The sequence below is a fragment of the Candidatus Zixiibacteriota bacterium genome, assembly GCA_034003725.1.
Taxonomy (GTDB): domain Bacteria; phylum Zixibacteria; class MSB-5A5; order GN15; family FEB-12; genus WJMS01.
On sequence record JAVEYB010000006.1, the window covers coordinates 114,239 to 171,909 of the forward strand.

Below are 57,671 nucleotides of genomic sequence, written 5' to 3' on the forward strand. Positions count from 1 at the left end.
GTGAAGGGAACTCCGGACAGCGACCGTTTTTTCAAGGTGATTCTCAGCTCGATCGCCGATGGAGTCTTCACTGTCGACAGCGACCGAAAAATCACCAGCTTCAACCCCGCTGCGGAGCGGATCACCGGTGTACCGGCCTCGCAGGCGATCGGGCGGCAGTGCTTCGACGTCTTCCATGCGGACTGCTGTGAAGAGGGCTGTCTTCTGGAGAATACCCTTCGCACCGGGCGGGAGGCTATCGATCAGCCGGTCAACATCACCAACGCTTCCGGCGAACGTATTCCCATCAGTATCTCCACCGCTGTCCTTCGCGACGACGACGGCAACGTGCTCGGCGCGGTTGAAACGTTCCGCGATCTTTCCACGATTGAACACCTCCGCAAGGAACTCGCCCGAAACTACACGTTCGAGGATATCATCTCGAAAAGCCCGCTGATCCATAAGCTGTTTGCGATACTGCCGGATGTCGCCGAAAGCGACTCGACCGTGCTGATCCAGGGCCCGTCGGGCTCCGGTAAGGAACTCTTTGCCCGCGCCATTCACAATCTCAGCGCCCGCAAGGACCACCACTATGTCGTCATCAACTGTGGCACCCTTCCGCCGCAGTTGTTTGAATCCGAGTTGTTCGGCTATGTCAAAGGAGCCTTCACCGACGCCAAAAAAGACAAAGCGGGCAAGCTGACCGCCGCCGACGGCGGCACGGTGTTTTTCGATGAGATCGGCGAGCTCCCCATGTCCACGCAGGTAAAACTGCTCCGCCTCCTGCAGCAGCGCGAGTACGAACCGCTCGGGTCGACCGAACCCATCCGTGCCGACATTCGCGTGGTCGCCGCCACCAACCGCGACCTCCGCTCCCTGGTCGCCTCGGGCAAGTTCCGCGACGATCTCTATTTCCGGCTCGCAGTCGTACGGTTTGATCTGCCCCCGCTCGTCAACCGGCGCGAAGATATCCCGTACCTCGTCGACCACTTCATCAAGAAAAACAACGCCCGGCGCGGCAAAAACATCGTCAGCGTCAGCCCCGATGTCATGAGTACCTTGTTGCGCCACGACTTTCTCGGCAACATTCGGGAACTCGAAAACGTCATCGAGTGCGCGTTTGTGGTATGTCGCGGCAGCATTATCCAGAGAGAGCATCTTCCCGCCGAATTGCAGGAACGGGTCGCGGTGTCGGCGGGCCCTGCCGTACCGGACGGTGATCCGGTACGCGACGCCGTGGACGAACAGAGCCGCATCACGCACGCGCTGACCGCCAGCGGAGGAAACCGGGCCGAGGCGGCTCGCATGCTCGGAATCGATCGCACCACGCTCTGGCGTAAAATGAAACGCTACGGCATCGATCCCAACCGCCTGCCCTTTAACGTATAGTGTCGTCATAAGCGCACCGGATGCAGACGCCGCGAGGAGTACATCAGCCCCGGCGCGACGCAACGTGGGACTCTGCATAATTGTATACTGATCGGAATTGTGTTCCGCCAACCAAATCCAACACCGAGAGACTGCAATGACGTGGGATCCGACCACCTACCTGGCTCACGCCACCCTGCGCGAGCGGCCGACAGCCGAACTCCTCGCCCGCATTCCGCTGGAGACGGCCGAACGAATCTACGACCTTGGCTGCGGCACCGGTAATTCGACCGCGCTTCTTAGGACCCGCTGGCCCGAGGCGCGGATCACCGGCGTTGACAGCAGCGAGACAATGCTCACGCGCGCACGCCAGAGCGGTCTCAATGCGGACTGGCAATTGGCTGACCTGAGTTCCTTCGTTCCACCCGACCGTCCCCGACTCGTCTTCTCGAATGCCGCGTATCATTGGATCGACGATCACCGGACGGTCTTCACGCGACTGGCCGACTGCCTGACCGAAGGCGGGGTTCTCGCGATACAGATGCCGGCGAATTTCGACGCTCCGTCTCACACCTTGCTGAGGGAGGTCGCATCCGACGGCCCGTGGGCCGAAGACGTGGCCGATATCAGGCCTGCAAACCCGATACACCCGGCCGCCGACTATTACGATATTCTCTCCGGCCATTGCAGGACTGTCGATATCTGGTACACGGAGTATCTGCAGGTAATGACCGGAGACAATCCGGTGCTCGGCTGGGTGAAAGGAACCGCTCTGGTTCCGTATCTGGATCGACTGCAGGCGGACGTCCGCGAGCGGTTCCTCGCCGCGTACGCGTCCCGGCTGCGCAGAGCATACCCGCCCGGGACAGACGGCACCACACTGTTCCCGTTCCGCCGGCTCTTTGTTGTTGCTCAGCGTCACTGAGGACAGTTCTCAGCCGGGAATCGGCAGCCGGCTCGTCCGCCGGGTTTCCTGTTGATCTGACGCTGGGGACGAGATACTGTCAATCGCAACTACACTCGTCGTTGCATGCAACATAATGGATTGTTGCAGTGCAACGCTCTATGTTGCAACACCTGCAACACCACCATCGCGATGTCGAAACGTAACACGCTAACTTACAGCGCATTACGAATACTTGTGAAATCTGGCACAAAGTTCGCATTGACACGATGTGGAGAAGGAAATGAATGTTGCAATCCCCAAGTTTGGTGAAACAGTAGCCCCCTGCTTCGAAGTCGCCCGGGTCTTCTTGGTCTGCCGCCTCGACAACCGCACACCTATCGACCGCCGACTGCTCGAATGTGGCGGCTGCGAAGGGTTTGGCCGGGTAAAGCTGCTCCGCGACAAAAAGATCGATGTGGTTATTTGCGGCGGCATAAAGGGGTTTTATCGCGATCTGCTGCAGGCGGCGGGCGTAGTCGTTATCGACAATGTGACCGGCGACGCCTCCGAAGCGCTCGACCAGTTTATCTGCGGACGCCTCAAGCCGCGCGAGATCGAATCCGAACCCGTCTCGTTCGATGCGCGCATACCGCTCGAGGACCTCATCTGCTGGACGCGGGAGCTTTTTACGGCGCACGGGTATTCGGTCACGACGGGCGCCGATACGGCCGCCTTTCCGATCGATCTCATTGCGGAGATTTCCTGCCCAACCTGCGGCAAGGCCATCCGTGTCGCCATTTGCTGCGGTGCGCACACGTATCGCCCGGATCAGGAGATCCAGCAGCTGCATCTGGCCGCCGCACGCGACTTCAATGCGCACGTTTACGTGGCCTCGTCATCGCCGCAGGTAAGACGCCTGTGCGACGAGTACGGAATTGAACTGATCGATCCCGACGCACACTTCGCCGCCTGCGACCACCCGGTCACCAACGCAATTCCCATCCTGCAGATGAAGATCGCGGGCCACGAAGCGGCCTCGCCGGACAACAGATGATAAAAAAAACGATGATGATACCGTGACGGAGACACCATGAAGACTACGCCGGTTAATGACGAGCAGCGGGCAAAGGCATTTGCGCCGACCAAAAAGCCGGATGTCGTCCAACGCCAGAAACTGGCTGTTCGATACCACGTCGAAGATTTCAATGTCGACGATCGTCCGCGACGTTTCCTCGAAGCGTTTGCGGCGATCCTTCGTCATTCAAACTACCAGTTCGCGCTGGACCATTTCATTCGCATGAGCGCCAAGTGCTCGCGCTGCGCAACCCAGTGCCAGGTGTACCTTGCCACCGGGGACACCGATGACATCCCGTGCAAGCGGTCCGAACTGCTGCTGTCGGTGTATCGACGGCACTTCACGCTGGCCGGCTCGCTGCGCGGCCGCCTCTTGGGGACCGGGCATCTCACCGACGAAAAAATCCAGGAAATGGCGGAATCCTTCTGGAATTGCACGGCCTGCCGCCGTTGCAGCATGGAGTGCCCGGCCGGCATCGATCACGCCCTCATCACGCACCTCGGTCGGTATATTCTCAGCGAGATCGGTATCGCACCCCGCGCGCTGGTCGTTTCCACCCGCGAGCAACTGGAAGGCAAGACCGGCAACACGTCGGCCGTACCGGTCCCGGCGCTTCTGGATACACTGGAGTTCCTCGAAGAGGACATGAAGGAAGAATTGCATGTCGACATCAAATTCCCCGTCGACATCAAAAACGCGGAATACGTGTTCTTCCCGGCCGTGAGCGATTTCCTCATGGAAGCGGAAACGCTCATGGGCATCGCCGCCGTATTCACCGCCACCGGCGACTCCTGGACCACCGGCACGGGCTATTTCGACGGCATCAACTACGGGCTGTTTTACAGCGACCGCATCCTCGAGCGGGTAGTCACGAAGATCGACGTGGAAACACGACGGCTGAACGGCAAGAAGGTGCTGATCGGCGAGTGCGGACACGCCTCGCGGTCGGCCAAGTACTTTCTCCCCGCGCATTGCGGCGGCAAGGACGCGCTCCCCGTCATCAACATCATGGAATACACCTATGGCGCGTGGAAAGCCGGCAAGCTCAAGTTGCGACCAAACGCGATCACGGACCGCGTCACCTATCACGACCCGTGTAACATCTCGCGACAGAAATGGATTCTGGAGCAGCCCCGCGAGCTGCTAAAAGCAATCTGCGCGGACTATGTCGAGATGACCCCCAACCGCGAGGACAACATTTGCTGCGGGGGCGGGGGCGGAACGGTGTCGATCGACGAGATTCGGCCCTATCGCACCGCAGTCGGCGGCCTGGCCAAGGCCAACCAGATCCGCGCCACGGGCGCCAGGTATATAGTCGCCCCCTGCGCCAACTGCAAAAAGCAGCTGCGTGAACTGGTCGAAGACCAGGGCATCGATGCCGAAGTCGTGGGTCTGCACGACCTGCTGTACAAGGCGATCATCTTCGATCCCGCGATGATCGTTGAACCGGAAACGGAAGAAGACGCTGTCGAAGAAGTGAAGCCTGATGCCACCGGCAGCGCTGACAAGTAGAAAGGATCCGCACCGTGGATGCATTTTTGGAATTCGCAACCGGGCCATTGTTCCGCCTGACATTTGCGATCATGATTCTCGGGCTGGTTCGCATTCTCGTCCTTGATTTGATCGGCATGTTCGAAGCCTATCGACGTGCCGGCGACAAGACGATCCCCTGGAAGCTCACCCTGAGCCGCACACTCGAATGGGTCTTCCCGGTTAAACGCGTAATCAGTCACCGCCCTGTCTACAGCGTCATCGCGATCCTGTTCCATATCGGCTTGCTGGTTACACCCATATTTTTATTCGCCCACGTGCAATTGTGGCGTGACGGGCTCGGGTTCGGCTGGTGGACGCTGTCACCGGGGCTGGCGGACACCTTGACGCTCGCGACCATCGCACTCGGCGTGCTTCTCTTTCTGGGCCGGGTCGGGTCGCGCGACGCCCGGTCCCTCAGCCGAAAACAGGATTATCTGTGGCCCCTCGTGCTCATCGTGCCGTTTATCACCGGGTATGTATGCGCCAATCTCGGCGTCAGCCCGGCGCTGTACCGGCTCTCGATGCTGGTCCACGTGTTGTCGGGTGAACTGATATTCGTGTTGATCCCGTTCACGAAGATCGCCCACTGCGTGCTGATGCCGCTGTCGCAGCTTGTCTCCACGCTCGCATGGAAATTCCCGGCACGCGTCGACGAAGACGTCTGCACCACCCTCAACAAGGAAGGAGCCCCGGTATGAGTGTCGCCATTCTGACTGACGTCACCCGCTGTATCGGCTGTCTCGAGTGCGTGGCTGCCTGCAAGAAGCAGAACGGACTGGGGCTCGACGTGCCGCGTAGCTGGCAGAACAACGACGGGTTGTCGGCCCAGAACTGGACCTCCATCCTGCAGAAGCCGGGCCCGCACTACATCCGCAAGCAGTGCCGTCACTGCCTGAAGCCCGCCTGCGCCAGCGCGTGCCCGGTCGGTGCCCTGCACACGACCCCCGAGGGCGCTGTCGTCTACGATAACGACAAATGCCTGGGGTGTCGCTATTGCATGATGGCCTGCCCGTTCGGGATCCCGCGGTACGACTGGGACCAGCAGGTCCCCTACGTCCGCAAGTGTGTATTGTGCTACGATAACCTGAAAAAAGGCGAGCCGCCTGCCTGCACGAAAGCCTGTCCGAAAGAGGCTACGATATTCGGCTCCCGCACGGACCTGGTCAAAGAGGCGCGCCGCCGAATTGCCGAAAACCCCGGAAAGTATATCGATCACATCTGGGGCGAGCATGAGGTCGGAGGCACGTCGGTGCTCTACATATCCGACATCAATCTCGATTTCCTCAGCTACCAGTCGGAGTTGACGACGCCACTGCCCAAGACGACCAGTCTCGCGATGAAAGCCGTCCCGTTCGCGTTTGTCGGCATGGGCGGCGTCATGCTGGGATTGAACTGGATCATCAAGCGTCGCCAGCAGCTCAAAGGCGACAGCACTGCAGAGGAGGGACATCGATGAACCGCGTTCATGTCGTGAAAGCCATCCTCTGGGCGCTGGTCGGCCTGTCGCTCGCCGTGGCCATCAACCGCTTTGCGTTTGGACTCGGCGCCACGACTAATCTCACCGACGCTACCCCGTGGGGTCTGTGGATCGGATTCGACGTCATGGCCGGCGTGGCCCTGGCGGCCGGCGGCTTCGTGATCACCGCCATCTTCTATGTGATGCGGCGTAAGGAGTTTCATCCGATGGTCCGGCCGGCGGTCCTGACCGCGTTTCTGGGCTATGTCGCGGTCGTCTTCTCTCTCATGGTCGACCTCGGTCTGCCCTGGAACATCTGGCATATGATCATCTTCTGGAACCCCCATTCACCGCTGTTCGAAGTCGGCTGGTGCGTGATGCTCTACACATCCGTGCTCCTTCTCGAGTTCAGCCCCGTGCCGCTGGAGTCATCGAGCCGCTATGCGAAGATCCGCGACTTCCTCATGAAATTCCGGTTTCCGCTCGTGCTCCTGGGCATCATGCTGTCCACGCTTCACCAGTCGTCGCTCGGGTCGCTGTTTCTGATCATGCCGTTCAAGCTGCACCCGCTGTGGTACACGCCCCTGCTGCCGATTCTCTTCTTCATCTCCGCAGTCGGTCTCGGCTTGATGATGGTGTCGTTGGAGAATCTGGTCTCCTCATGGATATACAAACGCCCGCCTGAAACGCATCTGGTCGCCAAACTCGGCAAAGCGGCCGTGTGGGTGTTGAGTATCTTCCTGATCGTGCGGTTCGTCGATCTGGCGATCACCGGCAAACTCGCATTGATGGTCGAAGGAACCTGGGAAGGCTTCCTATTCATCGCCGAGATCCTGATTATGGCGGTGATCCCGATATTGTTGTTCGCGGTCCCGAAAACGCGCAATTCGCTCGCCGGACAATGGACCGGCTCCTTCCTCGTGGTGTTCGGTGCGATTTTCAACCGCGTCAACGTCGGCGGCCTGACCATGCTCTCGACCTCCGGCGACAGCTACTTCCCCTCCTGGATGGAGCTCTCTATCAGCCTCGGCATCGTTTCCTTTATGGTTCTGGTGTTCCTGTTTGCCATCGAGAAGTTCAATATCTGGGAAAACCGACCGACGGAAGAGGAGTCGGATCCACACGCGTCGCCGCACTTCAGCCGGGCCGGTGAAGTATGGCTCGGCGCACCGGCTGTCGCGGGACGGACCCGGTATTCCTTTGCCTTTGTGGTCGCGCTTGCAATTGGCTTCGCGCTCATCCCGGGCAAGAAGATCAGGAGCGGCGGGGTCGCCGATGTTCCGACCGTGGCCGCGCGTGGCGGCGATACGCTCTTTGTCGACGGCAATCGCGACGGGTACGGCGTCGCGTTCAAGCACCAGTTCCATGAGGACACGCTCGGCCGGGAACAGTCATGTGTGCTCTGCCATCACATGAATATGCCGCAGGACAAAAACAGCGGCTGCTTCCACTGCCACCGCCAGATGTATGTCGCGGCGGACGCGTTCCGCCACGAATGGCACGGCTCACCGTCGGGCGCCAATGTCGCCTGCAGCGAGTGTCACGCCGACAACATGAATCGCACCGCAACATCCGCAAAGACATGTGAGTCCTGTCACACCGACCTGGTCGTGCCCGGCGCAACCGTAACCGTCGAGCAGTACCTCGCACCGGCCTATACCGATGCCATGCACGCGATGTGTATCGGCTGCCACCGCGAAGTCGCTGCCGAAAAACCCGAGAAAGAGGCGATCGTGCTCTGTGCGAACTGCCACTCGAGCGCCGGACCGGAGTATCTGCGGGCCGACGTTCTCGAGCGCCTCAAACGGACCGAATTCAACCATGTCGTCCTGCCCGGGCTCAGCCTGGAGCAGGTGGAGTAGTCATGCCGAAAAAGCGTGCCGACATATCCGAGGTCCTGTGGCTGCAACGGGAAGTGCTCGAGCAGTTGCCGTTCAACGTGGCGGTCATCGACCGCGACTTGGACGTGGTTGATGCCAACCGCAGTTTCACCGAGCGGTTCGGCGAGTGGCGCGGAAAGAAGTGCTACGAGGTTTACAAAAAATCCGGCTGCCCGTGTGACCGATGCAACGCGCTCAAGACTTTTGAAGACGGTCAGTCACGCGTGACCGACGAAACCGGACTCGACCAGGACGGGCGCATGACCCACTACGTCGTGCATTCGGCGCCGCTGCGACGCACGCCGGACGGCCCCGTCGAGTACATCCTCGAGATGTCCTCCGATGTCACCGAGACCAGTAAGTGGCAACGGGAATACCAGATCCTGTTCGACCGCGTGCCGTGCTATGTTACGGTGATCGACCAGAACTATCGCATCACGCGGGCCAACGAGGCGTTCCGGGAACGATTCGGCGACGCTGTCGGCGAGTACTGTTACAAGATCTACAAACGGCGTGACCGCACGTGTCCGAACTGCCCCGCCGAGAAGACCTTTGAAGACGGTCAGGCGCACCGGTCGAATCAGGTCGGCACGAGCAAAAAGGGGGAGAAGACGCACTACCATGTAATGACTTCGCCTCTGCAGCGCGGCGACGGCAGGGTTGCGCACGTGATCGAAATCTCAAGCGATGTTACCGATTTGAAGAAGCTGCAGGATGAAATGATCGAGGCCGAGCGCCTCGCCGCTGTCGGGCAGACCGTGGCCGGTCTGGCTCACAGCGTAAAAAACATCCTTATGGGTCTCGAAGGCGGCAAGTATATTGTCAGTCTGGGACTGAAAAAAGAAGACAAACAACTGATCGAGCAAGGCTGGGAGATGCTCGAACGTAACTTCGACAAAACGACCACCCTGGTGAAGGATTTCCTCGAATTCGCCAAGGGGCGCGTGCCGCACGCGGTCCCGACCGACCCCAACCAACTGGTCAATGAGATAATCGGCCTGTATCGCGACGTTGCGGCTCAGTCCGGAGTCGACCTTCGCGCGGACCTCGACCCGAAAATCAAGCCGGCTCCTCTCGATCCGGACGGCATGCATACCTGCCTGACCAATCTGGTGTCCAACGCTCTTGATGCATGCGCGATGAGCGAGAAGGAAAACGCCTGGGTTGAAGTCCGCACGCGCAACGAGGGCGGCGCGCTTGTCTTCGAGGTCGCCGACAACGGCACCGGCATCGACTACGAAATCAAGAAAAAGATCTTCACCACGTTCTTCACCACCAAGGGTGGACAGGGTACCGGACTCGGATTGCTGACCACCCGAAAGATCGTGCAGGAACACGGCGGCAAGATCGTCGTCAAGTCCCGACCCGGTGAAGGGGCGCGCTTCCGGATCGAACTGCCTCGGGAACGGCTCGCCGGACTCGCGAAGCAACAGTCTAACGACGATATCGAGTAACCGACATAGATGGGAACGGCAGTATGACCAAACCGATGAACAAAACCGTACTGGTGGTCGACGACGAGGACGATGTCCGCCTGTTTCTGACGACCGCGCTGATCGAGGCCGGATTCGAGGTGGCGCAGGCGCGCGACGGTCTCGAGGCGCTTGAAATCGTGAAGAAACAACCGCCGGACCTGATCTCGCTCGACCTGGTGATGCCCAAGCACTCCGGTGTCAGGTTCTACCACGAACTATCCAAAAACAAGAAATGGGCCTCGATCCCGATTATCATTGTCACCGGCCACGCCCGCGATGATCTCGGCAAGGCCGACCTCAGGGAACTCACCATGTCCGGACCGGGAATCTACCTCGAGAAGCCGGTCAAGCCGACCAACTATATCGCCGCGATCAAAAAGCTGCTCTGCGTCGAAGTGACGCCCGAGGAAGATGAAGCCGCGGAGACAGTGGCTATTCAGAACGAGTTGAAAAACCTTGTCGACGGGGCCGACCCGGCGACTCTGAAAAAAATAAAGGAACTGCTGAAAGGCCGCAGCAACGACTGACTACATGTCGCATACGCCACAATGACCGACCCGGTCGCAGAAAGAAGGCGCCGCATGGCAAAAAAAATACTGATCGTCGACGACGAACCCGATGTCCGCACGTTTCTGGAGACGCTGCTCCGCGAAGAGGGGTACGAAACCAAGACTGCGGTCGACGGCAACGAAGCCGAGAAGATCGTGGCCTCGTTCAAGCCCGACCTGATCACGCTTGACATCATCATGCCGAAAGAAACCGGCGTGAAGTTCTATCGCTTTCTGACGAAAGACAAGGCGCTCTCCGGCGTACCGGTAATCATACTGAGTGGCGTGACGCGGTTCAAGGATCTGTTCGGGCGCGACCATGCCGCCATGCCAAAACCGTTTGCGTTCGTCGAAAAGCCGATCGAGAAAGACGAACTGCTACAAAAAATCGCTGACGCAATCGCCGGCAAGCCGGCCGCCAAAGCATAAAACCGCATTGGCTGTGGTGTCAGACGACCCCGCCTGACGCCATACATGTATCTTGTGTTGTCGGGCGACTCGCCCGACACCATCTATCGGATGGATACCCGTTTTCACGGGTATGGCAGCCGTCTACGGCGGGTCCTTCTTCAAGCCCGCCTTCGTCCAAACCACAGCCCACCGCAGCGACGGACCGACAACTTCCGTGGTGCCAGGCGAGATCGACTAACACCACGTGTGAACCTACTTCTTCACGAACTCCATCAGGGACACGACCGCGCCGGTTGGATCTTTGAGAATGCAGAAGCGTCCGAGGTTCGGAATGTCCTGCGGGCCGTGAAACACCTCGCCGCCCAGCTCTCCTACTCTCTTCGCACAGGCATCGATATCGTCCACGGCGATATAGGCCATCCAGTGCGACGGGACCTCTTTCGGGACATTGGGCGGCATTGCCATTAAGCCCCCGGCCTGCGTGTCACCGGCCTTCAGAATCGTGTACTTCATGCCGGGCATGCCGGAGTCTTCGGCTTTCCAGCCAAGCAGCTCGGTGTAAAACTCGGTCGCCCTGGCGGCATCCCAGGTCATCAGTTCGTTCCAGCAAAATACCCCGTGTTTAGGCATACCGTTTGACATGTGACGTCTCCTCTGATTTTGTGATACGCGAGATTGGAGTAACCTCCCGCAGGAGTATACGGTATGATCGTCGGAAACGGTATCACATTTGTGAGCCGGCGCGCGGGATGAAGTGCTCTCAGCCCCATAGGGCGGATCCCTCTTCGAGTCCGCCTTTGCTCCACCCCCCGCTTGCTACCAGGCGCACTGGGGCGTCGTGCGCGTGGGCATGTGCCACGTACGCAGGTCACCCTTCGACAGGCTCAAGGTGACCGACTATTCGTGTCTCAGCGCATCGATGGGGTCGAGCAGAGCTGCTTTGCGCGCGGGGTAAAACCCGAAGAATATTCCAACGGCCGCCGAAAACAAAAACGATAACGCGACAATCTCCGGCGTGACAATGGCGTCAAGCTCGGTCCAGCGGTTGAGGCCGCCGACAATTGCTATCGACAAGGCTATTCCCACCAGCCCGCCGCTCACGCTGAGCACCACCGCTTCCGTCAGAAACTGCACGAGTATATCGCTCTCACGCGCCCCGACCGACAGCCGGATTCCGATCTCGCGCGTGCGTTCGGTCACGGATACGAGCATGATATTCATGATGCCGATGCCGCCCACCAGCAGGCTTACCGCTGCGATCGATCCGAGCAGCAGCGTCATGGTCTTCGTGGTTTCGTTCACCATCTCCATGATCTCCGCCTGGCTGCGAATCGTGAAGTCATCCTCCTGACCGTCCTGCAGCCCGTGCGCCGCGCGCATGAGCGCGCGAAGTTCTTCGATAGCCGCACTCACCTGCTCGGTCGATATCGCGCCGGCATTGATCATGTCGATCCACTGCCGGCCTTTCAGCCGGTACAATACGCTGGTCGATGGAGCAAGGATGGTGTCGTCCTGGTCCTGCCCCATGGCGTTTTGGCCTTTGCTCTTGAGGACGCCGACAACCGTGAACGGGATGTTGCGGATTCGGATAGTCTGGCCGACGGCGTCGGTCTCGCCGAAAAGCTCCCTGGCGACCGTGCTGCCGATCACCGCCACTTTGCGACGCGCGGTCACATCCTTGTCATCGAACGGCTCGCCATAATCGATCTCCCAGTTTCGAATGGCGAGATAGTCAGGATCGACACCGTAGATCGTGGTATACCAGTTGTTGCCGCCGCCTACTACCTGGTCGGCCGTTCGCACGACAGGCGACACCCGCGCGACCTGCTCGCAGTTCTTCCGGATGTGGTCGACATCGTCAAACGTGAAGCGCTCGGATGTGCCGGCGCCCATGCGAGCGCCGCCGGTGGTCATCGTGCCGGGAATGATCATAATGAGGTTGGTCCCCAGCGAGTCGATACTGGCCGTGATGCGCGACGAGGAACCCTCGCCGATGGCCACCATGATGATCACGGCGCTCACGCCGATAATGATGCCGAGCGACGTGAGCAGGCTTCGCATCCGGTTCTTCCCGATACTTCGAATCGCCGCTTTGACCAGCCTGTAAAGGTAGCCCATGATCTTCTACCTCGCCTCCGCCTGCAGTGCGGCCAGGTCCGCGCGCGCGTCGCGGCGCCCGTTCACCGGCTCATCACGGACGATCAGGCCGTCGCGGAGCGCGACCATCCGCCTCGTGTACTGCGCGATATCCCGTTCGTGCGTCACGAGTATGACCGTGACGCCGGCTTCATTGAGATCCTGAAACAGCGCTACGATTTCCACCGACGTCGCACTGTCGAGGTTGCCGGTGGGTTCGTCCGCGAGCAGTATCGACGGCTTGTTCACGAGGGCGCGGGCGATCGCGACCCGCTGTTGCTGTCCGCCGGAGAGCTGGTTGGGAGTGTGATCGAGACGGTCGCCCAGTCCGACACGCGCAAGCGCCTCGGCTGCCGCGGTTCGATTGTGCTTGATTCCGTTGTGACGATTGTAGAACAGCGGCAACTCGACATTCTCCAGGGCCGACGTGCGCGACAGCAGGTTGAAGCCCTGGAATACAAACCCTATTTTGCGGTTTCGCACGTCGGCGCGCTGTGTCCGGCTGAGTCGGTCCACCCGTTCGCCGTCGAGAATGTACTGCCCCGACGTTGGTGTGTCCAGACAGCCCAAAAGGTTCATCAGCGTGGATTTGCCGGAGCCGGAAGCTCCCATAATCGCAACAAACTCGCCGGGCTGGATGACCAAATCGATTCCGCGCAGCGCCCGAACTGCGATATCGCCGATCTGGAACGTGCGGATCAAGGCATGTGTCTCTATCACTGGCGCCATGGACAACGATCTCCGTTCGATACCGCTAAAACGGCCGCATCCCCGGACCCATGGGCGGACGCTGCATGGATCTGCTCTGCTGCGCAGTCGATATCTCGCTCTGCGTGCCACTGATTATCTGCATGCCTTCGGTAAGGATGCGCGATGCCACCACCTCGGTGTTGGAGCCGTCGGACAGTCCCGTTCGAAGCGGAGCCGCCGCAAGACGGCCCAGCGAATCAAGATACCAGACCGTTCCCGCTTCGGCGGGGCGCTGTCGAATCGGTCTCCCCGCCTCGCCCGGACGCCGCGCGGAGACATCGACGGCCGACGAATCAACCTTCCCCGCTCGCTCCTGGTCCCGTCGAGCTCGGTAAGTCTCGAGTTCTTCCGCCGGTGGTTGGAAGCGCAGGGCCTTTGCGGGGATAATCAGCACATCTGCGCGAGCGGACGTGATGAACTCCGCAGTTGCGGTCATGCCCGGCAACAGCAGCCCGCGATCGTTATCAGCCTCGACAACGACCGTATACGTCACCACGTTGGAGACCGTTTTGGGCTGGAGTCGGATCTGGGTGACGGTTCCGGAGAATTCTTCGTTGAGATACGCGGCGACTTCGAAACGCACGCGCTGTCCGAGCTTGATATCACCGATATCGCTTTCGTCGACATCCACGAGGATTTCCATGCGATCGAGATTCCGGGCAATGACAAACAGCGTCGGCGTGGACAGACTGGCGGCAACCGTCTGCCCGGATTCGATGTTACGTCCGATCACGATACCGTCGATCGGCGAGCGGATAACGGCGTACTCGAGATTGCGGCGGTTGCGGTCAAGCGCCGCCTGTGCCGATTTTACGGCGGCGTTCTGCGTTTTCAGATTGATCGCAAACGGCAGCCAGGTTGATTCCGAAATCAGCTTCTGTTCGAACAACGCTTTGTTGCGCGTGTAGTCAGCCCGGGCCTGATCGAGCTGCGCCTCCGCGCGCTCCAGGCTTGCTTCCGCATCCAGCACCGACGCTTTGAGCAGCGACGTGTCCAGCACGGCGAGTATCTGATCGGCCGTCACCGGGTCGTTGAAATCGACAAATACCGTATCGATGGTACCGGAGATTTGCGTGCCGACTTCCACCGTCGTCACCGGAGATAAGGTTCCCGTCGCGGAGACAGTGATCTCGATAGTGCCGCGAGTGACACTCGCAAACTGGTATTGCACAGCTGCCGCACCGGGAAAGCCATGGAGCAGGAAGTAGGCGCCGACAATCACGATCGCGATCGCCAAACCGTACACCAGAACTCGTTTCGACATGCGTCCTTTCCATCCGGCCACCGGCCGGAGATGATTTCGCCAATGATCTCATGAAAGGACAACTAAGGGCGGGAAATAGATTAATGAAGGCTGCTAATGATACGTGCGAAGAACTGGGCGCACCATCATACGAGCGGGAGGGAACGAGCTGCCCGACCATGTTATGTCGTTGCACAACATGCCGTTTAGCCGCCTCTGCGGGATGGGACTGCGGGTAAGTGCATGGGCCAAAACGTAGCAATATACATATGTGCTGGTTTTTTAGCATTTTGTGCTTGACGTGATGTCCATTTTATGCTAATTTTTTAGCAGAAATTGATGAACGCGGTTTCCCTGAGGCTCGTCTTATGGTCATGAAGGAAGGTGCTCTCAATCAACTGAGCCGTCGCGAACGACAGATCATGGATGCGTTGTTCCGCGATGGTGAGTCTACGGTGGCGGCGGTGCGGGCATCGATCCCCGATCCCCCCAGTTATTCCGCCGTGCGGGCTCTGTTGGCCGTCCTGGTCGACAAGAAAATGGTGACATACCGGAAGGAGGGACGCGCCTACATTTACCGGCCGACCGTCAATCCCGATGCGGCTCGTGAGTCGGCGCTAAAGCATGTCGTACAGACGTTTTTTGACGGGTCAGTCGCAGGCGCGGTGTCATCACTGGTGGATCTGTCAGGAAACCGGCTGAGTGACGAAGACCTGGATCGGCTCGAGCGGTTGGTGAAGGAATCGCGAAGCAGGAGGAAGCGCCCATGAACGCCCTGTCTGGTGATCCGCAGATCGCGCACCAGTTGTTCATCGCGTTGTCGGTGTATGCGCTCAAGGCGAGTATCATGACGGCTCTGGCGCTGGTGACTGTTGTCCTGATGTCGAAATCGAGCGCACTCGCGCGCTCCCTTGTTCTGAAGCTGGCAATCGGCGCCGTCATGGTCATGCCGCTCGCCGCCCTGATCGTGCCGGGATGGTACGTGGCTCTTCCGGATTCTCTGGCGTCTGTGTGGCCCGGTGGATATGCGGGGCAGGTGGGATCCGGTCTGGAGACCGCTGTCGATGGCGAGACGACAGGCGCGTGGAGCGGCTGGCCGGTTTGCGGTCTTCTCGTGTGGCTGTCGGGGGCAGCATACCTCGCGGTCCGGATGGCTGCCGGCCGAATCGTGGTTCTGCGCTTGCGTCGGCGCGCGCTGCCTTTCGCCGATACCGAGAGCCGGGCGCTCGCGGTAGCGGCCGCCGGGATTCCATCACAGGTAATCGTCTTGATCGGCCCGGCGGTTGTGCCGTTTGTATCGGGATTGACCCGGCCATTCATCATGCTGCCTGAAAACTCGCGTCAGTGGACAACGGAAAAACTCAGAATCGTACTGCAACACGAATACGCTCACATCCGGCAGGGCGACAGCGTCTGGATGATTCTTGCCGGGCTGTTTCGCGCCTTGCACTGGTTCAATCCGCTTGCTCATATCACGTACGGTCGACTGGTGAGCGAAACCGAAAAATCATGCGACGATGCCGTCCTGGCGCTCGGCACAAGCCCGGATTCGTACGCGTCGTACCTCATTGAATTCATGCGCACTATCAGAGTTGCAGGCCGTGCGATTACGGCCGGCGTACCGATGGCACGCACATCATATATGGAGGGAAGACTGATGTCTATTCTCAGAGAGCAACGCCGGTCGACGAAACTCCGCAACATCGCCGTCACGCTGACTGTGTTGATTTTCGCACTATTGCTGCTGCCCTTGTCCGGCTGGCAGGTGCTGGCCGGCGAGAAAACCGAGGCGCCGGCGAAGAAACCCGCCGCGCAGCCGGTGAACGAGAAGTTACCGGCTCCCGATGAATTCGTCGAGGTGACGACCATGCCGGAAATGACCTCTGCGATCACACCTGTCTATCCTGCAGAAGCGAAGAATCAGGGGATCGAGGGCAAAGTCTGGGTGATGATCCTGGTTGACAGTACCGGAGCAGTCCGCGAGACACGGGTAAAAAAGAGTTCGGGAAACAACGCCCTCGATGACGCCGCGCTCGCTGCGGCCAAAACCGCGACCTTCATACCGGCCACGGCCGACGGTAAGCCGGTGGGCGTCTGGGTAGCGTTCAGTATTGAGTTTGTACTGGGTGATGCGGAAAAGAAATAAAACCGAATGTTACCATTCGATTTGCCGGGCCGCCGAGTTAACTCCGCGGCCCGTTTTTTTGTCCGGCCAGCCGGTGAATAACAATCTCCCACCCGGGACGAGCACACTACCCGCCTGATTACTCGGGTCGCGATTCCCCGGCAGCTTCGACCCACCGTGCAGCCAGCGTTGCAGCGTCGGCCGAAGTCAACCCCGATTCCGCTAATGTCTGCCACGTGAAGAAATCCAGGACTACGCGTAGGCAAGCTCGAATTTCTTTCTCCGTCGTGTGCCGACCGTCAGCCGCCGAAATGTTGTCCTCAACGAGCTCCGACAAATGCGACTCTACAGTCTGTTTCGCTGGAGCACTAAATCCGTCAGCAAGGATGTCAACAATCCCCTCGAGCTGTGGCACCCACTTCATGCGCCGGATTTCGTCCATCGCCGGAACGACCGCCGCATCGCGAAGAACCTTTCCCAGCATGTCCCGACTCCGATCGTAATACTCATACATATCCTGAAGTGCGCACCGCGTCCGAATTCCCGGATTCTGAATCTGCAACCAGGCGGTCTGATCCGGAGGCGGATTCTCTGCGAACCAGTGCGCGCTGCAGGCATCGATAAGCTCCAGCTCGGTCGGGAAGTGATTGTATACGGTGGCCCGCTGGACACCGGCATGCTTCGCAATGGCGTTGATCGTTGTCCGCGCCGGCCCGACTGTCTCGTGCAAATGAACTGCTGCCTTTGTGATGCGCTTGCGGATATCTTCCCACCGACGAGCCCTGGCCTTCAATGTGTATGGCCGCTTCCGAGCCCCTGTGCCATTCGAGCTATTTTCGTTAGACATAGTGTACATTAATTGAAACCGATAGCCGGTTGTTTCGTTTAACTCTATAAATAAGTATACGCTGTGTATAATGAAATGTAACGAAAAAGTCAAGAGGATTCAGACAACACACTCGATAGCAACATGTTAGCAAAGGAGATTCCATGCCACCGACCATCATCAAATCAGCTGACGGCGACTCCTTCGATTTTGGAGGCCTTGGGGTACACTGGAAAATTGAAGGCGCCCCCGCCGAGAAACGGTTCGCCGTCGTTCACCACCCCATCGCACCACGGGCCCTGGCCGCACCATTGCACCGTCACGAGAACGAAGATGAGTATTCATTTGTGATCAAAGGTCGGTTGGGGGCGCTCCTGGGCGATGATGTCGTCGTGGCCGATACCGGCGACTGGGTGTTCAAACCGCGTCACCAGTGGCATACGTTTTGGAATCCCGGTGACGAGCCGTGCGAGATAATCGAGATTATTTCTCCATCCGGATTCGAGAACTACTTTCGCGAGGTTGCAAACGCCTGGGGAGATATAGAGGCCTTTGCACGAATCAATGACAAGTACCGGCTCGGAATGAAATTCGAGAGCGTCCCGGAGCTATGCCAACGCTTTGGGCTCACATTTCCGGAGCTGCAGCCGGCAACCTGACATTCGCGGCACAATCCAGTGGCCCACCCCGGGTGGGCCGCTGACTTCTCCTCTAATACGGCGTCCCCTCCAGGGCCGGTGTCGGCATCATTGACTCTTCGGAGCTATTCGCTGCCCCGCTGCTCCGATCTCTGTCCCCGGCTTCTTCGACTCTACGTAATCCACACGCTTTGGGCGAACTGAATCGGATGGAAGCATCCACAACGGAGCTGCCAGCCTCATGCTGCCGGTCGCTATACATAACGGTAGTGCTTGCATTGCAATGCCTTAACGATGCTTTTATCAATCCAGCCCCTGGAACGACTCATTAATGACTTAATTTATTTAATCTGTTTATTCATTTTCATAACTTTATTACGCAACATTTGTCATTTTATTCGTATACTGCTATCAGAAAGACCAACACGGAGACCATATGAAAAGAGACTGGGCATATCTGACCTCAATGACCGGCGGAAAGTCAATCACGATCCGGCGGGTCGCAATCGACGGCGAGGATATCGCTATCGATGGAGAGTTTGAACTGCCGCCATTGGCCCGGCTCAAAGCCGAAGACCAGGTGTTCGTAGCCGTGTTCGTGAAAAGCCACGGTTCAATCAAGCAAATGGAAAAACAGTTCGGAATCAGTTACCCGACCGTCAAAAGTCGGCTTAACCGGATCGCCGAGCAGCTTGACTTTGTCGACGTGGAAACGGTGGCGGAGCCCCAAAACGAGATACTCGACCGACTCGACCGCGGCGAGATCTCGGTAGAGGAAGCGCTGAACGCATTGGGGAAGAGAGGAGAAAATGGCTAGCACCGTCATGACTGTGCTGGACCAGGTGGCCGGCGGACTGCTGGCCGTGGACGAGGCCGAGCGGATGATCCGCTCAATACTGGCATCAAAATCCCCGGTCCGGTATCGCGAAACACCGGCTTTTGTCGAGCCGATCATACCGAGCTGGCTCAGCAGCGAAACATCGCAGGTTTTCAGGTAGTCGAACGACACACATATGAAGTAAGGAGATAGAAGATGAGTGCAGAACGAAAGAAAATCCTGGACATGCTGGCTGAAGGCAAGATCACGGCCGATGAGGCCGACCGCCTGCTGGCAGCGCTTGATCCAAAAGAGCCACGTCCGGTCACCAGCGCCACCGCAAGCGAGACGCCCCGCAGCAAACCGAAGTATCTTCGCGTACAGGTGGCGGGCGGTCCGGATACCCACCGTCGACACAAAAATGTAGACATCAAGATTCCGCTGGTGCTGCTCAAGGCAGGTGTCAAACTGGGTTCTCTGATGCCGGGGGAGTCGAAAGCGAAGTTAGTGTCGAGCCTCTCGGAAAAGGGAATCGTTCTCGACTTGAACGATCTCAACGGAGAGAAGCTCGATACCTTGATAGCGGCGCTGACGGAGACGTCGATCGATATCGACGCCGACGACGAAAAAGTGACGATCTGCTGCGAGTGACGAGTGCAATCACCGCGGCAGGTCCGGATCGGACGAAAGGGCCCTCGTCCGAACTCCTGCCTTCACTTACTTTACCAGCAGCATCTTGCGAGACTGCGTCTCGTGTGCCGTCACCAGTCTGTAGAAATATACGCCGCCGGCAACCGGGCGACCCTGGTCGTCCGTGCCATCCCACACCGTGCGATAATTCCCCGCCGGGTAAATACCATCAAGTACAACCCTGACCGACTGGCCCAGCACGTTGTATACCGCAAGCCGCACCGGCGACGCCTCACGAAGCGAAAACGAAATCGTGGTCGCGGGGTTGAACGGATTGGGATAATTCTGTTCGAGTCGCACGCCGGTTGGCAATTCGCCTCCGGGGCTGCCCCCGACATCGGTGGGTGAAAGCGGAAGACACCACAAACCCTCGAGGCGAGCCGCATAAAGCCGATCCCCAAAGGCCGCGAGATCGTAGCAGTAGACGAGCTGGTGATCGAACAGCGACCAGGAATCATCGGTGCGTTCGAAGATGTACGCGCCCCGCGACGCATGCATCAAAAGGACAAATGTCCGGCCGGCCGCCGACACGACAGCCCCGTCGCCGGCGGCGCTGAACGGCGTGGCATAGTGCTCCCAGCTCGCCCCGGTGTCGACGCTGGTGTAGATGCCGTTCGATGCCGCGCCGATCAGGTCGAAGCCGGTGCCCTCAATTGCATGCATCGCCAGCCCCGTGGGGATGAAATCGCCAAAGGGCACTTCCTGCCAGGTCGACTCTCCCGGAGCGTTGATGTAGACATTCGCGTTTTGACCCGAGCCGCAGAAGAGCCAGCCGGACCACTCGTGCAATGTCTGAACATCCCAGCCGGCCAGCGAAGGCATCCCGGTGCGGTAGGTCGCCCATTGGAAGGGTCCGTTGAGGTTCATTACGAATACTCCGGCGCCGGACGTCCCCGCATACAAACTGTCATGCCGCACGGCTAGTGCGGTGACCGTCATTGCCCCGACTCCCGATAGACCGGTGGTTCGCGGAGTCCAGTCGAGGCCGAGGTTGGAGGTCTCAAAAACGCCGGACCCGTACGTTCCGACAAACAGGCGATCGCCCTTTTTGATCAGACTCGACGGCGGCGTGTCTGACGGAATAGGCGAAGACTGCTGCCAGTTCGGATTGTCGTGCGACCTGTAGTGCACCGAAGAGTCGATCAGGGCATAGAGAGTGTCTGCATCGACCAAAAGGGCGAATACCTCGCCGTCGGGCAGTTCGTCGACCGGAAGCCAAGTTTGCTGGGCCCGGACGGCAGCCCCGTGGAAGAAAACGGCACACGAAAGAGACACTACCGATATCAGCGACCAAAAAGCAGGCATTGTGACTCCTGACATCAGGCTTTCATTGAAGAACAAGGTAACGTGACTAAAAACGTCCTTTGCGGGGGATTGTTTCGTTTCGGGGGCCGGCTTTCCGAACAAGGATGGATTCCGCCGGTCCTCTTTTTGGGTGCCCCGGCAGGCGCGAACACCCGCCTGTCAGAATTTGTCAGATCTGGTCAATTCACTATCCGGGGGGCGGTATTGGAAAAAGCGAGGGTAGCGTAAGGCAATCATTGACTTTTGAACGGCGACCCGGTATTATGGTCGGGTAAATAACTGAGTCCCGTTCTTGTTTTCTCGAGTTGGTCTAATCACCAAAACTTTGAAGAAGCTAGAGTCAGGAATTCTCGCGCAATAGTGCGCACAAACGCGCACCCGGTGCAGCGCCGATTCGGCAGAATCAGGTGGTACGCTAAGGGGGCGTCACAGTGGAGTGTAGAATGAAAATCTACATCGGCAACATGTCTTTCAACACGACGGAAGACGATTTGCGCCAAACTTTTGAAAGTTTTGGTGAAGTCTCGGACATCAACATCATCACCGACCGCGACACGGGCCGCCCGCGCGGTTTTGCGTTCGTGGAAATGCCCGACTCCGGCGCCGCCAGCTCGGCGATCGCCGGCCTGAACGGCAAGGAACTCGATGGCCGGCAGTTGACGGTCAACGAGGCCAAACCCCGCACCAACGACAATCGTGGCGGCGGCGGCGGCGGTTTTCGCAAGCGGTCCTGGTAATCGTGAGTGAGACTCGTACAGGAGACCGGTTTTTCCGGTCTCCTTTTTTGTCGCTTTTCCAGTCCGACCCGGCAAGAGCAACCTCGCGCACCCTCAGCCAGTCTGTCAGCCGACGTGACCGATAGTAACCCGGAGTCACACGGCGTCAATGGCCGGCTGATCCAGCAATCACTGTCACGCTTTCAGCAACCGACCCGGCTGAAAAGCGTCTGGCAGCTGGTCAACACCCTGGTTCCGTATGCCGCACTGTGGATCGCTGCCTACAAGCTCGGGCAGATCTCCTTCTGGCTGATGCTGCCGGTGACCGTGGTGGCGGCCGGGTTTATGATCCGCACTTTCATCATCTTCCATGACTGCGGGCACGGGTCCTTTTTCCGCTCCAAAAAGGCCAATGATTTCTGGGGAGTGGTAACGGGCATTATCACGTTCACACCGTATCATTATTGGCGGGCGAGCCATGCCCGGCATCACGCGACCTCGGCGAATCTTGACCAGCGCGGGCACGGCGACGTCTGGATGATGACGGTCGCCGAGTATCTCGCGGCACCGCCGTTCAAGCGTCTCCAGTATCGGCTGTATCGCAATCCGATCGTCATGTTCCTTCTGGGGCCGTTGTTCATACTGCTGGTCACCCATCGCTTCGTGCGACGCAAAGCGTCGAAAACGCAGAAGCTGAGCGTGTACGGAACGAATCTCGGGATCATCGCGATCGGAGTGGCGCTCAGCCTGGTGATGGGAGTCTGGCAGTACCTGCTCATCCAGTTCATGATCCTGTTTCTGGGAATCATGGCCGGCATCTGGCTCTTCTACGTACAACATCAGTTTGAAGACGTGTACTGGGCCCGTGAGGAGGAGTGGGACTTCGTGACGGCGTCGCTCGACGGCGGTTCGTATTACAAGCTGCCGGCGGTCTTGCGATGGTTCACCGGCAGTATCGGTTACCACCACATTCACCACCTGAACTCCCGTATCCCGAACTACAACCTGCCGCATTGCCAGCGCGAGATAGAGAATCTCAAACAGCCGACCAAGTCGATCGGTCTCTGGAAAAGTCTGAAAGCGCTCGGCTATCGACTGTGGGACGAGGAGAGCCGCACGCTGGTCGGATTTCGCGGAGTCAACCGCCGCCTTCGCCAGCCCTCCGCACCATAAACGTCCCCGCCGCTACTCCTGAGGAGCGTCGGTGGCCAGAGAAAAGTGCTGCTGCACCAGCAGCCAGACGCCGTCCCGTTTCTCCAACACGCCGGTCCATCGGGCGTCTTCCCAACCTACCGGCTGACCGTCCCATTCCCCCATATCGTCGAGCAGACACGAGAACCACGCGACATCGCCGCCTCTCGACAGGTTGACGCGAAGCTCCTTGATATCGGCGCTGACGGCTTTGAAGCGCGGGTCAAAGAATATCCGTTCGGCATATGCCTGGAATTCGTCGAAGCCGTGGATGGTGGACCGGGAATTGGGATGAAAGATGAAAAACGACGAGTCTCGAGCCGTGTGGGCGTAGAGGCGGTCACGGTCCTTTTCCGGAATACACCAGGTAATACTCTCTCTGACCGCCGCCTGCACGGCGGCGATTTCTTTGTCGCGGTCAACGGCCTGTTGCATAGGCGAGCACCCCGTAATAACAATACCGATTACCATCAAGCCTAAGGTCAGTGATTTGCCCATAACGAACCCTCATAATTGGAGTCTTCTGCACGTGCAGAGAACCGGGTGAACGGACACGTATGGATCACGTGATCCATTATTACGAATACGTACAGGCGGACGACTGAGTTGCTATCCGTAAACGAAAAGCAGCGGCCGGTCAAGCGGGTTTACGGGCAAGAAAGAACTCCGGCAACGCCGGCTCCATATCCGGCGTGCCTGCCGGGGCGGCAATAACCTCGAATCCGACCCGTTCGAGCAGAGCGATCCAGGTCTGCCTCGGAAACAACCCCGCGACATGGCGGTCGTACACGTATCGCATGGTATTTCCGTCGCGCAGCAGATAAACCATGTCGCTGACCGAGACGGTATCGTTCGGGTCGGGATCCCAGTGCCATTCAAGGTAGCGCAGTCCCCGGTTGCCCCGGTCGTGACCGCCGTGACTGCACGAAGGCCTGAATGTCTCCCGGATGTGATCCGGCGCAAACAGCGCCACCCCGCCGGGGCGGCAGTGAATTGCGGCGGTAGCCATTGCCGAAGCGAGATCCTCCTCGGTGGCCATGTACATGATGGCATCCTGAACAAAAACGGCGTCGAACTGACGACCGAGACGGATGTGGCGCATGTCACCGAGAACGTGTTCGCACTGGGGATTGAGCGCGCGGCTGACTTCAAGCATGCCGACTGATACGTCGGACAGGGTCAACGCAAAGTGCTTCTTCATGTGCGAAGCGTTGTTGCCCCCTCCGCAGCCGAGTTCAAGAACCGTTCGAACGGGGCTGTCGGCCGCTTCCTGAATCGTGCGGGAATAGACGGCTGCCGCTTCGGCGTATTCTTCCGGGTCGGACAAAAGCGGCCACCAGTCGGCAAGGTCGCGATACAACAGCGGCTGGCCGCCCTCCCCGGCGTTTCCCGATTCTGTCATGTAATCCTCCGCACGCATATCCGAAGCATGCAGTTGTTATACGTCGAGAGACTCAATCCGGTTACGACTGGTCCAGTGACTTCTGCGTGCGACCGACCCAGCGGGGGGCGGAGTCGATTCGTTGTCTCAGCAAAAGGTTCAGCTGGGCGCTGTGGTGCTGCACGTGGCGCATGGTGTACAAATGCAGTTCCGCGACCGTCAGCTCTTTGCGGCCGTGCGCATTCAACTGTTGTGACGACTCCTCGGTAAGCGCCGATACGGCGGAGCGGCATTTGGCACGACAATAGCCCAGATACTCCAGCATTTCATCTTTGGAGTACGCGCGATCCGGAAACGCCCCCTCGGGATCAAACTCGCTGAGCGTATACGGCTCGGGCGGGCGGAACCCGTCGCCCGATTCCGACAAATAATAGTCCGTCCAAAACAGGGTGTGATATACCATATACCAGAACTCGTGGAATCCGGCCCGGTCGCCCCAAACGTGTTCGGGACAGGCGCGAATCGCATTTTCGAGCATATCGAGCGCGGCGCCAAACTGCCGCCAGACGGTTTCCTGCCAGAACCTGTGCATCGTGAACTCCTGATGTTTCGCTGAAAGTCAGTACGGGCAAAGAACACCCTCCGTAGACGGTCTGCCAATCACTTTCTGGGAACACGCTGGTGTTTATAGGGTGAGACCCTATGGGAACAGTTGATTTGGACAAGCTTGTATCGGCCCGAAGCGGCCTGCTGGCGTACATTCGGATGAAGCTCCACGACCACGATTTGGCCGAGGACATCCTGCAGGAGTCGCTGCTGAAAGCCGTCCGTGCCGCACCCGACCTTCGCGACGAGGACAAGCTGCTTCCCTGGTTTCACCGGATTGTCCGGAACGCCATTATCGACGCCTATCGTGCACGCAGGGTGCAGCAGCGGCTTTCCGAAGAGTATCGCGGCGCTCTTGAAACACTGCGGGAATCTGAAAGTCCGGAAGTCGCTGAAGTATGTGAATGTCTCGCCGGACTGCTTCCGACATTGCGGCCCGACTACGCTCGATTGATCGAATCGCTGGAACTGGCCGATGGCGACCCGGAGGCGCTGGCCCGCGAGCTGGGGATCAGTCGCAACAATCTTAAAGTCCGGCGACATCGTGCCCGCCGCGCGCTCCGCCGGCGGCTGGAAGAAACCTGCCGGCTCTGCGCTGCGCACGGTTGCCTCGACTGCTCATGTAAACGCGGATAGTCCCGGCCTGGCCGCCTGCCGTCTGATTTTTTTCCGTTTTTTCCCCCGCCCGGTGTAACCGTCGCGAGTCTCTCCGTCTTAACAGACAAAAGCGAACTCAGTTACGCAGGAGGACCTTCAATGAAGATGCACCATCACAACCATACGTATGCATCCCTGAACCATACGGCACTGGCAGCCACGGTTCACTGTCTCACCGGATGTGCCGTCGGGGAGATACTGGGGATGATTATCGGCACGGCTCTCGGGTGGGGAACGGTATCCACAATTGTGCTCGCAGTGGCACTGGCGTTTGTGTTCGGCTATTCTCTGACCATGATTCCCCTGATCCGATCGGGGTTTGCGCTGAAAACGGCCGCGGCATTGGCCTTTGCGGCAGACACGGCGTCAATCCTCATCATGGAAGTCGTCGACAACGCCATCATGTTGGTCATTCCGGGGGCAATGAGCGCGGGCCTGGATTCCTCGCTCTTCTGGGCCAGCCTGTCGGCGTCTCTGGTAATTGCAGGCACGGCAGCGTTTCCGGTCAACCGATGGCTGATTCGCCGGGGCCGGGGGCATGCTGTCGTTCACGGTCATCACGCAAACCGGTCGCGCCTGTCCGACGACCACCGGGTTCACCGTCTTTGTTAGAACGCGTGGCAAGCGCGCACGTCGCCGCGCGCCTCGACCGTCTCAGTCAACTCTCGGGCAAAGCACCAGCTCGGTGAATCGCATGGCGCTGGCCGGACCGTCGCCGTCGGTGTCGAAAGTGATGGATAACGTGCTCCTCCCGGTATCCGCCAGCCACACGCCCGGCGATGTCGATTCCCGCATAGGAACAGACTTGTTGCCCGGGAATACGAGCGTGATGAGACTGTCGGTGCCGGTGACCGATAAGGTGGCACTCTGCATCGGGAGCGTGTAAGACCCCACGAGGCGGCGGTACTTCTCAGGAATCGCGGTAGCTGTCGCGGCGGAATCCGTGTCAACAGAGCGCGGAAAGCGCTGGCGCTGATGAATCGTCAGGCTGCTCGATCTTCCCTCGGCGTCGAGTTCGAAGGAAACCGACACGCTCGACGTCAGCACGAAACACCATTCACCGTGCTCATCCGGATCCTTGAGTTCGAACACCATCTGACGGGGGATATCGATCGCCAGATGGTTGTTCTGCGAAAGGATGGTAAGAACGGTGTCCGGGCCGCGATACGCTCCGAGGAAAGGCTCGAAATCCTTCGCCGTCTCGACGGAGCGCCCTGCGTCGTCTTCGTCACTGACCGTAAAGGCGATTATCTCCATCTTCTCGGGGTTGAACATGGTTGCCTTCGAGGTCCATTCGCCGATTCGGATGTGGCTGCAATCGACAAAAGTCACTTCATCGACTGTCGCATCGATCGGGATCCACCCGGCTTCGCCCATGAAAACTTCATTCCACGCATGCTGACCGAACGCGCCGCCGTGTGTCGGCACATAGATACAACCGAAAACGCAGCGCGCGGGTATACCGACGGCGCGGCAGAAAGCGGCCACCAGGTTGGAATGCGAGCCGCACTCGCCAAGACGCGTTTCGTATGTTTTCAGCGCTGTCACGCCGCCCGGAAGATCATAGCCGATTTCCTTATTGACCCAGCTGCTGAGCCTCGTCACCGCCTCCCACGAATCGCGGGAACCCGCAGTCAGCTCCTGCGCTTTGGCGATGAGACTCGGGTCGTCCGACTCGATCATCTCTTGCGGCTGCAGATATTTCCAGAGAGAATCGGTAGCGGTGAAATCCGGCGGAAAGGGAGGCGCGCCGACACCGTTGTATCGTGCATGACTGATCTCAAAGACGCCGTCGACCATATTGTCCACTACCGTCCCCTCGAATGCCTGGCCGGGAACAGTCAGGCCTTCCGGAGTAATCCAGAGCCCGCCGGGCCGCATGACGGCACGCACCTTCATATACGAAAGTCCCCAGGGGTTACTGATGATGGTATCGACACGGGCGAAAAGCCGCTCGTCGAAGTCCGCGCGCACTATCCGATCGCGGACGCCGGGATCGGTGAGGTACTGGTCCCGCACGCCGGTCGACTTGAGAAGCAAACCGGTGGACGGATCGACCCAGAAGGTGGTGGCGACGCCGGTCGTCTTGTCCAGCTCCGTTACCTTCAGGGCGTCGTAAGTGGAGCCGGCCAGCTGGAGCGACTCGCGTCCGAGGTTGCGGTAGTGCACCGTGTTGACCGTCCCGTCCATTTCATTGAAGAGGCGACACTCCTGTTCCAGGAGAGTGTCTCTCACGAAGAAGTCCACGACATGATGCTGAAGTCGGCTGTTCTGAAGGATCGTTCCCGGCGGCAGGGCGACACGCGTGGTGTTGCTGTCTCCCGGGGCGACCATCTCGACCGTGTCACCACGCACGGTCATTGATGCGCCCACTATCTTCGTCCCCTGCTCGATGCGGCTGTTGTGTGCCACGTACATTCCAGTCGCCGAATCGATGAGGTAATCGAATTGGATATTGGCTTCTATCGACTTCCCGAAGGCTTTGATACTGAGCCACATGCTGTCAATCAGGTGCACGGCGGGACGCCCGCCGTGGTCGGTCGGCGTTACCACGACGTGTGCGTAGCCACATACGACATTGTTCTGCTCGATAGCGTAATAATACTCCTGCATCTCGGCTGCAGCCATGCGCGGGGTGACGTAAAGACCGAGAAGCGCAACTGCGAAAATCGCCCGGATGATTTTCATCGTGTGCTCCTTGTTTCGTTAGTTGATTGGTTCGCGAACGACCCGCTCTTACCCCGACGTTGAGTCGCGTGGTGACAGCTATGCTCGCCGGACGCAAAGATGGGCGGATACGTCGCGTCAATGCTGCTTTCTGTTTACGGAAATACTCTGTCAGAAGCGCATTATTCATGCCCCGTGCCGGGTGAATGCGCGCCAACAGCCCGGATAAAGCCCTGACAGGACATGTCATGCGTCCCACGCGGAGGGTGTGTGTACCCGGTCGTCAATTCTCAGTCGCCGGCCGAATCGGCCCCGGGTGACGCCGTCCCGAACAACTCGTGCATGCGACTTCGATAATCCTCGAACGCATTCCTTCCGGCCGCGCTGAGCCGGAGCGTGGTGCGTGGTTTCTTCCCTGCAAATGACTTCTCTACAGCTACGTACCCCGCACCCTCGAGGCGCGCGATATGGGACGACAGGTTTCCGGGGGTTTGTCCTGTCTGGTTCTTGAGAAAAAGAAAGTCGGCACGCTCCACTACATAGAGCAAAGCCATGATGTTGTAGCGCGACGGCTCGTGGATGAGACGATCCACATCCGGCATGGATCGCGCACTGTTCCCCCCGTTAGCCCGCATAGTGAGCCTCCGCCTTCGCTTTCGGGTACCGCTGTATGAACTTGAAAAGCTGGTACAACCCCGCACAGAAAATAATCAGGCCGGGGAGTCCAAACGAGATGACGGCGTTGGCCGGGGCTCCCACGAACGTCACGAGTAACTCCGACTCCAGAACCGCCGCCATGAGAAAAGCCAGATAAAGAAACAGCCGGGGGAAGTCGAGGGCGTAGATCGCAATGGCCGCAATCGGCGCCACCGCCATCGCCACCAGCCGCCACCCGTGTTCTGCGGCACCGCTGCCGGCCGTCATAATCACGACGGGCGCCAGCAGAATCGCGACTCCTGCACCGATGACAAGGATAATCCGGTTGCGGCTCTTTCGCTTCTGGCGAAACTCTACGGTTCCCATTCGGGGAATAGTGATATAGCGCTTGCCCAGCCACGGCAAAAGGACCGGCACAACAAGCAGGGCATAACCGACAAACCTCGAGATCCCAAGCGCATCTATCACCGCAAACCAGGCGAACACGATAAAGAACAGCGCAAACTGGATGTCGTAGATGCCGTCGCTGAAAGTCGATCGATAGGCGCGCCGTTCAAGCTCCTCGAGTGAATCGGAGTGTATCATGGCTTTCTGCCTCATCATAACAAGAGTTATCAACAAAAGACTTTGCATTACAGAGTAGTTTACGATTCAAAATAATGGATGTTTCAAGCCTGGAGAAGATTTCTCTTCGGGGATGCACCGAATGGCACAACTGATTCTACGGTAATGAGTTATACTGATTCGAGGGATCGAAAAACGGGGGCGGCGTGGCGCCGTCCCCGTGCCTGTGATCGGAATACCGGATGAGACCAAAATGCGGGATTGTGTGGTCCCGCGATCGTCCGCAGACTATCCCGCAGCGGGCTCGTCCTCGAGCTTCGGACCGGAAACACCACGGGAGCGTCGGATCTTCGAGAACGGAATCAACATCGGAACGCGCCTCGCATAGTCACGATAGCGTTCGCCGTGATGCCGGATGAGATCCCGCTCCTCGAACATCAGCCCGACAAGGATGTAGCCCGTTGTCATGGCCGCAAAAAAGAGACGGCTGTTACTCATCTCCGGCGCGGCCCAGAACGCGATTATAAAGCCAAGCATAATCGGATGGCGAATGATCTTGTACAGGCTGTGCTCTTTGAATGTCAGAGGCCCCGGCTCTCTTTGCAGCAGATACATGGTGACCTGTCGCAGTCCAAAAAGATCGAAATGATTAATGAGGAAGGTGGCAATCAGCACCACAAGCCATCCCGCCCAGAAAAGGGCGTTGAGTACCATCACCGCGATTTCGTTTTCAACCTGCCAGACCATCCCGCCAAGCGGACGCCACTGCCAGAAAATGAGCGCCAGCGAGAGATTGGCGGCGAGGACAAATGTCGACCGCACCGCCGCCGCCGGGATTATCCGACCAAGAGCGTTCTTGAACGCCGGCCGCGCCATGATGGTATGCTGGATCGCAAACACACCCAACAACAACGCGTTGATAAGAATCGCCGTCCCCAGCGGTCCCGGGATCCCCGAGTCAATTGACTTGGGTACCAAGATATTCCCCACGAAGCCGATCGCGTACAGAAAGACGCCCAGGAAAAAGACGTAGGTCAGGACGCCATAAACAAATACCAGGACTCGTTTCATACTGAAGTCCTCTGTGTTGATGTGTAACTAATGGTGCCCCGATCTGCCAGAACACCGCTTCGGGATCGGTCAATGTAGATAATATATAGCGATTTAATCTACATTACACCACGTAAACTGTCAAGGGGCGACGCGCGTGGCCCCCGCATCGGGGATCCGCCGAACGCTTCAAATCCAGGCATTTCGAACGGCGACAGGGTTTCGAGAAACCGGGAAGAATCGACTATGTGACGGTCAAATACCCGGTTGGTTTCCCCGTCCGGATATGTGCACGGCCGCTCTCCGAATAGCCTCGGGCGCGCCGCCCGGTTTCTCTGAAGACATCTCCCCCGAACCGACTCAGAACGACAGCTGGATCTGGGTTCGTACAAGGTAATCGGTCCGATCGTGGTCGATCCGATTCCGTACCGTAAATCCAACGTCGTTTTGCACTTTCAGGTTGTGTTCATCAAGATAGATCGTAGCGGCCACCGTTCCCTCGCGTTCGCCACGCACCCGCCCGGCGTCCTTGTACCGGTTCACCGTCTCGTCGTCGTCCGACCCGCCCATAATCGCTGCGGCCCGCGCCAGCGCGGCATCGGCGACGGCGGCATCGATGTCAACATCGGCATACCTCGCCGCAAGCTCGAAACGGCGGTGCACTCGCCAGGCCCCCTGCACCAGCAACCCGGTCATTGCCAAACGCGTCCGCTGCGAACCATTGATGTCAACGAACCCGATAAACGCCGCGCCCATCAGCGCGAAGTGCCGGTACTTGATCAGGCATTCGGGCGAAAGGCGGAGAGCCAGGTCCTGATACACAGCCGGGTCGATATCCCAGGCTGCGCTGACCGCAAGACTGTAGCGAACTTCACCCCCGTCGGCGTCGGAGTCCATACTGACGTCGATACCGCCCGCATTGTATGACACGTGGGCAACGAATTCCGGGTGAAATTCCGATCTGGCAGAGGCAGCCGACAAATCGGAGGGGTTGCTCACCGGCTCGCCGAAGATCGATGCCAGTCCGACCGCATGTGACGACCGCGCATTGACGCCGCTGAACAGGCCGGCCGCATACGCAAGTGCCGGCGCTTTTTCATACCCGTTGTGGACGGCGATCCCGAGCTGGCGCTCGGCTCCAAAGTACTTCGTTACGATCGACCAGTCGACGAACGTGAGCCGCTGGAAGGACTGGATGCGGTAGCGGGTGAACGGAATCTTGTACTGGCCCGCGCGCACGGTCAGGTCTTTTTTCAGTCTCGTGTCGAAATACAGATCCATCAACTCGATCGATCCCGGCGCGGTGCTGAGATGCAGCCGAAACGAAGTTTTGTATTCGGGCACCGTCACACTCAGGGTGGGACGAATGCGCCGGGCCTTCATGTAGACGGACTCATCGCGCTCAACGCCACTGCCTTTGTCTTTGCTTTCCCAGGCCGACTGCAGCTGCGCCGCAAGTTGCAGGCGGAGCACGGTGCTGTCCGGGGCGACAATCTCAAACGGACCGACGGCTGACGCGGTAGACCAACAGACGGCTACCGCTGCGGCAATAACGAGCAGACATTTCACGTGCATCAGGCTCCTTGGACGTTCGCCAACTGCTGCCTTCAATTTCGCTGGGCTGCGTCCTTACAACTCCACACCCGCGAGGCAAGCCGTGGCGATGATTATATCCCGGCCGCGCAGGACTCCGACCAGACGACCATCCTTGACGACGGGGATGTTGATCAATCGGTGTTCGACGAGCAGGTGGATCGCTTCCCTCAACGGACCAGTAATGTCGCGCTGTTTTCGTGCGGGGCACGATCCCGGAAAACACCAGAATGAGACCGATACATAATGCTGCTCCCGGAAGTTGCATCGCCTCCGTAATGAAGCAGACCACGACCAAAACCACCATGGCTATGCAGGCCAGAATCTGTTTCGCCCATCGGTCGACACGCGCCTTCTGCTTATCGGTAGGCGAATCATACGCGAGGTGGTCGTAACGGAAGCTCCGCGCCTGTACCAGCAGGTTGTTGACCTCGTCCGGCGCCATCGCCTGCACGAACCCCTGGTATGTCTTGGAATGAACTTCCTTGACGTCGATCCCCATCTTGGACAGATCCTTCGCGCTCCGCTTGAGCAGGTTCTCCTTCCTGACCCCTCCCTGCATCATAACCGCATTCATCGCCTGTGCCGTGAGCTTCTGCCGTTGTTCGACCTCGCCGATTCCCTTGTCAAACAGGTCGCGGGCGATGAAATCCTCGACACATTCCTTTCCTGAGGCGTACTCGACCGCCGCATCCAGCATGCTATCGGGAACAGGATCAGCGCGAACAGCCCGACCGCGATCGAAAATCGCCTGTAATCGATGTGTCGCACATATGCGCCGAGTTTTGCCCTCAACTTCTCTCCCTTGCGATAATTCTCCTTTATGACCCGGTGCCACCCTTCCAGATTCTTCGCTCATCCTCGCGGACCGGCGGTCGTCAGTCGGTGTAGCGTCGTCTGATCTCATCAATGAGGCGGCGCTGTTGCTGGTCGAGAAACTCCAGACGCTGGCGATGAAGTCGGGCGATGGCGGCGATGAGCTCGTCGATGTCCGCCGGCTTCTTCAGGTACTCGCCGGCGCCGAGACGCACGCCCTCCAGCGCCGCCTCAACCGACGGATGCCCGCTGAGCAGGATGACCTGGACCGCGGAGTGTTTGTCCTTGACTCTGCGCAGTACCTCCAGACCGTCCATGCCGGGCATCTTGACGTCCAGCACCATCACGTCAATCGGCTCCTGCTGCAGCAGGGCGAGCGCCTTCTCGCCGCTCTCGGCGGTGATAGTGTGAATCTTTCTGCGTGCGAATATCCTGCCAAGTGAATCGAGCAAATCGGTCTCGTCGTCGACGATCAGGACGGTTATGCGGTCGGCGATTGCTTCGTCGGCGTCGACCTCCGTATGATTTTTGCCCGCCCACTCCGAAACTACGTGGCGTGCTTTCCGGGCCAGTTCGTCGAGATCAACCGGTTTTGACAAATAGTCGGCGATCCCCTGCTTTGACGTGCTGAAGGCGTCGTCGATCGACGGATGCCCGGTGAGGAGTATCACCGGAATGTGCGGGAGGCTGGCGCGAATGTGGTTGAAGACTTCCAGACCGCTGATATCCGGCATCTTGACGTCGAGGACCACCACATCGAACGACTCCGCCGCCACTTTGTCAAGGGCGGTCACGCCGTTCGGCGCCGCAGTTACCTCGAAGCCGCGTCGTCCGAGGGCCTGCGACGTCGCCAGCAGGAACTCCTCTTCGTCATCGACGAGCAGCATGCGAATCGGGTTCTTGAACCTGTCCATGATTATCTCTTCTCCGACTGGCCGGTGTTGTCTGATTGCTGGTACGCAAGGATCAGCCTGACGGCCGTTCCGGCTCCGACCTGGCTGCTGACCTCGATATCGGCCCCCCACGAGCGGACGATTCCGTAACAGACCGACAACCCAAGGCCGGTCCCTTTACCGACGGGTTTGGTAGTGAAAAACGGTTCGAAGACACGATCGAGATGCTCGGGTGCGATACCCATACCCGAGTCGGCCACCTCGAGAATCACCCGATTGTCGTTCAGATCGCCGCGAATTGAAATCACCCCGCCGTTGGGCATGGCGTCAAAAGCATTGTTGATCAGATTGACCACCACCTGTTCGATCTCGATGGCGTCGGCAAGGACCGGTGGCAGTTTTTTGTCCACATGCAGCTCGATCGAGATGTTGCGGAGCGAGGCCTGCCGTTCCATGAGGGCGACGATCTCCGCGAGGGCCGGGGCCAGTGTGACCGGTTCCACACGAGACTCGGCGCTCCGGCCGAACTGCAGCAGTTTGCGCGTGATAACCGCGCATCGTCGCACCTGTGCCTGGCAACGTTTGACCGACGCCATCGCCTGGTGATGATCCTCGGGGCCGGCGCCGGGGTCGGCGAGGATGTCGGCTATGTTGGTCTGCTCGGCGCTGATGATTGCGAGCGGATTATTGATCTCGTGCGCCAGCCCGGTGGTTAGTTCCCCGACCGACGCGAGTTTCGCGGATCGCACGAAGGCGCGCGATATCGCCTCGCGCCCCGCGGTCGCCCGGTCGATCAGACGACTCAAATGCCAGGTGGCGAGCACGGTTGTCAGGGTGAGAATCACGACGGCCACCAGCACGACATACACGCCACGCACGATCGCCTGCGTAACGGGCGCCTGGACGTGTGCCAGATCCTGCTGGACGACCAAAAGCCAGCGATTGTCGTTGAGCCAGGTCATCACCCGGATACTGGTGCGAACTCCGTCCTCCAAACGACTGGAACGCACACCCGGGAACACCGGGACATCGGTAACTGCGGAAGAATCCAGCAACTGCCCGTCCCGGGGCGTCGTCTGGTAAAGGCCGCTGAGATTCACAATGAACACGTCGCTGCTGTCGGCCAGAAACGCCTTCTGCACCTGGTGGTCGAATTGCGCGCTGTTGATCGTCGCGCGCAGTATCCATGGCCGGCCCTCGTCCGTCGACCGCACCGCGATGATGCAATGCGGGACGCCGCGGAAACCCAAAAAGACGTCGCTCACATACTGGCCGCGAACCAACACTTCCTTGAACCAGTCCGCCTCACGGTAATTTCGCGTCATGAGGTCGAATGGCCCGACATAAGCCAGATGATTACCTTCGTGATCGATCACACCGAGGTCGATGAATCCCCGGTCGCTGACCCTGTTGAGATTCTCGAATATCGCCCGCAAACGGACCGAGTCGGCAAGACGCGCCCGATCGTTGTTCTCCGAGACGGCCTGCAGCAGTCGCCGCTGATTGGCGAGATACGTATCGATGGAATTGGCGTGATACTCCACGGATCGGCGCATCAACTCCACGGACTTCTGTTCAAGCAGGTCGCCAAACACGACCCACGATCCGAATCCCACCAGGAGCAACGGCACAAGCGCCGCGAACAACAGCGCAGCAACAATTCGCCACTTGAGCGATCGGTACGCTTCCGAAACCCGGCTCAAAAGCGGAATCCTGAGACCCGTCGGCATGTACTAACCCTTTCGATTTACTGTCAGAATCGTGTCAAGCAAGCCCCGGTCCAAAAGTGAATATGATTCCGTAATTCATTTCAATTGCAGTACTTAACGAAAATCTCGCCCTTGACATCGTAGAGTTTGTATTCTATAATGAAACAGGATTGTCGATTTTGGAATCGAGGATGAAATCACGTGAACGAACGTGAGCCATTGCCTCCGTACATGTCCCCCGTAAAAAGCACGGCTTTCGCCGAGGTGCTTCGGCTGGCGCGAATGGTTGCCGCGTTTGACTCATCCGTGCTGCTCAGCGGCGACACGGGAGTGGGGAAAGAAGTCGTCGCCCGGTTCATTCACGATCACTCGCGTCGCCGGGAGCGGCCGATGTTGACGATCAACTGCGCGGCGTTGCCGGCGGCGCTGCTGGAAAGCGAGTTGTTCGGGCATAAGGCCGGATCGTTCACCGGGGCGGTCAAAGATCGGGTCGGGCTCTTTGAACAGGCAGCGCGCGGTACGGCATTCCTCGACGAAATCGGCGATGTTGACGGCGCTATCCAGGTCAAGCTGTTGCGCGTGTTGCAGGAACGCGAAATCCTGCGAATCGGCGAAAACATCCCCCGTCGCGTGGACATTCGGGTGATCGCAGCAACCAACACCGATCTCTCCTCGGCTGTGGACGAGAATCGATTCCGCAAGGATTTGTACTTTCGGCTTCGGGTGGTGGAGATCCGTGTCCCGTGTCTGTCGGAGCGTACCGACGATATTCTCCTGCTCGCCGAACATTTCGTCACCGAACTGGCCGCTCGCATGCAACTGCCGATGCTGCGTCTGCACGAGGACTGTCATGCCTGCCTGCTGAAGTATTCCTGGCCGGGAAACGTGCGCGAATTATATAATGTCCTTGAACGTGCGGCGATTTTCGGTCACGGCAAAACGATACGTCCCGAGCATCTTCCGCCGGAAATTCTCCGTCCCACGTCTTCCCAACGAACGGCCGGTGCGTTTGTGCCCATGAGTCTCCGCGATATCGAGCGTGCTCATATCGAGCGGACGTTCGCGCACACGGCCGGCAACCGGCCGCGTGCGGCGAAAATACTCGGAATCAGCCAATCAACACTCTGGCGCAAGCTCAAAGAGTATGGCTGAGCCACCGCTATCGCGTGATCCCGCCCTATCTCCTGAGCAGGATTCGGCGGCTGATCGTGCTGTCCGGAGTCTCCACTTTCAGCCTGTACACGCCGTCCGGTTCGGCGCTGATATCGACGGGAACGAATCCTTCCTTGAACGCATCAAATCGCCGACTGTAGACACTCCGCGTACTGTCCTGGGAGAGTACGCTGAGTACGACATCGGTCGGCTCGTTGAAAAACAGGTCGACATCGAACATCCCCGTGTTTCTCGGCGGGAATGGCTGGACGATCGGCAGCGACGTGTCTGCCGCGCGAGCCGTACTGTCCGTCCCCGTCTCAAACCAGTGATCGATACGACTGCCGAAATCCGATGAGAATGCTTTGATCAGGCGGCCATCCCGATCGAGCAGCCGCACGAAACCCCGTCCCCCGCCGGTGTTGAACCAGAAATCGAGTCCGTCGCCGGCCGTATCGTCGACAATCAGGCGGTAGCACCCTTCGGGCAATCGCAGCGTGTCGCGGTAGACCGTGGCAATCTCGGCCGCCGGTGGCACACGCTCGTGGATCACGGCTCCCGCCGCATCGGTAACGCGGTACGATGTCTGACCGGAGTCGTTGTTGGTTCGCACGGTCAGGATCATCTCCGGTGGGTAAACCGGCACCGGAGCGGTTTTCGACACCGCCCGGTTGTCCGCCGGATAGTCATCGGCAGCGCCGTTCGGCTGTGCGAGTTGAACGAAAAACTCCAGCGCGGTGTCGGCAATCGGTATGGGGCCGGGCAGATGGACCGAGATCAATTCCTGCGGTGCGAGTTCTCCCGTCCAGTCAAACTCACGCTCGTCGATATCTCGAACCCCGTATCGCACGGAGACTGATTCGACAGTCTCGGCGCCGTTATTTTTCATCAGAAAGACCGGCTGACCGCACGCCGGGTTGTTCCGGGAATATTCGTCGCGATCACCGGGCACTACGATGTCCTCGATACTGACATCGTGAGCGGCCCAGGGCGCCGAGAAGTAAAACAAAAACGAGTGAATGAACCAGTTCGCCGATGGCGTGCCGGGGTTGATGTAGGGTTCCATCGCGATATCAATCACATGCGATACGAGCCGCTCAATGGGCAGATCGTATACGTCCGGATGGACGACCGCCCCCGGACACCAGTTGGCGCGATCGAAAATCCACGTCCCCGCCTGCGGGTAGAGCGGATTGTCACCGCACGCGCGCCACAGGAATCGTTCGTTGACCAGTGAATCGTCGAACAGCACCTTCCGCCATTTGCGACAGAACTCCGCGCAGTTCGCGGAGTCGTCCATACCGTGACCGGTCTGGTGAATTCGCAGCCGTGCGAACTGCGCGCCGGGCGGCGGGGCGAAATTCACGGGGGCCAGCAGGTGTTCGATATCACGCGCTGAATCGCCGTAGGGAAAGGAGCCGCACCACAGCGTGTCCATGCCCAGGCACATCATGGCGGGTCGCCCATGCGTAATCTCGAAATCAAGCGTGACGAGCCAGCCGCGATCAGTATCGCTCTCGTAGCCGGTGTGCACGAACTCGACTTCCACTGAATCATGCAGCAGCAACGCGAAGTCGGTAACATCGGTATGCCAGGTGAACCGCCAATCGGCGCCGAACTGCCATCCGTAGGGCGAAATCATGCGCGCCAGCTCGATATACTGCGCTGCCGATGTGTCACTGCCGGCGCGGCGAAGCCTGACCTGATCGATATAATCCCACTCGCCGCAGTGAAGGCTGTCCGGACACGAGTAGGTTATCCACAGGGTCACTTTCCGATACTCAACGGAGTCCGGCGGGAACACGACTTCCCGCAGGTAGGAGTTGGTGCCGTCCGACGGATCAGTCACGACCAGGACCCGGTCGTGAGAGATGACGTGCGTGATCGCGCTGTCGCCCGCGGACGCTGACGAGACGGCTGCGTGGAGGATGACCACGAGTGCGCACCCGATCCGCGCGGCGGTCAAAAGCGTGCCTTTCATCCCCTCACCTCGTTTCCTTCCACTGGTGGAAGAGCATACTTTTGCCGACCTCCTGCTTGTCGATCCCCGGACCGGTTACCAGAACGCGAAGCGCCTGTCCCCCCTTGCACTGGAACATCCGCGCTTCGATCGGATGGTACCCCGCCGTGAGCGCGATCTTGCCGGCAATCTCGCCGTCGCCATGAATGCCGTCGTTGTCGGCAATCAGTGTATCGGCGACCCACAGCGCGCTGCCGTCATCGGAACTGATCCCGAACTCGTACAAACCATCCACCGGAACCTGGACAAAGCCACGGAACACCAGCGCGTAATCCTCAGGACGCGCGCTCTCCGGAATGGCGACCGTGTTGGTGACAAACTCGCTCACCGGCGTGAGCGTACTGAAATCGGGAAGCCTCTGCCACTCACCCTCGTAGTAAGAACAGAGCAGCCCCGCGGATGGGTCGTCGAGCGGCACGGCCGCACGCGGGATGAGTTTCTGCACCGCAAACGTGGAGGTAACTCCGCTCTCGCGAGGACCAAACGCCCGTGCCTTGATCGTTGTCGACTCGGAAAGGCGAACGGGACCCGCAAAGACGGGGGACGACCCATCCGGCTCACCGCCGTCGAGTGTATACCGCACGACCGTACCCGGCATCGGGCTGGAGAGGGTCACGATCGTGCTGTCGATGAAGATCGGATCTGATGCCGCAATTCGGGCGATGTTAGTCGACGCGGCATCGTACAGCGGTGTGACAGCCCTTACTGCGTCATGCTGTGGTCCCGCCACCGACGCAGCCATCAGCTTGATGCCGGGGTTATCGGGCAGAATAATCGCGCGTGCGTCGGCTGCAAGGGGAACGCGATAACCATACACGTACGTGAACTTGTATATGTCGTTTTTCCCGGCGGCCGTATGACGGTGCGTTCCCGCCCACGCGACCGGGGTCTGGTTGATATATGCCGGGACGATCTGGGAACGGTCGCTGACCATCCGTCCATTCACCATGCGATTGTCCCATTGGCCCACCGGCTCGGTATATTCGTACAAGGAAACGGTCTGCCGCCGACTTCCCCCATCCGTCACGACTGTGACTTCCCCCTCGGCAGGCCCCCCGGTGGCAAGCATGAGCAGATATACATCCGACCATTGTGAACTCTCGGGCGACGACGGCAGCGTCAGTTCCTGGCCCGTGCAGGTCACGACATTGGCCGCGCCCGGTGAAGTGGGACCAAATGCGAACTGGACGTTGTCGTACTCGAGTCGGTCGGGCAACAACTCGCCCGCAAGCGTGTTACCGTCGCCGTCCAGATTGCCGTCGGTGGGATTCTCGTCGAGTGAAATACCGTCGAGATCATAAGGAAGCTCGATCGGCTGCGATATGCGTCCTTCCACCATCAGCATCCGAGGTTGTCCCAGCCGCACCGCAAACGCTTTGGGCTGATATGGCGACAGAGAGAATCCTATTTCGTTTCGGTCGGCGGTTGCGGCGCCGATCTCTTCCTCCTGACCGTTGACCTCCCGAACGGATACGACCGGGCGACCGAATGTGATTGTCGCGTGCTCGGCCGGGCGTCCTGCCAACTCACGAACACGGACGATCACTTCATCCGAATTCTCGGCCATCTTAACCGCATTGACCATCACCTGACCGTCTCCGCCGACCGCAAGCAATGAATGTGACTTGCCGAGCTTTCCCGGATGCTGCGGAACCGAAAACGCAATCAACGGCTGGTTGAGCCGCGCGGCTTGCCACACGGCGCCGGACTCCCGCCACGTGCGTTCGTGCCCCGCAAGCGAGAACGTGAAATGATGTATGCCCAAGTCTTGTGAACTCTGGTCTCCTACCCAGCTCCATGAATCAAAAACGCCCGGCGTGTGGATCAGGGTGAGTCGAAGCGTGCCGCTGTCCGGATGATCCCAGCCGTACCGGCAGTCGTTCATCACGGTCAGGCCATAGGAACCGTCGCGTGATGAAATGTCGGCCCACTGGTGCCCGGGGACTTCGTACTTCTTCTCCGTATTGATACCCCGCGCGATCGTGCCCAGCCCGAGATCGTAGGTCACCGTATCGTTGGCGAACGCGGGCTTGAAGGCGACTTTCAACAACGTCTCCTTCTCGGCCCAGTTGACCGTATTGACGAAATCAATCCGATCGTCCTGCGCGGCGAGACGAATGATCGTCTGATATTCCGAGCCACCGTGTGTCCGCGTGATTTTGATCGCCCCGCGCACGGATCCGCTTTCGAGAACCTCTATCGAAGGAGTACCTTCGACTTTCCCGCGCGGTCCGGCCAGCAAGTCCTCGTACTGGATTTCCCATGCCGGCCACTGACGGGGCTTGTTGAAGATCAACTGCCACTCGATGGGCGCCGCGAGCATCTCCCGCCCCGCTTTCTTGTCGAATATCGAGGCTACGTCGCCATCGGCGTTCAGGGTCAGCCTGTACCGCTCGCTCTCCAGACCCGCCGGTGTTGCCGTCACGCCGCCTTCCTGCTCGTATCCGGACTCCGTGGAGCGGACGTCGTAGATTGCCAATCCCACCGGCGGCACATCCGCGCGGACCAGCACGCTGGCGGGTCCGTCGTCGCCCATGACAACCTGGCTGGGCACTTCCGCGCCGTCCGGGCCGAAAACGCGCACAAAACCGTGCGGCAAGCTCTCACGCGCCAGTGGGATTTCCACGACATCGCTTCGCTCTATCGACAGCGGATTATAGACGACATAGGTATGTCCTTCGCCGCGTGTGTCCAGAGCGGGTGCGATTGCCGCCACCGACGACGTAAGAACGCCCGCAAATTGATTGAGCGAAAGAAGCTCATCGCTCCACGAAAACTCGTACGCTTCGGGGATCGATGTCCCCGTCAGATCGTCATGGAACTGGTGCCATAAGAATCGCACCCACGCGTCGTGCAGGATCCGTTTTGGGTACGCGTACCCGCCGAGAAGCGTCGCCGTGACTGCGGCCCGCTCGGCCGCATCCGCCAGCAGTTCGTTTTTTCGGTTCCAGCGTTTCATGGCAGCCTGGGACGTGTAACAGCCCACGCCGTGCCGCGTCATAACCAGCTCGCCGTCGTATTCGGGCAAGGTCGCCCCGGGGAACTCATTGATCAGCGCAGGCAAATCGTCCGCACCGATACTGGCGACCGTGAGCGGGCCGTCGCTGTGAATCGACCTGACCAGCCAGTCAACCGACAGCGAGTCCGGCGCGCCGCCGACATCGCCGGTACCGAAATAAATGTAGCCCGCGTAACATCCGCCGGAATCGCCGAGTTCATCGATGACAGCGCCCCAGGCCGTGTCGCGCGAGAGATCGTCGCGGAATGTCGCGACATAGTTGCCGGTCTTGAGTCCCGCCACTACCGAGGATCCATCGACTCCTCTCCAGTGACCGATCGAGAACGGCACCGGCACCGAGCAGCCCCAGGTAAGTTTCTGCGTGGAAAAACTCTTGAGCCCGCAGTGATTCGCTATCGACGGCAGCGCATAGCCGAATCCGAAACAGTCGGGCATGAAAATGTCATAGCTCTGTTTGCCGAACTCCCGCTTGTAGAAGCCGTTGCCGTACAGAGCGTGTCGCACGAGTGACTCGAACGACGGGATATTGACGTCGACCGCATCTACCCAGCTGCCCGTCACGCGCCACCGTCCGTCGGCGATATACCCTCTCAGTCGTTCGTAATCGTCCGGGTAATACTCCTGCGCGAGCATATAGCGGAACGCGCCCTCGAAACTGAAGATGTAATCGGGATAGAGATCCAACAACGCGAAGTTGTCGTGAAGCGTATTGGGTATGTATTCCTCGATCGTGTTTTTGATCGTCCACCGCCACTGCGTGTCGAGGTGAGCGGTCGCAACCACCCCGAGTTTTTTCTTCGACTGCTTCCCGGCAGGCGATTGCGCACCGGCCACACCCGAGAGTGCGAGACACATGATGACTGCAAGAACTGTTCCCGTTCGCATGATATGCTCCTTCCGGAGAGACAATACACCACCTGATATTCTAGACGGGCGACTTCAGAAACCCCAATCCGCGCTTGAAGCCGCGTTGCTTGAGCCGGTCGAACAGCACCGCCGCCAGAATGACCAGCCCCAGTACCACTTTCTGCGTATAGCTTTCGATATTCGTGAGATTCATGCCGTTTTGAATCACGCCGATTATGAGGGCGCCGATGAGCGTGCCGATAATCTTCCCTTCTCCTCCGCTGAGGCTGGTGCCGCCCACGACCACCGCGGCGATAACGTACAATTCATAGGTAAGGCCGTAGGTCGGCGCACCGCTCTTGAGCTGAGAGGCCATGACAATACCGCCCAGTCCGGCCAGCAAACCGCACAGCGTGTACACGAAGAGAAGCACGCCTTTGACTCGTATGCCCGCCAGCCGCGCGGCCTCCGGATTGCCTCCCACCGCGTATATGTACCTTCCCAGAACCGATCGTTCCATCACCACCCAGGCGATCGCATACAGCGCAAGCATGAGAATCACGGCGACCGGTACATCAAAAACAGGGTCGGCGCCCCGACCGAGCCACACGAACGAGTCCGGCAGCTGGTAGATCGGTTTCCCTTCTGAAATAATGTAGGCCAGTCCCGCTGCGACCTGCATCATGGCGAGCGTGGCGATAAACGGTGGAATACGAAACGCCGTGATCATCAACCCGCTGAATGCGCCGATCCCTCCGCATGCTGCCATGGCCGCCAGCGCGGCCACAATCACGCCGACCGTCGAGACATTCGCCCCGCCCAGCGGTCCGATTACCCATGCGATTACGACCGCCGACAGGGCGATCAGGCTGCCGACCGAGAGATCTATCCCCGCCGTGATGATTACCATCGTCATGCCGATTGCGATGATCGCGATCACCGTTATCTGATTGGCAACATTGCGAAGATTGTCCGCCAGAAGAAATGTCGGCCATCGCCGGCTCTCCGGGCTGTGAACGGGCGCCCCACCGAATCCATCGAATTGCGCCAAAATCTGTTCAACGACCGGACGGGACGCCGAGGTTGTCGCGACATGCTGGATTGACTGTCCCGAAGAATCGAGGGCCGCGACTGAGGCGCGGATAGTCGATGGATCCCCGGTCGCCGTGATGACGCGCCATCCGCGCTGCTCGCCCAGTCGCGACAACGAAGCCGCAAAGTCCTGCTCGTCGCGCGTGCCGGACGCACACACCAGCAGACTGCCCGCGGATGCGTCCATGTGCTCGAGATGCCGCACAATCTGCTCTGCGCCCTCTTCGCCGGTGACGGCCTGCTCTTTCAGTGTAAGAACGGAAAAGAGCCCACCGAGCAGTATCAGCACCGGCAGCATTCCGTAATCGGAAAGCAGTCGCGACAGTCGAGCTTTTCGCGTGATGTGACTCATACGGCCAGCGCCATTATGTCTTCCTGCGTGAGACCGGGGACTATCGCGTGTTCTCCGGCGACACGCCCCGCTTTCATCACCAGCACCCGGTCGCACATGCCGAGGATTTCGGGCAATTCGGACGAGATGAGGACAATCGCCTTGCCCTGTGCCGCCAGTCGCCTGATAATGACGTACATCTCGTATTTCGCCCCGACGTCTATTCCGCGGGTCGGCTCATCGAATATGATAACCTGCGAGTCGGTCTCGAGCCAGCGCGCAACCAGCAGCTTCTGCTGATTGCCGCCGGAGAGGTTTTCCGCGCGCTGGTGCGGTCCGGACAGCTTGATCGCCAGTGATTTCGCCCGCGTGTCGAACGCCTCGGCCTCGTCCGTCAGCTGGAGCAGGCCGAATCGCGACCAGCGGGATAAGTTGGGCAGAGAGAAATTGTCGCGGGCCGATAAGCACAGTACGAGTCCCTGCCCCTTGCGATCTTCGTTGAGCAGACAAATGCCGGTGCGAATAGCGTCGCGCGGGCAGGTAATGTGCACCGGCCGGTCATCCAGCAGAATCTCTCCCGACTCGCGGGGATCGACGCCGCAGATAAGGCGGGCTAGTTCCGTGCGACCGGCCCCCATCAGGCCGGCAATGCCGAGTATCTCTCCTGCGCGAACCCTGAACGACACGTCGCGCACTTTCCCGCCCGTGAGACCCGATACGGCCAGCCGGACCGCGCCGTGTTCGACCGCGCCGGGCGGAAACTCTTCTTCAAGAGAACGACCGACCATCAATTCGATCAGCTCCCGCCGGGAGAGTTCCGATGTCGGCCGGGTGGCCACCGTGACACCGTCGCGCATCACGGTCACGCGATCCGATATCTCCAGCACCTCGTTCAAACGGTGGCTGACGAACACGATACCGATACCGTCGCGCACGAGTTCTCGCAATACGGCGAACAGTCGTTCCACCTCGCGCGGGGTCAGTGCGGCGGTCGGCTCATCCATGATAAGAATGCGGGCCTCCGCCAGAAGCGCCCGCGCGATTTCCACGAGCTGCTGCTCCGAAACCGACAGGTCTGCGATGCGCGTGTCGGGATCAAGTGCGGATCCGAGTCTCGACAGCACGGCGCGCGACTCTCGCCGCTCGTCGGTTCGTCGAAGCATGCCCGCACGGCCCCGCTCCCGACCGAGAAAGAGATTCGCGGACACCGTCAGGGCGGGAATGAGTGAGAATTCCTGGTAGATGGCAACGATGCCGCGCCGGAACGACTCGAGCGGCGAGTCGAATCGAACGGGCGATTCTCCAATCCAGATCTCGCCGCTGTCCGCCTGTTGCACTCCGGTGAGTATCTTGATCAGGGTGCTTTTGCCTGCCCCGTTCTCCCCCACCAGCGCGTGAATCTCCCCGGCGAGCAGCTCAAACGAGCCGTCGCTGAGCGCCTGCACGCCGGGAAACGCCTTGCGTATTCCGCGGACGCACAGCAGCGGCGATACTGCCGGCTTCCGGTCGTCGCCGCCGGGCGGTCGAGTGCTGGTGTCGCTATTCCGCATCGGCCTGCGTGAATAAATCACACGGGATCAGGACCGACGGCGGAACGTCGTGGCCGGACATGTACGCCGTGATTGCATCGACCGTCTTCACGCCGATTTCGTGCGGCTTCTGGATCACATCCGCGTAAATTTTCCCGGCCTTGATGGCCTCGCGCGCTTCGGGCACCGCATCAAACCCGACAATCGTCACCCTGCCTGACTTGCCTGCCTTTTCAACCGCGGCCAGCGCCCCAAGCGCCGAATCATCGTTGATACCGAAAATCGCCGCCAGATCGGGATGTGCCTGAAGTATGTCCTCGGCCGTTCGGAAGGCCTGGTCTTTGACTCCGCGCCCGCTCAGCTTCGCGACCACCGTCATTCCCGGCGCCGTCGCGATCTCTTCCTCAAACCCCTTCACGCGCTGGATGACCGATTCGACTTCGGGATGATCGATAATCGCCACCTTGCCCTCTCCGCCAAGCGCATCGATCAGGGCGCGAGCGGCCAGCCGTCCCCCGGCCACATTGTCCGAGGCGACATGTGTCACCACCCGGGCGTTCTCCGCCAGACAGGCTATATCGGCCGTGAACACCGGTATCCCCGCCTCGTTTGCGGCTTTGATCGCCTCGCCGATCGAGCGGGAATCACACGGGCAGACGACAATAGCGTTGACTTTCTGGATTATGAAATCCTGGAGCTGATCCTTCTGCCGCGCCACATCAAACTCGCCCGCGGTAATCAGAAGTTCATAGCCGTTGGCCTGCGCGGCCTCGCGAAGGCCGGCTTCGAGTTCTTGATAGAATGGATGCGTACGTGTGAGCAGACTGACGCCGATCGTGATGTCGGTCTTCGTGACGCCCGTATCCCGGGTGTTTGCCTTCTCCGTGGAGTCGCCGCACCCGGCTGCCAACAGCACAAACGCGGCTGTCGCCGCCCATCGGGAAATTCTCAGCATACCAACCCTCGCCGTTTGCCGCTCCAGTTCGGCCCGCGCGGCTGCGACCGTCTTCATCTCAACTGGCAGTGAATATAACTGACCGCGGCGAAGACCGCAATTGCACAGGATGCTCACGCGTGACCAATGGCTCGCAACACCCGCCGATGACGCGACCTGCGCGGGCGGACACCCGGCATGCAACCTCCGGGAGCGCTGTATCGCATTGTCGTGTCGAGAGTTATGGCGTAGAGGGAGATGACGGAAATGCGCCGTCAACATCCCGCCTGCAGGACATCGGCCTCACTTTGCAAATGTACTCGAAAAACCGTATATTAGATAATGTACTCCCCTTTCTCGGAGGTGTTGCGTGCGGGGTTGCTGGCGCCTAGTGAGAACAGTCTTTCTCTCCATCGTCTCTTTCTCTGTCCTGATCTGGCTGAGCTGTGCTGAAAGCGAACGAGATATTTCGGGCGAAGATGAGAGCCTTGACCACACCGAACCGGCTGTTATCGCCGATCTGATAGTCACGGCGATGACTCCTACCGGGGTCAGCCTGGCGTGGACAGCCACCGGTGATGATGGCGATTCAGGGGTGGCTGCCGTCTATGATCTGCGCTACTGGCAGTACGAAATCACTTTCGATAACTGGGACTCGACTTTGCCCGTGCAGGGTCTGCCCGCACCGGGTCCGGCACACGCGAGAGACTCGGTATCCGTTACCGGGCTGATGGCCGACTCAACGTACTACTTCGCGATCAGGGTAGCCGACGAAGCCGGCAACTGGTCGGGCCTGTCGAATGTCGCGCAGGCAGTTTGTTTCGATGACTATGCCGTCACATTTGCCGATTCGGCGCTCGAACGCGTTGTTCGGTTTTATGTGAGCAAGCCAGGCGGCGACGTGCTCCGGTCCGATATGCTGGCGCTCTGGTCGGTCAATGCCTCCGGTCAGCACATACGAAACCTTTCAGGCATTGAACACTGCCGCAACCTGCGGCGGCTTCTGCTATGGAACAATCGCGTGACCGACATCAGTCCACTCTCCGGGCTCGTCGGTCTGCGAGTACTCAATATTGGCTACAACGGCCTGGCCGACATCGGACCGCTGCAGAGTCTGGTCCTGCTCGATACCCTTGATCTTCACGCCAATGCAATCAGCGACATCGCGGCATTGTCCGGGATGAAAAACCTCTTGGAGTTGAACCTCAGCAGCAACGAAATCTGGAATATGGCGCCACTGGCGGACAATGCGACACTGCGAAGCCTGCTGCTCGATGACAATGAGATCGCCTTTGTTAATGCGCTGTATAACGTGACCGGGCTCGACCGGTTGAGTCTCGCCCGGAACCACATCGACGACATCCTGCCGTTGACGTACAACGCCGGACTGGGAACCGGCGACACGATCTGGCTGACAGGCAACCCGCTGGCCGCATCGACGACCGACAGTCTGATCGCGGTGCTTCGTGATCGCGGCGTGATCGTGGTCAACTGAAAAGACAGCCGCGCCCTTCGAATCCGAAAGCCGGCTTCGATATCACCGTGAGTGCGCCCGTGCCGCCTGTTGAGCATACGCCGCCGGAATGTGAACGAGGTGACACTTCGAGCAGCTCTCGCGACCTATCAACTGCATCAACTCACCTGCTCGTGCGGCGTCCACTTCGGGTTTGACGAGCTCTGATTCGAGCGCGGCGATCAACGTGTCAATATCGTCGCTGACATAATAGTGACGCTCCGTCTCATGGCACACCATACAGGCGTCGCCAAACGTCTCGAACCGGCTCTTGAACCCCGCAAACTGCGCCCGGGCATTCTCGATTTGACCCTGCGCCAGATCGGCGCCTATACCGCTGAAGTTTGTCTCCATCATCAGCATGAGACGGGCATAGCTGACATCAGCGCCGCTCAGCGGATCGGTGAGCGCAATATCAGCGAATCTCCCCCAGTGAAACCGATGCTGTACCGGGGCCATGGTCGACAGATGGCAGCTGTGACACACCGCGCCGACCGCCTCGACTGCGGGCATGATCTGCGACATGTCCCGCGTCGCAACTGCCTCGGCAAGCCGATCCACAGGTTCAACCGGGTAACGGTCTGTCCATTCCGGCACCATCGCGGCGGCGCCGAGATACGCCTTTCTGAAGGCGTCGAAATCACCCGCGACATGATCCAGGTCGCCTTCGAGCGCGTCGCTCACCATCGCTGAAAACGGTTGTGACATGCTCATCATGGCAAGCAGATACGCCGGCGCCGGGCTGACCGGCGGATAATACTGCTCAAGCGACGCAGGCAGGGTTGCGTGATGATCGACCATCGCCTCCCCGTCGCCGTGAACCGAGGCCGTGCCCGTGACCAGGACCACCACCACGAGGCACAGGACACCAATGCATTTGTTGATCAGCTGCACGGTACTCTCCTGAAGTTGTGATGTGTGAATATGAATCGAACCGATTCGCATAAAGCGGTTGCCCGCCACTGGAGGCTTTGACTTAAGTCAAATCCGGCATCTAGCCGACTACCGGGAGGACCTGCACGTGAGAACCGACTGTCGCTGTTGCAGCCATCGTTACCGGAAGGTCGATTGACAGGGCGCAGCTGCGTGCGCTGCAACCGTCGAACCTGATAGTTGCCTCCACTGCTGTGAACCGGATGTGACCGCACGTGCAATAGGCGCGCCCGAACGGCGGGGCAGCGGACCCCGAAAACGGCCGATGCAACAGAGTACAGTGGCTCCGGGTTGGCAGAATCCAGCGCGGCGCCGCTCTCCTCCCGCCCAACTGTTTTCGTTGAGAATATTGGATCGATAATATCTAAGTTATCGCCATCCCGGCAGATCTCGACATCTTATTATATGTCAAATAGTTACGCTTGTAATACTAAATCGTGACAGGCCGGTTTCTGCACATACTTCAGATTGCAGTTGACAACCGGGTCCAGATTATTTAAGATAACGGAGTCCGAAATACGAAATAGCATGTCGCTCGATTCGAGCGACCGACCGGTTACCATGTAGGGCGAGTACCAGACGTGAATGCAATTCGACTCCACCGACCGTTTTTCTCCTCCGCGATAGTCTGCACGCTGACTGTCGGGACCGGCTGGGGCGCGTATCTCCTCTGGCAGATCAGCGAAGCCGGCTCGTTTACCGCAGTGTCGCTTCATCTGATCAACGCCCACGGCCATGCCCAGGTCTTCGGCTGGGTCGGCCTGTTTATCATGGGCTTCACTCTTCAGATACTCCCCCGCTTCCTCCAGACAAAAGTGTGGGGACCCAGTTTGGTTGACTGGGTCTTCGGCCTCATGATTGTCGGTATCCTCGGCCGGCTCGTCGGCGGGTATTACTGGGACGCCGCCTGGGGCCGCCTTGTCGGCCAATTCGGCAGCGTCAGTGAAATCGTCGCCGTGGCCCTGTTTGTACTGATTGTCGTCAGGACAGTTCGACAATCGCTGTCCCCTGTCTCCGTAATCGAACTGTATATACTGGCGTCGTTGTTCTGGCTGACGGTTGCGGTCGTCTTCTCTGCGGTCCATTTCGCGATTACCGTCGGGGCGCCGAGCCGACCGGCGCTGCTCCAGCAGGTGGCCACCTGGCAGGCTCCTCTACGCGACGTACAGATAATCGGTTTTGCGCTCGTGATGATTCTCGGTGTCAGCCAGCGCATCTTGCCGGGCGTGTACCGGACTGAGGCTACCGACAGTCGGAAGAGCCTGACCGTACTGATCCTCGTCAACCTGGCCGTGCTGCTCGCCGTGGTCGCCCATCCTGTCTTCATCTCGACCGGATCAATGCTGGCGCTCGTCGTGCGAGGGGCGGCAGGACTGCTGCTGTTCGTGTCCGTCGCCTGGTTGATAATTCCCTGGAGGCTATGGCGATTGCCAAAACCGCCCGACCGAAGCGCAAAGTTTATCTCGACCGCGTTCGGTTGGCTGCTCGCGTCGCTCACCCTCACCCTGCTGACGCCCCTTTACTCCGGCTGGAGCGATATGGCCTTCTCGCATGCGTACTTCGGCGCGGCACGGCATGCTATCACGGTCGGCTTCGTCTCTCAAATGATTCTCGGTGTGGCCGCCCGAGTTGTTCCGTTCCTTCAGGGATTAAATGCGAAAGATCTCCCCTCGCTGCGGAGCGTGTATGCACTGATCAATGTCGGCTGCTCCCTCCGCGTTATCCTGCAGATTGCGACCGACCATGCTCCCGCCGCCTTTCAGCTGATCGCCGTGAGCGGACTGCTGGAGCTTACTGCAATAGCCGTCTGGGGTGTACACCTGATCCGCCTCATGTATTCGCGACCGTCGCCGCCGTTTGATTCGCACAGAGGCATTTCCGGCGGAATGCGCGTACGCAATAAGATCGTATAGCCTAACCAGTCACAAGAGGATATTACTCATGACCATCTCCACGGAATCAACCGTCGCATCGCTGGCCACCGAGCACCCGCTCGCTACTCGCGTCTTCTCGCGTTATGGTATCGACTTCTGCTGTGGCGGTGGACGGCCGCTGAAGGATGTGTGCGGAGAAAAGGGTCTCGATGTCGGCCGCGTGGTTGAAGAGATCCGACAGGAACTATCGTCTGCCGACGAGCAGGTTCATCGATGGGACACCCGGCCGCTCGACAAACTGATCCAGCATATCCTCGACACGTATCATCGTCCGCTCGACGAGGAACTTCCGCGCCTGCAGCAAATGGCCGCCCGGGTGCTCGAGGTTCATCACGATAAAGACCCCGGGCGGTTGACCGAACTGGTCGACGTCTATGCCGGCCTGAAGACGGAATTGGAGGATCACATGGCCAAAGAAGAACAGATTCTGTTCCCCATGATCCTGAGAGGACAGGGTGCGCTAACCAATGGACCCATTGCGGTCATGGAACACGAGCACGAATCGGTTGGCATCGCCCTTCGGCGGCTGCGCGAACTGACCGATGACTTCGAAGTGCCGCTCGAAGCCTGCAATACCTGGAGGGCGTTGTGGAAGGGCCTCGAAGCGCTCGAACAGTCGCTTCACGTGCATATTCACCTCGAAAACAACATTCTCTTTCCGCGTGCCTTGGAGAATTGAACGAGGACCGGCGCCGATGCGCTCCTTCGACGCGTGATCCTCACTTCGGCCTCAGGTAAAACAGCAGCGAACCCTCGCCCGACAGCAGTATCACCTTTCCCAACAGGGTTCGCTGCATGGTGATACCTCGTGTGCCCTGCTGTTATCGAGAGCCGTGCCCCATGCGGTACGCGGACTGCACGACCGGATGACCGGCGTTGCGAGGTCATGCCTGACCAGTCGAGCTGATCGAGGGACGCCCCTTCCGTGTGCCCCGCTGCGGCCGGCATGTACCAGGCACCGGGAATAACATCGCGTCGAATAGCTGCCCGAAAGGCAGTCGATTCACTCCGCAATCCCGCCCGCCGGCTGCCTCACCGAAAAGCGTTTGACAGTTTCCGCACATTGTACTCTATTAGTATCTGTATGGCGAAAGAAAACCCCCGAAATCCCTCCGATCTCCCGGCAAGCCCCGCCCGCGCACAGGAGACAACCGCAGCCGGTTCGGGCAGCCGAAAAGGACTCGATCACGAGCTGCATTTACGGTCACGTGAGCTCGCCGAACGAATCAAGGAGCTGGGAGTCATCCACTCCGTATCGACTCTCTTTGAGACCAAAATCGTCGATTTGACTGAGGTCTTCCAGAAAATCGTAAACGTTCTGCCTTCCGCGTGGCAATATCCGGAATTGGCCTGCGCGCGGATCAGTATGAAAAACCGCGATTACCGCAGTTCAAGCTATCGCGAGCCGATCTGTCTGATACAGGAAGATATTCTGGCAGTCGGAGAAAAAATAGGGACACTGGAGGTGGGCTATTTCGAGCCGCTGCCCGATGGCTCGGAACCCGACTTTCTCGTCGAGGAAAAAGGCCTGCTGACAATCGTCGCTCGCCGGCTCGCCGAGGCTTACTCGCTGAAAGAATCCCAACTCCAGCTCGCGACATATCAGCAGCACCTTCGTTCGCTGGCGTCTGAGCTGACGTTGACCGAGGAACGCGAACGCCGACGGTTGGCTCTGCATCTGCACGACAGCATCGGCCAGGGCCTCGCTCTTGCCAAACTCAAGCTGGAGACATTGCGACACGTCCTTCCCGAGGCGTTCAAGGAACGGGTCGGGGATGTCCTGACGCTCGTCCAGCAGATCATTGCCGAGGCCCGCTCGATTACGGCCGAAATCAGCCCGCCCATCCTCTACGAACTGAGCTTCTACCAGGCGATTGTGTGGCTGTGCGACCACTTCAAAAAGCAGTTCGGAATGACCATCGAGGTCGTCGGCGCCGACCAGAATTTCCTGCTCGGCGAAGGCGTCCGGGTCATGTTGTTCCGGTCGATTCAGGAGCTCCTGACGAATGCCGTCAAACACGCCAGCGCCACCGAAGTGCGCGTTTGCCTGGAGCGCGAAGAACATGCCGTGCATGTCTGCATCGAGGACAACGGCGTGGGCTTCGGTCCCGAACAACAGAATCGGTATCCATCCGCGAGCGGCGGGTTCGGGATATTCAGTATCCGGGAACGGCTCGCTCATCTGGGCGGACGACTGACCATCGAGTCGAGTCCCGGCAAGGGCGCGCGGGTCCATTTGTGGGTACCGGCTGCGGAACGGACCGTGGTATGAACTCGTGGAGGAATGACCGATGAAGATTCTGTTGGCAGACAACCACAGGCTCTTTTGCGAGGGCCTCCGCGTCCTGCTCGAAAAACAACCGCACATGGAGATCGTCGGTGAGGCCAACAACGGGCGACTGGCGGTGCGCCTCTGTCGTGAACTCTCCCCGGATCTGGTCGTGATGGATGTCGGTATGCCCGAATTAAACGGAATCGAGGCTACCCGGCAGATCAAGACCGAAATGCCCAACATCAAGGTCCTCGCCGTCTCGATGCACGCCGACCGACAGTACGTCGCAGGCATGTTGTCCGCAGGGGCCTCCGGCTACGTGCTGAAAGACAGCGCCTTCACCGAACTCAGCGAGGCGATCAGGATCGTCACCCGGGGCGGCCGCTACCTCAGTCCGGATATCGTCGATGTCGTCGTCGAGGACTACGCGCATCGACTGTCGCCCGCCCTCGGCTCCGCCCTGCAGAAACTCTCCGCACGCGAACGGGAAGTCCTGCAGATGATTGCGGAAGGGTTTGCCACCGCCGATATCGCCGCCAAACTCAACGTGAGTCGGAAAACGGTGGAAACGCACCGCAAAAACCTCATGCTGAAACTCGATATCAGGACCGTGGCGGAATTGACGAAGTTCGCGATCCGCGAAGGACTTACCTCGCTCGATTTGTCCGACGACTCGTCGTCATAGCAATCTCCTGCCCCCCTCGGCAGGACATGCGGCAGCCCGTCGGCTGCCGCATGCCGTCCATCAGCAGCGTGACATCGCCGTCACGCCCGCAGAGTCTACCCGGGCGCCTGTGTACGTACAGTGAAAGTCACTCAGCCGTTCGATCAGCAATTGGATCTCCTCGCGCGGCGGCAAAAACGTCATGCGGAAATGATATGTGCCCGGCTTCTGCCCGAATCCGGAACCGGGCACCACGCATATGCCCGTCTTCTCAAGCAGGGCGAGACAGTAGTCGGTTTCCCGCTTTTCCGTATAGGCCGCCAGCTCGCGCGGCGACATCCGCCCGATATCGACCCCGCGCTCGTCGGGCAATTCGAACCGGACGAAGGCGTACATCGCGCCCTGTGGGACATCCACCGACATGCCGGGAATGCTGTTGATCCCCTCGCCGAGAATGAGCGCTTTGGCTTTCAACTCCGTCAGTATCGCGTCACGCTCCTCGACATAGGTCTCGTAGCTCCGCTCTCCGGGTTGCGGTGGAGATACCATCAGATAGGCCGCAATCTGGCCCGGTACGTTCGCGCACAAGCTGATGGACTGGAGTTTGATGAACTGCGCCAACACGTCGTCCGGCACGTTGCGAATCTCCAGGTACCCTCCGCGATGGCCGCATTCTCCAAGGAACCCTTTCGAGATCGAGTGCAGACTGAACAGCGGCACATCGGTCACCCCGAGATGACCCATCACCTTGGCGAACGAATGGAACTGCTGTCCCGCCGCGTAGACGTTCTCCTGATATACCTCGTCCGCGATTATCGACAGGTGGTGCCGACGCGCAAACGCGATGATCATTTGGATATTCTCCACCGTCAGGACCGCACCCGTAGGATTTCCGGGATTGATCACCACGATCCCCACCGGATTGATCTTGTTCGCTTTCGCCGACTCCAGGCTCTTCTCGAGCGTCGTCTCGTTGAGCTGCCAGTGCTCGTCATCGTCAAGCAGGTAGCCGATCTGCCGGCCGCCGTAAAGCTCGAGACTCGCGCTGTACAGCGGGTACTGCGGAATCGGAATCATGAAGCCGTCGTTGCTCTTCTTGATCAGCGCCATCAGAACCGCCTGCGCCCCCTTGCTGGCCCCATCGGTCATGATGACCGCGGCGGGATCGGCCGGAATGCCGTCACGCTGTGCGATGAAGCTCGCCACTGCGTTCCGGATAAACGGGATACCCGCGCTCTGACTGTACGCCCCGGTGCCGTGCGGATGGCGCGCGAGGATCGACTTCGCCCGCTCCACGACGTCCCGAGGAAAATGCCGCGTCACGTCGGCATTCTCCAGCAGATCGGGGTACTCGACAAGACTCAGTATCTGGCGAAAATACGTCAGCGGCTTCTGCTGCAGCGCCTGAGGGTTGCCGATATTGCAGTAGATGATCTTTTGCCCGGCTGCTTCCAGCTCCTGTGCCCGCTGAACGATCGGCCCGCGTACCGCATACTCCGCCTGAAGCAAACGCTCGTTGAGATGCTTCGTGGTGATACTCATACCTTCGCTCCTTCCAAACGACCAACGGGCTCGAAACTCTCCAATACGTCCCCGATCGACTTGGCGGCGTCTCCGAACAACAACAGCGTCGTCGGCTCATCGTACAGCGAGTTCGGCACCCCGGAGTAACCCGGCCGTTCGTCGAGATTGAACACAAGCACGCGCTTCGCCTTGTGCGCGTTGAGAATGGGCATGCCCGAAATCGGCGTGTCAGCCTTCATGATGGCCGCCGGATTCACCACGTCACACGCCCCGATTACCAGCACCACGTCCGTATCCGCAAACTCGGGGTTGACCTCGTCCATTTCCCGAAGCAAGTCGTAATCGATTTCCGCCTCAGCCAACAGAACGTTCATATGACCCGGCATGCGACCCGCGACGGGGTGAATCGCGAAACTGACCTTCTTCCCCATGCGCATGAGGATGCGACACAAATCCGCCACCAGAAACTGCGCCTTGGCCAGCGCCATCCCGTATCCCGGTACGATAATGACGCTGCGCGCCTGCCGAAGAACGTCCTTCGCCTCAGCCATGGCATCCGAAAAGCTCCGAACGACCCGTGTGACCGACGGCTTCTCCTCGGCGACCGCCGGGTGCCCGGCCGCTGCCGGCGCCGCCTTGTTGCCCGACAGCACGCGCACGAAGCTTCGGTTCATCGCCTTGCACATCACCGCCGTCAGGATCGAACCCGAAGCCGCGACCGTCGCCCCGCACGCGATCAACAGCTGATTCTGGATCACGATGCCGCAAAACGCCGCCGCCAGTCCCGCTGTGGCGTTCAAAAACGAGATCAGCACCGGCATGTCGGCGCCGCCGATCCGGACTGAGAATACCCAGCCGAGAAAGATCGACGCCACAAGAATGCCGATCAGCACGGGAATGGCGCCTGAAGGCGACGTTGCGGCTGCTACCACGCAAAGACCCGCAATCACGGCCAGTACGAGCAACAACACGGCGTTGTGATTCGGTAGTATCGTCGGCGTCTGCCGGATCTTCGCAGCCAGCTTGGCGCTCGCCAGCATCGACCCGCTGAAGGTGGCTGCCCCGATCACCAGCCCGAGATATCCTGACACTTCCCCGAGCGCCGTCATCTCCGCGTGCGACCGCGTCAACTCGACCAGCGCGACGGTGCACGCCGCCACGCCGCCGGCGCCGTGCTGAAATGCCACCATGGCCGGGATCTGTATCATCGTCACCCGCGCGGCAACGACTATACCGACTGCGCCGCCGACAAGCAGCGCCACGGCCAGCCACGAGAGCCCATGGATCGTATGGGTCGACAGAACCAACACAATCGCGCCCAGCAGCGCCACCGAGGCGGTAAGGTTGCCCCATCGAGCACCACGCGGAGTGCGAAACAGTCGAATGCCGACGATTAATAAGGCGATAATCGCCAGCTCCAGAACGAGTCTCAAAGTATTATCCATGCGTATTACCCCGATCAAGCTGCTCCTCGGTACGTGCACGGCGTGCACCACTGCCTCGTTCCAACCTCCGACACGATTGCCCGATCGGAGCAGATATTTGGTTGCGGTACTTCACGTGTGCTTCACAGCCGCGCCGCGCCAGGAATGGTACGCCAGGATCGCCCTGTGGCGGTCGAGATGGGGCCCGCCACCGCGACAACGGACATCCGATGTCACGCAGACGGGAGCCCTGGACGCGGCGGCGACTGTGAAACGCCATTTAACGGTCCTCGCCTTTCACGTGTGGATCCTCGTGCGTCTTGAACAGACGCGTCATCCGGTCCGTGATCACGAATCCGCCGATCAGGTTGAAAGCTGCCGTCACAAGCGCAAGCATGCCGACAAGCCTCAAACCCGTTCCCGACGGCACCGTGAACAACAGGATGGCGCCCAGGATCGTCACGGCCGATACCGCATTCGTCATCGACATCAGCGGCGTGTGCAGCAGCGGAGGAACCCGCGATATGAGCAAATAGCCCACTCCGAACGCCACGACAAACACGGTCAGCATCAGTAGTAGATCAGCCACGGTACTTCTCCTTTGGGTCGATTACTTCGCCGCCACGGTTTCATGCATAGCCTCAAGCGCGGGCCCGTAGACAATGCTGCCGTCTTTGGTAACGAGCGACGCTTGGACGATTTCGTCGGCGAGATCGGGCGTCCGGGATCCCTTCTTGAACAGGTTCTCGATGTAGTAGTACATGTTGTTGGCGTAAAGCCACGACGACTGCATCGGCATACGACCCGGAAGGTTCTGCACGCCGCACACGCGAACGTCGTGCT

At 59.3% G+C, this 57,671-nt stretch carries 53 protein-coding genes (1 of these 53 cut by a window edge); 26 read left to right on the forward strand and 27 right to left on the reverse strand.

Features of this window, described 5'->3' with window-relative positions:
• From RBT76_08795 to RBT76_08840, 10 genes are all read left to right on the forward strand, one after another.
• Complete coding sequence (locus tag RBT76_08795) at positions 1 to 1,368, forward strand: sigma 54-interacting transcriptional regulator (protein ID MDX9857873.1); 1,368 nt, start codon at positions 1 to 3, stop codon at positions 1,366 to 1,368.
• A 136-nt stretch (positions 1,369 to 1,504) separates the two neighbouring features.
• Positions 1,505 to 2,272: a methyltransferase domain-containing protein gene (locus RBT76_08800; protein ID MDX9857874.1), complete on the forward strand. Its 768-nt coding sequence runs from the start codon at positions 1,505 to 1,507 to the stop codon at positions 2,270 to 2,272.
• 262 nt (positions 2,273 to 2,534) lie between these two features.
• Positions 2,535 to 3,287, forward strand: coding sequence for a NifB/NifX family molybdenum-iron cluster-binding protein (locus RBT76_08805; GenBank protein MDX9857875.1), 753 nt, complete (start codon positions 2,535 to 2,537; stop codon positions 3,285 to 3,287).
• Positions 3,288 to 3,323: 36 nt separating this feature from the next.
• Positions 3,324 to 4,820 carry a (Fe-S)-binding protein gene (locus RBT76_08810; protein MDX9857876.1) on the forward strand — a complete coding sequence of 499 codons (1,497 nt, stop codon included), beginning with the start codon at positions 3,324 to 3,326 and terminating at the stop codon, positions 4,818 to 4,820.
• A 14-nt stretch (positions 4,821 to 4,834) separates the two neighbouring features.
• The gene (locus tag RBT76_08815) at positions 4,835 to 5,539 is read left to right on the forward strand and encodes a hypothetical protein (GenBank protein MDX9857877.1); all 705 of its coding nucleotides are present in this window, start codon (positions 4,835 to 4,837) and stop codon (positions 5,537 to 5,539) included.
• Positions 5,536 to 6,297, forward strand: coding sequence for a 4Fe-4S dicluster domain-containing protein (locus tag RBT76_08820; protein MDX9857878.1), 762 nt, complete (start codon positions 5,536 to 5,538; stop codon positions 6,295 to 6,297). Before RBT76_08815 ends, RBT76_08820 begins: the two co-directional genes overlap by 4 nt.
• Complete coding sequence (hybB, locus tag RBT76_08825; GenBank protein MDX9857879.1) at positions 6,294 to 8,159, forward strand: Ni/Fe-hydrogenase cytochrome b subunit; 1,866 nt, start codon at positions 6,294 to 6,296, stop codon at positions 8,157 to 8,159. The genes RBT76_08820 and hybB overlap by 4 nt, the downstream gene beginning before the upstream one ends.
• 2 nt (positions 8,160 to 8,161) lie before the next feature.
• A complete protein-coding gene (locus RBT76_08830; protein MDX9857880.1) occupies positions 8,162 to 9,631 on the forward strand; it encodes a PAS domain-containing protein in 1,470 nt (489 codons plus the stop codon).
• 23 nt (positions 9,632 to 9,654) lie between these two features.
• Positions 9,655 to 10,179 (forward strand): response regulator, encoded by a 525-nt coding sequence (locus RBT76_08835; protein ID MDX9857881.1) that lies wholly within the window; start codon positions 9,655 to 9,657, stop codon positions 10,177 to 10,179.
• 54 nt (positions 10,180 to 10,233) lie between these two features.
• Positions 10,234 to 10,629 carry a response regulator gene (locus RBT76_08840; GenBank protein ID MDX9857882.1) on the forward strand — a complete coding sequence of 132 codons (396 nt, stop codon included), beginning with the start codon at positions 10,234 to 10,236 and terminating at the stop codon, positions 10,627 to 10,629.
• Between the two features lie 234 nt (positions 10,630 to 10,863).
• Here RBT76_08840 and RBT76_08845 read toward each other — a convergent pair whose 3' ends face one another.
• The 4 genes from RBT76_08845 to RBT76_08860 all read right to left on the reverse strand — a co-directional run bounded on the left by RBT76_08845 (position 10,864) and on the right by RBT76_08860 (position 14,761).
• Positions 10,864 to 11,253 carry a VOC family protein gene (locus RBT76_08845; protein MDX9857883.1) on the reverse strand — a complete coding sequence of 130 codons (390 nt, stop codon included), beginning with the start codon at positions 11,251 to 11,253 and terminating at the stop codon, positions 10,864 to 10,866.
• A gap of 255 nt (positions 11,254 to 11,508) precedes the next feature.
• The gene (locus RBT76_08850) at positions 11,509 to 12,729 is read right to left on the reverse strand and encodes an ABC transporter permease (protein MDX9857884.1); all 1,221 of its coding nucleotides are present in this window, start codon (positions 12,727 to 12,729) and stop codon (positions 11,509 to 11,511) included.
• Between the two features lie 6 nt (positions 12,730 to 12,735).
• A complete protein-coding gene (locus RBT76_08855; GenBank protein ID MDX9857885.1) occupies positions 12,736 to 13,476 on the reverse strand; it encodes an ABC transporter ATP-binding protein in 741 nt (246 codons plus the stop codon).
• A gap of 25 nt (positions 13,477 to 13,501) precedes the next feature.
• Complete coding sequence (locus RBT76_08860; protein ID MDX9857886.1) at positions 13,502 to 14,761, reverse strand: efflux RND transporter periplasmic adaptor subunit; 1,260 nt, start codon at positions 14,759 to 14,761, stop codon at positions 13,502 to 13,504.
• A 353-nt stretch (positions 14,762 to 15,114) separates the two neighbouring features.
• Between RBT76_08860 and RBT76_08865 the strand changes: the two genes are divergently transcribed.
• Both RBT76_08865 and RBT76_08870 read left to right on the forward strand, forming a co-directional pair.
• Positions 15,115 to 15,510, forward strand: a complete 396-nt coding sequence (locus tag RBT76_08865) for a BlaI/MecI/CopY family transcriptional regulator (GenBank protein MDX9857887.1) — start codon at positions 15,115 to 15,117, stop codon at positions 15,508 to 15,510.
• Positions 15,507 to 16,886, forward strand: a complete 1,380-nt coding sequence (locus RBT76_08870; GenBank protein MDX9857888.1) for a TonB family protein — start codon at positions 15,507 to 15,509, stop codon at positions 16,884 to 16,886. The genes RBT76_08865 and RBT76_08870 overlap by 4 nt, the downstream gene beginning before the upstream one ends.
• A gap of 118 nt (positions 16,887 to 17,004) precedes the next feature.
• Here RBT76_08870 and RBT76_08875 read toward each other — a convergent pair whose 3' ends face one another.
• Positions 17,005 to 17,721 carry a TetR/AcrR family transcriptional regulator gene (locus tag RBT76_08875; GenBank protein ID MDX9857889.1) on the reverse strand — a complete coding sequence of 239 codons (717 nt, stop codon included), beginning with the start codon at positions 17,719 to 17,721 and terminating at the stop codon, positions 17,005 to 17,007.
• 134 nt (positions 17,722 to 17,855) lie between these two features.
• On the opposite strand from RBT76_08875, the gene RBT76_08880 reads away from it, so the two are divergent.
• The 4 genes from RBT76_08880 to RBT76_08895 all read left to right on the forward strand — a co-directional run bounded on the left by RBT76_08880 (position 17,856) and on the right by RBT76_08895 (position 19,797).
• Positions 17,856 to 18,350, forward strand: a complete 495-nt coding sequence (locus RBT76_08880) for a cupin domain-containing protein (protein MDX9857890.1) — start codon at positions 17,856 to 17,858, stop codon at positions 18,348 to 18,350.
• Positions 18,351 to 18,765: 415 nt separating this feature from the next.
• A complete protein-coding gene (locus RBT76_08885; GenBank protein MDX9857891.1) occupies positions 18,766 to 19,146 on the forward strand; it encodes a DUF2089 domain-containing protein in 381 nt (126 codons plus the stop codon).
• A complete protein-coding gene (locus RBT76_08890; GenBank protein ID MDX9857892.1) occupies positions 19,139 to 19,327 on the forward strand; it encodes a hypothetical protein in 189 nt (62 codons plus the stop codon). The genes RBT76_08885 and RBT76_08890 overlap by 8 nt, the downstream gene beginning before the upstream one ends.
• 35 nt (positions 19,328 to 19,362) lie before the next feature.
• Positions 19,363 to 19,797, forward strand: coding sequence for a hypothetical protein (locus tag RBT76_08895; protein MDX9857893.1), 435 nt, complete (start codon positions 19,363 to 19,365; stop codon positions 19,795 to 19,797).
• A gap of 66 nt (positions 19,798 to 19,863) precedes the next feature.
• On the opposite strand, the gene RBT76_08900 is transcribed toward RBT76_08895, so the two are convergent.
• A complete protein-coding gene (locus tag RBT76_08900; protein MDX9857894.1) occupies positions 19,864 to 21,141 on the reverse strand; it encodes a T9SS type A sorting domain-containing protein in 1,278 nt (425 codons plus the stop codon).
• Positions 21,142 to 21,584: 443 nt separating this feature from the next.
• On the opposite strand from RBT76_08900, the gene RBT76_08905 reads away from it, so the two are divergent.
• Both RBT76_08905 and RBT76_08910 read left to right on the forward strand, forming a co-directional pair.
• Positions 21,585 to 21,878, forward strand: a complete 294-nt coding sequence (locus RBT76_08905; protein MDX9857895.1) for an RNA-binding protein — start codon at positions 21,585 to 21,587, stop codon at positions 21,876 to 21,878.
• Positions 21,879 to 21,992: 114 nt separating this feature from the next.
• Positions 21,993 to 23,030, forward strand: coding sequence for a fatty acid desaturase (locus RBT76_08910; protein MDX9857896.1), 1,038 nt, complete (start codon positions 21,993 to 21,995; stop codon positions 23,028 to 23,030).
• Between the two features lie 12 nt (positions 23,031 to 23,042).
• On the opposite strand, the gene RBT76_08915 is transcribed toward RBT76_08910, so the two are convergent.
• The 3 genes from RBT76_08915 to RBT76_08925 all read right to left on the reverse strand — a co-directional run bounded on the left by RBT76_08915 (position 23,043) and on the right by RBT76_08925 (position 25,021).
• Positions 23,043 to 23,483, reverse strand: coding sequence for a nuclear transport factor 2 family protein (locus RBT76_08915; GenBank protein ID MDX9857897.1), 441 nt, complete (start codon positions 23,481 to 23,483; stop codon positions 23,043 to 23,045).
• 202 nt (positions 23,484 to 23,685) lie between these two features.
• Entirely contained in the window at positions 23,686 to 24,450 is a 765-nt protein-coding gene (locus RBT76_08920; protein ID MDX9857898.1) for a class I SAM-dependent methyltransferase, read from the reverse strand.
• Positions 24,451 to 24,511: 61 nt separating this feature from the next.
• Positions 24,512 to 25,021, reverse strand: a complete 510-nt coding sequence (locus RBT76_08925; protein ID MDX9857899.1) for a DinB family protein — start codon at positions 25,019 to 25,021, stop codon at positions 24,512 to 24,514.
• Positions 25,022 to 25,131: 110 nt separating this feature from the next.
• On the opposite strand from RBT76_08925, the gene RBT76_08930 reads away from it, so the two are divergent.
• Together RBT76_08930 and RBT76_08935 are read left to right on the forward strand one after the other, a co-directional pair.
• Complete coding sequence (locus RBT76_08930; GenBank protein MDX9857900.1) at positions 25,132 to 25,671, forward strand: sigma-70 family RNA polymerase sigma factor; 540 nt, start codon at positions 25,132 to 25,134, stop codon at positions 25,669 to 25,671.
• 120 nt (positions 25,672 to 25,791) lie between these two features.
• On the forward strand, positions 25,792 to 26,304 hold the full coding sequence (locus tag RBT76_08935; GenBank protein ID MDX9857901.1) for a DUF4396 domain-containing protein: 513 nt from the start codon (positions 25,792 to 25,794) through the stop codon (positions 26,302 to 26,304).
• Positions 26,305 to 26,346: 42 nt separating this feature from the next.
• Here RBT76_08935 and RBT76_08940 read toward each other — a convergent pair whose 3' ends face one another.
• The 8 genes from RBT76_08940 to RBT76_08975 form a co-directional block, all read right to left on the reverse strand.
• The gene (locus tag RBT76_08940; GenBank protein ID MDX9857902.1) at positions 26,347 to 28,380 is read right to left on the reverse strand and encodes a transglutaminase-like domain-containing protein; all 2,034 of its coding nucleotides are present in this window, start codon (positions 28,378 to 28,380) and stop codon (positions 26,347 to 26,349) included.
• Positions 28,381 to 28,649: 269 nt separating this feature from the next.
• Positions 28,650 to 28,994 (reverse strand): transcriptional regulator, encoded by a 345-nt coding sequence (locus RBT76_08945; GenBank protein ID MDX9857903.1) that lies wholly within the window; start codon positions 28,992 to 28,994, stop codon positions 28,650 to 28,652.
• Positions 28,984 to 29,601 (reverse strand): hypothetical protein, encoded by a 618-nt coding sequence (locus RBT76_08950; GenBank protein ID MDX9857904.1) that lies wholly within the window; start codon positions 29,599 to 29,601, stop codon positions 28,984 to 28,986. Before RBT76_08950 ends, RBT76_08945 begins: the two co-directional genes overlap by 11 nt.
• Positions 29,602 to 29,868: 267 nt before the next feature.
• Positions 29,869 to 30,651: an NnrU family protein gene (locus tag RBT76_08955; protein MDX9857905.1), complete on the reverse strand. Its 783-nt coding sequence runs from the start codon at positions 30,649 to 30,651 to the stop codon at positions 29,869 to 29,871.
• A gap of 339 nt (positions 30,652 to 30,990) precedes the next feature.
• Positions 30,991 to 32,205, reverse strand: coding sequence for a porin (locus RBT76_08960; GenBank protein ID MDX9857906.1), 1,215 nt, complete (start codon positions 32,203 to 32,205; stop codon positions 30,991 to 30,993).
• Positions 32,126 to 33,082: a hypothetical protein gene (locus tag RBT76_08965; protein MDX9857907.1), complete on the reverse strand. Its 957-nt coding sequence runs from the start codon at positions 33,080 to 33,082 to the stop codon at positions 32,126 to 32,128. The genes RBT76_08960 and RBT76_08965 overlap by 80 nt, the downstream gene beginning before the upstream one ends.
• A 19-nt stretch (positions 33,083 to 33,101) precedes the next feature.
• On the reverse strand, positions 33,102 to 33,953 hold the full coding sequence (locus tag RBT76_08970) for a response regulator (protein MDX9857908.1): 852 nt from the start codon (positions 33,951 to 33,953) through the stop codon (positions 33,102 to 33,104).
• 2 nt (positions 33,954 to 33,955) lie between these two features.
• Entirely contained in the window at positions 33,956 to 35,662 is a 1,707-nt protein-coding gene (locus RBT76_08975; protein ID MDX9857909.1) for an ATP-binding protein, read from the reverse strand.
• 180 nt (positions 35,663 to 35,842) lie between these two features.
• On the opposite strand from RBT76_08975, the gene RBT76_08980 reads away from it, so the two are divergent.
• The gene (locus RBT76_08980) at positions 35,843 to 36,793 is read left to right on the forward strand and encodes a sigma-54 dependent transcriptional regulator (GenBank protein ID MDX9857910.1); all 951 of its coding nucleotides are present in this window, start codon (positions 35,843 to 35,845) and stop codon (positions 36,791 to 36,793) included.
• A 25-nt stretch (positions 36,794 to 36,818) separates the two neighbouring features.
• Here the strand turns inward: RBT76_08980 and RBT76_08985 are convergent, their stop codons facing one another.
• The 5 genes from RBT76_08985 to RBT76_09005 are packed head-to-tail and all read right to left on the reverse strand — an operon-like array spanning position 36,819 to position 46,585.
• Entirely contained in the window at positions 36,819 to 38,774 is a 1,956-nt protein-coding gene (locus tag RBT76_08985; protein MDX9857911.1) for a peptide-N-glycosidase F-related protein, read from the reverse strand.
• 4 nt (positions 38,775 to 38,778) lie between these two features.
• The gene (locus RBT76_08990) at positions 38,779 to 42,717 is read right to left on the reverse strand and encodes a glycoside hydrolase family 38 C-terminal domain-containing protein (protein MDX9857912.1); all 3,939 of its coding nucleotides are present in this window, start codon (positions 42,715 to 42,717) and stop codon (positions 38,779 to 38,781) included.
• Between the two features lie 40 nt (positions 42,718 to 42,757).
• Positions 42,758 to 44,122 (reverse strand): ABC transporter permease, encoded by a 1,365-nt coding sequence (locus RBT76_08995; protein MDX9857913.1) that lies wholly within the window; start codon positions 44,120 to 44,122, stop codon positions 42,758 to 42,760.
• Positions 44,119 to 45,651 (reverse strand): sugar ABC transporter ATP-binding protein, encoded by a 1,533-nt coding sequence (locus tag RBT76_09000; GenBank protein ID MDX9857914.1) that lies wholly within the window; start codon positions 45,649 to 45,651, stop codon positions 44,119 to 44,121. Before RBT76_09000 ends, RBT76_08995 begins: the two co-directional genes overlap by 4 nt.
• Positions 45,641 to 46,585 carry a substrate-binding domain-containing protein gene (locus RBT76_09005; protein MDX9857915.1) on the reverse strand — a complete coding sequence of 315 codons (945 nt, stop codon included), beginning with the start codon at positions 46,583 to 46,585 and terminating at the stop codon, positions 45,641 to 45,643. Before RBT76_09005 ends, RBT76_09000 begins: the two co-directional genes overlap by 11 nt.
• A 370-nt stretch (positions 46,586 to 46,955) precedes the next feature.
• On the opposite strand from RBT76_09005, the gene RBT76_09010 reads away from it, so the two are divergent.
• Positions 46,956 to 48,059 (forward strand): leucine-rich repeat domain-containing protein, encoded by a 1,104-nt coding sequence (locus RBT76_09010; GenBank protein ID MDX9857916.1) that lies wholly within the window; start codon positions 46,956 to 46,958, stop codon positions 48,057 to 48,059.
• Positions 48,060 to 48,101: 42 nt separating this feature from the next.
• Here the strand turns inward: RBT76_09010 and RBT76_09015 are convergent, their stop codons facing one another.
• Positions 48,102 to 48,971 (reverse strand): hypothetical protein, encoded by an 870-nt coding sequence (locus tag RBT76_09015; protein ID MDX9857917.1) that lies wholly within the window; start codon positions 48,969 to 48,971, stop codon positions 48,102 to 48,104.
• 620 nt (positions 48,972 to 49,591) lie between these two features.
• On the opposite strand from RBT76_09015, the gene RBT76_09020 reads away from it, so the two are divergent.
• The 4 genes from RBT76_09020 to RBT76_09035 all read left to right on the forward strand — a co-directional run bounded on the left by RBT76_09020 (position 49,592) and on the right by RBT76_09035 (position 53,901).
• A complete protein-coding gene (locus RBT76_09020; GenBank protein MDX9857918.1) occupies positions 49,592 to 50,923 on the forward strand; it encodes an NnrS family protein in 1,332 nt (443 codons plus the stop codon).
• A gap of 28 nt (positions 50,924 to 50,951) precedes the next feature.
• Positions 50,952 to 51,623, forward strand: coding sequence for an iron-sulfur cluster repair di-iron protein (gene ric / locus RBT76_09025; protein MDX9857919.1), 672 nt, complete (start codon positions 50,952 to 50,954; stop codon positions 51,621 to 51,623).
• A gap of 405 nt (positions 51,624 to 52,028) precedes the next feature.
• The gene (locus RBT76_09030) at positions 52,029 to 53,216 is read left to right on the forward strand and encodes a sensor histidine kinase (GenBank protein MDX9857920.1); all 1,188 of its coding nucleotides are present in this window, start codon (positions 52,029 to 52,031) and stop codon (positions 53,214 to 53,216) included.
• Between the two features lie 19 nt (positions 53,217 to 53,235).
• A complete protein-coding gene (locus RBT76_09035; protein ID MDX9857921.1) occupies positions 53,236 to 53,901 on the forward strand; it encodes a response regulator transcription factor in 666 nt (221 codons plus the stop codon).
• A gap of 60 nt (positions 53,902 to 53,961) precedes the next feature.
• On the opposite strand, the gene RBT76_09040 is transcribed toward RBT76_09035, so the two are convergent.
• The 4 genes from RBT76_09040 to RBT76_09055 form a co-directional block, all read right to left on the reverse strand.
• Positions 53,962 to 55,422 carry an aminotransferase class I/II-fold pyridoxal phosphate-dependent enzyme gene (locus RBT76_09040; protein MDX9857922.1) on the reverse strand — a complete coding sequence of 487 codons (1,461 nt, stop codon included), beginning with the start codon at positions 55,420 to 55,422 and terminating at the stop codon, positions 53,962 to 53,964.
• On the reverse strand, positions 55,419 to 56,837 hold the full coding sequence (locus RBT76_09045; GenBank protein ID MDX9857923.1) for an NAD(P)(+) transhydrogenase (Re/Si-specific) subunit beta: 1,419 nt from the start codon (positions 56,835 to 56,837) through the stop codon (positions 55,419 to 55,421). The genes RBT76_09040 and RBT76_09045 overlap by 4 nt, the downstream gene beginning before the upstream one ends.
• A 271-nt stretch (positions 56,838 to 57,108) precedes the next feature.
• Positions 57,109 to 57,417, reverse strand: a complete 309-nt coding sequence (locus RBT76_09050) for an NAD(P) transhydrogenase subunit alpha (protein MDX9857924.1) — start codon at positions 57,415 to 57,417, stop codon at positions 57,109 to 57,111.
• A gap of 21 nt (positions 57,418 to 57,438) precedes the next feature.
• On the reverse strand, positions 57,439 to 57,671 hold the final stretch of the coding sequence (locus RBT76_09055) for an NAD(P) transhydrogenase subunit alpha (GenBank protein ID MDX9857925.1). 940 nt of this gene lie beyond the right edge of the window; only the last 233 of its 1,173 coding nucleotides appear in the window; its start codon lies beyond the right edge, outside the window; its stop codon occupies positions 57,439 to 57,441.

Coding starts and splice junctions, on each gene's coding strand:
- RBT76_08800 (MDX9857874.1), top strand. CDS start 1,505: ATGACGTGGGATCCGACCACCTACCTGGCTCACGCCACCCTGCGCGAG.
- RBT76_08805 (MDX9857875.1), top strand. CDS start 2,535: ATGAATGTTGCAATCCCCAAGTTTGGTGAAACAGTAGCCCCCTGCTTC.
- RBT76_08810 (MDX9857876.1), top strand. CDS start 3,324: ATGAAGACTACGCCGGTTAATGACGAGCAGCGGGCAAAGGCATTTGCG.
- RBT76_08820 (MDX9857878.1), top strand. CDS start 5,536: ATGAGTGTCGCCATTCTGACTGACGTCACCCGCTGTATCGGCTGTCTC.
- hybB (MDX9857879.1), top strand. CDS start 6,294: ATGAACCGCGTTCATGTCGTGAAAGCCATCCTCTGGGCGCTGGTCGGC.
- RBT76_08830 (MDX9857880.1), top strand. CDS start 8,162: ATGCCGAAAAAGCGTGCCGACATATCCGAGGTCCTGTGGCTGCAACGG.
- RBT76_08835 (MDX9857881.1), top strand. CDS start 9,655: ATGACCAAACCGATGAACAAAACCGTACTGGTGGTCGACGACGAGGAC.
- RBT76_08840 (MDX9857882.1), top strand. CDS start 10,234: ATGGCAAAAAAAATACTGATCGTCGACGACGAACCCGATGTCCGCACG.
- RBT76_08845 (MDX9857883.1), bottom strand. CDS start 11,253: ATGTCAAACGGTATGCCTAAACACGGGGTATTTTGCTGGAACGAACTG.
- RBT76_08850 (MDX9857884.1), bottom strand. CDS start 12,729: ATGGGCTACCTTTACAGGCTGGTCAAAGCGGCGATTCGAAGTATCGGG.
- RBT76_08855 (MDX9857885.1), bottom strand. CDS start 13,476: ATGGCGCCAGTGATAGAGACACATGCCTTGATCCGCACGTTCCAGATC.
- RBT76_08860 (MDX9857886.1), bottom strand. CDS start 14,761: ATGTCGAAACGAGTTCTGGTGTACGGTTTGGCGATCGCGATCGTGATT.
- RBT76_08865 (MDX9857887.1), top strand. CDS start 15,115: ATGAAGGAAGGTGCTCTCAATCAACTGAGCCGTCGCGAACGACAGATC.
- RBT76_08870 (MDX9857888.1), top strand. CDS start 15,507: ATGAACGCCCTGTCTGGTGATCCGCAGATCGCGCACCAGTTGTTCATC.
- RBT76_08875 (MDX9857889.1), bottom strand. CDS start 17,721: ATGTACACTATGTCTAACGAAAATAGCTCGAATGGCACAGGGGCTCGG.
- RBT76_08880 (MDX9857890.1), top strand. CDS start 17,856: ATGCCACCGACCATCATCAAATCAGCTGACGGCGACTCCTTCGATTTT.
- RBT76_08885 (MDX9857891.1), top strand. CDS start 18,766: ATGAAAAGAGACTGGGCATATCTGACCTCAATGACCGGCGGAAAGTCA.
- RBT76_08890 (MDX9857892.1), top strand. CDS start 19,139: ATGGCTAGCACCGTCATGACTGTGCTGGACCAGGTGGCCGGCGGACTG.
- RBT76_08895 (MDX9857893.1), top strand. CDS start 19,363: ATGAGTGCAGAACGAAAGAAAATCCTGGACATGCTGGCTGAAGGCAAG.
- RBT76_08900 (MDX9857894.1), bottom strand. CDS start 21,141: ATGCCTGCTTTTTGGTCGCTGATATCGGTAGTGTCTCTTTCGTGTGCC.
- RBT76_08905 (MDX9857895.1), top strand. CDS start 21,585: ATGAAAATCTACATCGGCAACATGTCTTTCAACACGACGGAAGACGAT.
- RBT76_08915 (MDX9857897.1), bottom strand. CDS start 23,483: ATGCAACAGGCCGTTGACCGCGACAAAGAAATCGCCGCCGTGCAGGCG.
- RBT76_08920 (MDX9857898.1), bottom strand. CDS start 24,450: ATGACAGAATCGGGAAACGCCGGGGAGGGCGGCCAGCCGCTGTTGTAT.
- RBT76_08925 (MDX9857899.1), bottom strand. CDS start 25,021: ATGCACAGGTTCTGGCAGGAAACCGTCTGGCGGCAGTTTGGCGCCGCG.
- RBT76_08930 (MDX9857900.1), top strand. CDS start 25,132: ATGGGAACAGTTGATTTGGACAAGCTTGTATCGGCCCGAAGCGGCCTG.
- RBT76_08935 (MDX9857901.1), top strand. CDS start 25,792: ATGAAGATGCACCATCACAACCATACGTATGCATCCCTGAACCATACG.
- RBT76_08940 (MDX9857902.1), bottom strand. CDS start 28,380: ATGAAAATCATCCGGGCGATTTTCGCAGTTGCGCTTCTCGGTCTTTAC.
- RBT76_08945 (MDX9857903.1), bottom strand. CDS start 28,994: ATGCGGGCTAACGGGGGGAACAGTGCGCGATCCATGCCGGATGTGGAT.
- RBT76_08950 (MDX9857904.1), bottom strand. CDS start 29,601: ATGATACACTCCGATTCACTCGAGGAGCTTGAACGGCGCGCCTATCGA.
- RBT76_08955 (MDX9857905.1), bottom strand. CDS start 30,651: ATGAAACGAGTCCTGGTATTTGTTTATGGCGTCCTGACCTACGTCTTT.
- RBT76_08960 (MDX9857906.1), bottom strand. CDS start 32,205: ATGCACGTGAAATGTCTGCTCGTTATTGCCGCAGCGGTAGCCGTCTGT.
- RBT76_08965 (MDX9857907.1), bottom strand. CDS start 33,082: ATGAGCGAAGAATCTGGAAGGGTGGCACCGGGTCATAAAGGAGAATTA.
- RBT76_08970 (MDX9857908.1), bottom strand. CDS start 33,953: ATGGACAGGTTCAAGAACCCGATTCGCATGCTGCTCGTCGATGACGAA.
- RBT76_08975 (MDX9857909.1), bottom strand. CDS start 35,662: ATGCCGACGGGTCTCAGGATTCCGCTTTTGAGCCGGGTTTCGGAAGCG.
- RBT76_08985 (MDX9857911.1), bottom strand. CDS start 38,774: ATGAAAGGCACGCTTTTGACCGCCGCGCGGATCGGGTGCGCACTCGTG.
- RBT76_08990 (MDX9857912.1), bottom strand. CDS start 42,717: ATGCGAACGGGAACAGTTCTTGCAGTCATCATGTGTCTCGCACTCTCG.
- RBT76_08995 (MDX9857913.1), bottom strand. CDS start 44,122: ATGAGTCACATCACGCGAAAAGCTCGACTGTCGCGACTGCTTTCCGAT.
- RBT76_09000 (MDX9857914.1), bottom strand. CDS start 45,651: ATGCGGAATAGCGACACCAGCACTCGACCGCCCGGCGGCGACGACCGG.
- RBT76_09005 (MDX9857915.1), bottom strand. CDS start 46,585: ATGCTGAGAATTTCCCGATGGGCGGCGACAGCCGCGTTTGTGCTGTTG.
- ric (MDX9857919.1), top strand. CDS start 50,952: ATGACCATCTCCACGGAATCAACCGTCGCATCGCTGGCCACCGAGCAC.
- RBT76_09030 (MDX9857920.1), top strand. CDS start 52,029: ATGGCGAAAGAAAACCCCCGAAATCCCTCCGATCTCCCGGCAAGCCCC.
- RBT76_09035 (MDX9857921.1), top strand. CDS start 53,236: ATGAAGATTCTGTTGGCAGACAACCACAGGCTCTTTTGCGAGGGCCTC.
- RBT76_09040 (MDX9857922.1), bottom strand. CDS start 55,422: ATGAGTATCACCACGAAGCATCTCAACGAGCGTTTGCTTCAGGCGGAG.